This window comes from Herbaspirillum sp. C9C3 (assembly GCF_013359625.1).
Taxonomy (GTDB): Bacteria; Pseudomonadota; Gammaproteobacteria; order Burkholderiales; family Burkholderiaceae_D; genus Herbaspirillum.
On sequence record NZ_JABFMQ010000028.1, the window covers coordinates 1 to 53,613 of the forward strand.

Annotated in this window: 55 protein-coding genes, 1 tRNA gene and 1 pseudogene; 17 read left to right on the forward strand and 40 right to left on the reverse strand. The window is 60.9% G+C overall.

All coding sequences use genetic code 11. From position 1 onward, the window contains the following. Window positions 1-161 precede the first annotated feature (161 nt). The 3 genes from HNO82_RS19345 to HNO82_RS19355 all read left to right on the forward strand — a co-directional run bounded on the left by HNO82_RS19345 (window position 162) and on the right by HNO82_RS19355 (window position 3,895). Window positions 162-1,724 (forward strand): hypothetical protein, encoded by a 1,563-nt coding sequence (locus HNO82_RS19345; protein WP_175344799.1) that lies wholly within the window; start codon window positions 162-164, stop codon window positions 1,722-1,724. A 6-nt stretch (window positions 1,725-1,730) separates the two neighbouring features. Beyond that, complete coding sequence (locus HNO82_RS19350) at window positions 1,731-2,840, forward strand: hypothetical protein (protein ID WP_175344800.1); 1,110 nt, start codon at window positions 1,731-1,733, stop codon at window positions 2,838-2,840. Window positions 2,841-3,064: 224 nt separating this feature from the next. Further along, complete coding sequence (locus HNO82_RS19355; RefSeq protein WP_249777049.1) at window positions 3,065-3,895, forward strand: hypothetical protein; 831 nt, start codon at window positions 3,065-3,067, stop codon at window positions 3,893-3,895. A gap of 196 nt (window positions 3,896-4,091) precedes the next feature. Here the strand turns inward: HNO82_RS19355 and HNO82_RS19360 are convergent, their stop codons facing one another. The 7 genes from HNO82_RS19360 to petA form a co-directional block, all read right to left on the reverse strand. Then, complete coding sequence (locus HNO82_RS19360; RefSeq protein WP_008332306.1) at window positions 4,092-6,299, reverse strand: OsmC domain/YcaO domain-containing protein; 2,208 nt, start codon at window positions 6,297-6,299, stop codon at window positions 4,092-4,094. Between the two features lie 302 nt (window positions 6,300-6,601). After that, window positions 6,602-6,677 (reverse strand) — tRNA-Thr (locus tag HNO82_RS19365). Between the two features lie 24 nt (window positions 6,678-6,701). Then, entirely contained in the window at window positions 6,702-7,190 is a 489-nt protein-coding gene (locus HNO82_RS19370) for a ClpXP protease specificity-enhancing factor (RefSeq protein WP_008332418.1), read from the reverse strand. Window positions 7,191-7,310: 120 nt separating this feature from the next. After that, window positions 7,311-7,922, reverse strand: a complete 612-nt coding sequence (locus HNO82_RS19375) for a glutathione S-transferase N-terminal domain-containing protein (RefSeq protein ID WP_017453790.1) — start codon at window positions 7,920-7,922, stop codon at window positions 7,311-7,313. 97 nt (window positions 7,923-8,019) lie between these two features. After that, a complete protein-coding gene (locus tag HNO82_RS19380) occupies window positions 8,020-8,784 on the reverse strand; it encodes a cytochrome c1 (protein WP_008332420.1) in 765 nt (254 codons plus the stop codon). Window positions 8,785-8,807: 23 nt separating this feature from the next. Beyond that, on the reverse strand, window positions 8,808-10,214 hold the full coding sequence (locus tag HNO82_RS19385) for a cytochrome b (RefSeq protein WP_175344801.1): 1,407 nt from the start codon (window positions 10,212-10,214) through the stop codon (window positions 8,808-8,810). 2 nt (window positions 10,215-10,216) lie between these two features. Beyond that, window positions 10,217-10,825: a ubiquinol-cytochrome c reductase iron-sulfur subunit gene (gene petA, locus HNO82_RS19390; RefSeq protein WP_034351097.1), complete on the reverse strand. Its 609-nt coding sequence runs from the start codon at window positions 10,823-10,825 to the stop codon at window positions 10,217-10,219. 292 nt (window positions 10,826-11,117) lie between these two features. On the opposite strand from petA, the gene mscL reads away from it, so the two are divergent. Then, a complete protein-coding gene (mscL, locus tag HNO82_RS19395; protein WP_283810207.1) occupies window positions 11,118-11,555 on the forward strand; it encodes a large conductance mechanosensitive channel protein MscL in 438 nt (145 codons plus the stop codon). A gap of 77 nt (window positions 11,556-11,632) precedes the next feature. Here the strand turns inward: mscL and HNO82_RS19400 are convergent, their stop codons facing one another. Next, window positions 11,633-12,397 (reverse strand): Nif3-like dinuclear metal center hexameric protein, encoded by a 765-nt coding sequence (locus HNO82_RS19400; RefSeq protein WP_175344802.1) that lies wholly within the window; start codon window positions 12,395-12,397, stop codon window positions 11,633-11,635. Between the two features lie 44 nt (window positions 12,398-12,441). On the opposite strand from HNO82_RS19400, the gene HNO82_RS19405 reads away from it, so the two are divergent. Together HNO82_RS19405 and HNO82_RS19410 are read left to right on the forward strand one after the other, a co-directional pair. Further along, a complete protein-coding gene (locus tag HNO82_RS19405) occupies window positions 12,442-13,623 on the forward strand; it encodes a Do family serine endopeptidase (RefSeq protein ID WP_175344803.1) in 1,182 nt (393 codons plus the stop codon). An 18-nt stretch (window positions 13,624-13,641) separates the two neighbouring features. Next, window positions 13,642-14,331 (forward strand): DUF2461 domain-containing protein, encoded by a 690-nt coding sequence (locus tag HNO82_RS19410; protein ID WP_008332426.1) that lies wholly within the window; start codon window positions 13,642-13,644, stop codon window positions 14,329-14,331. Window positions 14,332-14,409: 78 nt separating this feature from the next. Here the strand turns inward: HNO82_RS19410 and tatC are convergent, their stop codons facing one another. From tatC to HNO82_RS19530, 24 genes and pseudogenes are all read right to left on the reverse strand, one after another. After that, a complete protein-coding gene (tatC, locus tag HNO82_RS19415; protein WP_008332428.1) occupies window positions 14,410-15,183 on the reverse strand; it encodes a twin-arginine translocase subunit TatC in 774 nt (257 codons plus the stop codon). Window positions 15,184-15,223: 40 nt separating this feature from the next. Continuing rightward, window positions 15,224-15,748, reverse strand: coding sequence for a Sec-independent protein translocase protein TatB (tatB, locus tag HNO82_RS19420; protein ID WP_008332430.1), 525 nt, complete (start codon window positions 15,746-15,748; stop codon window positions 15,224-15,226). Between the two features lie 121 nt (window positions 15,749-15,869). Beyond that, window positions 15,870-16,073 (reverse strand): Sec-independent protein translocase subunit TatA, encoded by a 204-nt coding sequence (tatA, locus tag HNO82_RS19425; protein WP_008332431.1) that lies wholly within the window; start codon window positions 16,071-16,073, stop codon window positions 15,870-15,872. A gap of 71 nt (window positions 16,074-16,144) precedes the next feature. Then, entirely contained in the window at window positions 16,145-16,525 is a 381-nt protein-coding gene (locus HNO82_RS19430) for a histidine triad nucleotide-binding protein (protein ID WP_175344804.1), read from the reverse strand. A 52-nt stretch (window positions 16,526-16,577) separates the two neighbouring features. After that, window positions 16,578-16,916 (reverse strand): phosphoribosyl-ATP diphosphatase, encoded by a 339-nt coding sequence (locus tag HNO82_RS19435; protein ID WP_039783857.1) that lies wholly within the window; start codon window positions 16,914-16,916, stop codon window positions 16,578-16,580. A 113-nt stretch (window positions 16,917-17,029) separates the two neighbouring features. Beyond that, a pseudogene (gene hisI / locus HNO82_RS19440) lies at window positions 17,030-17,413 on the reverse strand (phosphoribosyl-AMP cyclohydrolase); the annotation flags it as partial. Further along, window positions 17,410-18,174 (reverse strand): imidazole glycerol phosphate synthase subunit HisF, encoded by a 765-nt coding sequence (gene hisF / locus HNO82_RS19445; protein ID WP_175344806.1) that lies wholly within the window; start codon window positions 18,172-18,174, stop codon window positions 17,410-17,412. The pseudogene hisI and the gene hisF, both read right to left, overlap by 4 nt. Window position 18,175: 1 nt before the next feature. Next, window positions 18,176-18,973, reverse strand: a complete 798-nt coding sequence (hisA, locus tag HNO82_RS19450; RefSeq protein ID WP_008332447.1) for a 1-(5-phosphoribosyl)-5-[(5-phosphoribosylamino)methylideneamino]imidazole-4-carboxamide isomerase — start codon at window positions 18,971-18,973, stop codon at window positions 18,176-18,178. A gap of 78 nt (window positions 18,974-19,051) precedes the next feature. Continuing rightward, the gene (gene hisH / locus HNO82_RS19455) at window positions 19,052-19,690 is read right to left on the reverse strand and encodes an imidazole glycerol phosphate synthase subunit HisH (protein ID WP_175344807.1); all 639 of its coding nucleotides are present in this window, start codon (window positions 19,688-19,690) and stop codon (window positions 19,052-19,054) included. Window positions 19,691-19,753: 63 nt separating this feature from the next. Continuing rightward, window positions 19,754-20,350 carry an imidazoleglycerol-phosphate dehydratase HisB gene (hisB, locus tag HNO82_RS19460; protein ID WP_008332457.1) on the reverse strand — a complete coding sequence of 199 codons (597 nt, stop codon included), beginning with the start codon at window positions 20,348-20,350 and terminating at the stop codon, window positions 19,754-19,756. A gap of 73 nt (window positions 20,351-20,423) precedes the next feature. Then, on the reverse strand, window positions 20,424-21,530 hold the full coding sequence (gene hisC / locus HNO82_RS19465) for a histidinol-phosphate transaminase (RefSeq protein ID WP_175344825.1): 1,107 nt from the start codon (window positions 21,528-21,530) through the stop codon (window positions 20,424-20,426). After that, on the reverse strand, window positions 21,511-22,347 hold the full coding sequence (locus tag HNO82_RS19470; RefSeq protein WP_008332466.1) for a DNA-methyltransferase: 837 nt from the start codon (window positions 22,345-22,347) through the stop codon (window positions 21,511-21,513). The genes hisC and HNO82_RS19470 overlap by 20 nt, the downstream gene beginning before the upstream one ends. A 1-nt stretch (window position 22,348) precedes the next feature. Beyond that, complete coding sequence (gene hisD / locus HNO82_RS19475; protein WP_175344808.1) at window positions 22,349-23,665, reverse strand: histidinol dehydrogenase; 1,317 nt, start codon at window positions 23,663-23,665, stop codon at window positions 22,349-22,351. Window positions 23,666-23,705: 40 nt separating this feature from the next. Next, entirely contained in the window at window positions 23,706-24,356 is a 651-nt protein-coding gene (gene hisG, locus HNO82_RS19480; protein ID WP_134223469.1) for an ATP phosphoribosyltransferase, read from the reverse strand. Between the two features lie 25 nt (window positions 24,357-24,381). Then, window positions 24,382-25,638 carry a UDP-N-acetylglucosamine 1-carboxyvinyltransferase gene (murA, locus tag HNO82_RS19485; protein ID WP_175344809.1) on the reverse strand — a complete coding sequence of 419 codons (1,257 nt, stop codon included), beginning with the start codon at window positions 25,636-25,638 and terminating at the stop codon, window positions 24,382-24,384. 9 nt (window positions 25,639-25,647) lie between these two features. Then, window positions 25,648-25,884: a BolA family protein gene (locus HNO82_RS19490; protein WP_008332475.1), complete on the reverse strand. Its 237-nt coding sequence runs from the start codon at window positions 25,882-25,884 to the stop codon at window positions 25,648-25,650. Window positions 25,885-25,931: 47 nt separating this feature from the next. After that, window positions 25,932-26,696: an ABC transporter permease gene (locus HNO82_RS19495; RefSeq protein WP_175344810.1), complete on the reverse strand. Its 765-nt coding sequence runs from the start codon at window positions 26,694-26,696 to the stop codon at window positions 25,932-25,934. After that, complete coding sequence (locus tag HNO82_RS19500; RefSeq protein ID WP_008332478.1) at window positions 26,693-27,604, reverse strand: ABC transporter ATP-binding protein; 912 nt, start codon at window positions 27,602-27,604, stop codon at window positions 26,693-26,695. The genes HNO82_RS19495 and HNO82_RS19500 overlap by 4 nt, the downstream gene beginning before the upstream one ends. Before the next feature lie 341 nt (window positions 27,605-27,945). After that, complete coding sequence (locus HNO82_RS19505; RefSeq protein ID WP_008332479.1) at window positions 27,946-28,239, reverse strand: STAS domain-containing protein; 294 nt, start codon at window positions 28,237-28,239, stop codon at window positions 27,946-27,948. A 57-nt stretch (window positions 28,240-28,296) separates the two neighbouring features. Continuing rightward, window positions 28,297-28,932 (reverse strand): MlaC/ttg2D family ABC transporter substrate-binding protein, encoded by a 636-nt coding sequence (locus HNO82_RS19510; RefSeq protein ID WP_008332480.1) that lies wholly within the window; start codon window positions 28,930-28,932, stop codon window positions 28,297-28,299. Between the two features lie 267 nt (window positions 28,933-29,199). After that, a complete protein-coding gene (locus tag HNO82_RS19515; RefSeq protein WP_034351103.1) occupies window positions 29,200-29,937 on the reverse strand; it encodes an MlaA family lipoprotein in 738 nt (245 codons plus the stop codon). Between the two features lie 5 nt (window positions 29,938-29,942). After that, window positions 29,943-30,419, reverse strand: a complete 477-nt coding sequence (mlaD, locus tag HNO82_RS19520) for an outer membrane lipid asymmetry maintenance protein MlaD (protein ID WP_034351105.1) — start codon at window positions 30,417-30,419, stop codon at window positions 29,943-29,945. A gap of 74 nt (window positions 30,420-30,493) precedes the next feature. Further along, window positions 30,494-31,273 (reverse strand): lipid asymmetry maintenance ABC transporter permease subunit MlaE, encoded by a 780-nt coding sequence (mlaE, locus tag HNO82_RS19525; protein WP_008332483.1) that lies wholly within the window; start codon window positions 31,271-31,273, stop codon window positions 30,494-30,496. Beyond that, on the reverse strand, window positions 31,270-32,073 hold the full coding sequence (locus HNO82_RS19530) for an ABC transporter ATP-binding protein (RefSeq protein WP_008332484.1): 804 nt from the start codon (window positions 32,071-32,073) through the stop codon (window positions 31,270-31,272). Before HNO82_RS19530 ends, mlaE begins: the two co-directional genes overlap by 4 nt. Window positions 32,074-32,482: 409 nt before the next feature. Here HNO82_RS19530 and ychF point away from each other — a divergent pair, with 409 nt between their 5' ends. Continuing rightward, window positions 32,483-33,574, forward strand: a complete 1,092-nt coding sequence (gene ychF, locus HNO82_RS19535) for a redox-regulated ATPase YchF (RefSeq protein WP_008332485.1) — start codon at window positions 32,483-32,485, stop codon at window positions 33,572-33,574. Window positions 33,575-33,763: 189 nt separating this feature from the next. On the opposite strand, the gene HNO82_RS19540 is transcribed toward ychF, so the two are convergent. Both HNO82_RS19540 and HNO82_RS19545 read right to left on the reverse strand, forming a co-directional pair. Continuing rightward, window positions 33,764-34,321 carry a hypothetical protein gene (locus HNO82_RS19540; protein ID WP_175344811.1) on the reverse strand — a complete coding sequence of 186 codons (558 nt, stop codon included), beginning with the start codon at window positions 34,319-34,321 and terminating at the stop codon, window positions 33,764-33,766. Window positions 34,322-34,854: 533 nt separating this feature from the next. Further along, window positions 34,855-35,772 carry a LysR family transcriptional regulator gene (locus HNO82_RS19545; protein WP_008332496.1) on the reverse strand — a complete coding sequence of 306 codons (918 nt, stop codon included), beginning with the start codon at window positions 35,770-35,772 and terminating at the stop codon, window positions 34,855-34,857. Between the two features lie 129 nt (window positions 35,773-35,901). On the opposite strand from HNO82_RS19545, the gene HNO82_RS19550 reads away from it, so the two are divergent. The 9 genes from HNO82_RS19550 (at window position 35,902) to HNO82_RS19590 (ending at window position 44,661) form a co-directional block, all read left to right on the forward strand. After that, window positions 35,902-36,660 carry a 5-oxoprolinase subunit PxpA gene (locus HNO82_RS19550; protein ID WP_175344812.1) on the forward strand — a complete coding sequence of 253 codons (759 nt, stop codon included), beginning with the start codon at window positions 35,902-35,904 and terminating at the stop codon, window positions 36,658-36,660. A 33-nt stretch (window positions 36,661-36,693) separates the two neighbouring features. Then, window positions 36,694-36,942, forward strand: a complete 249-nt coding sequence (locus tag HNO82_RS19555) for an acetyl-CoA carboxylase (protein ID WP_175344813.1) — start codon at window positions 36,694-36,696, stop codon at window positions 36,940-36,942. A 9-nt stretch (window positions 36,943-36,951) separates the two neighbouring features. Continuing rightward, entirely contained in the window at window positions 36,952-38,340 is a 1,389-nt protein-coding gene (locus tag HNO82_RS19560) for an acetyl-CoA carboxylase biotin carboxylase subunit (protein WP_175344814.1), read from the forward strand. A 1-nt stretch (window position 38,341) separates the two neighbouring features. Continuing rightward, entirely contained in the window at window positions 38,342-39,241 is a 900-nt protein-coding gene (locus HNO82_RS19565; RefSeq protein ID WP_175344815.1) for a 5-oxoprolinase subunit B family protein, read from the forward strand. Then, entirely contained in the window at window positions 39,231-40,208 is a 978-nt protein-coding gene (locus HNO82_RS19570) for a 5-oxoprolinase subunit C family protein (protein ID WP_175344816.1), read from the forward strand. The genes HNO82_RS19565 and HNO82_RS19570 overlap by 11 nt, the downstream gene beginning before the upstream one ends. A gap of 205 nt (window positions 40,209-40,413) precedes the next feature. Then, entirely contained in the window at window positions 40,414-41,745 is a 1,332-nt protein-coding gene (locus HNO82_RS19575) for a purine-cytosine permease family protein (RefSeq protein WP_175344817.1), read from the forward strand. A 284-nt stretch (window positions 41,746-42,029) separates the two neighbouring features. Continuing rightward, the gene (locus HNO82_RS19580) at window positions 42,030-42,479 is read left to right on the forward strand and encodes a hypothetical protein (protein WP_175344818.1); all 450 of its coding nucleotides are present in this window, start codon (window positions 42,030-42,032) and stop codon (window positions 42,477-42,479) included. 71 nt (window positions 42,480-42,550) lie between these two features. Continuing rightward, the gene (locus HNO82_RS19585; protein ID WP_175344819.1) at window positions 42,551-43,468 is read left to right on the forward strand and encodes a VRR-NUC domain-containing protein; all 918 of its coding nucleotides are present in this window, start codon (window positions 42,551-42,553) and stop codon (window positions 43,466-43,468) included. Beyond that, complete coding sequence (locus HNO82_RS19590; RefSeq protein WP_175344820.1) at window positions 43,468-44,661, forward strand: type VI immunity family protein; 1,194 nt, start codon at window positions 43,468-43,470, stop codon at window positions 44,659-44,661. Before HNO82_RS19585 ends, HNO82_RS19590 begins: the two co-directional genes overlap by 1 nt. A 129-nt stretch (window positions 44,662-44,790) precedes the next feature. Here the strand turns inward: HNO82_RS19590 and HNO82_RS19595 are convergent, their stop codons facing one another. The 6 genes from HNO82_RS19595 to HNO82_RS19620 form a co-directional block, all read right to left on the reverse strand. Continuing rightward, a complete protein-coding gene (locus HNO82_RS19595) occupies window positions 44,791-45,588 on the reverse strand; it encodes an ABC transporter ATP-binding protein (protein ID WP_502709281.1) in 798 nt (265 codons plus the stop codon). Then, a complete protein-coding gene (locus HNO82_RS19600) occupies window positions 45,588-47,378 on the reverse strand; it encodes a branched-chain amino acid ABC transporter ATP-binding protein/permease (protein WP_008332561.1) in 1,791 nt (596 codons plus the stop codon). Before HNO82_RS19600 ends, HNO82_RS19595 begins: the two co-directional genes overlap by 1 nt. Before the next feature lie 10 nt (window positions 47,379-47,388). Then, window positions 47,389-48,441, reverse strand: coding sequence for a branched-chain amino acid ABC transporter permease (locus HNO82_RS19605; protein ID WP_175344821.1), 1,053 nt, complete (start codon window positions 48,439-48,441; stop codon window positions 47,389-47,391). A 155-nt stretch (window positions 48,442-48,596) separates the two neighbouring features. Further along, window positions 48,597-50,657, reverse strand: a complete 2,061-nt coding sequence (gene paaZ, locus HNO82_RS19610) for a phenylacetic acid degradation bifunctional protein PaaZ (RefSeq protein WP_175344822.1) — start codon at window positions 50,655-50,657, stop codon at window positions 48,597-48,599. 93 nt (window positions 50,658-50,750) lie between these two features. Further along, window positions 50,751-51,896 carry an ABC transporter substrate-binding protein gene (locus HNO82_RS19615; RefSeq protein ID WP_008332568.1) on the reverse strand — a complete coding sequence of 382 codons (1,146 nt, stop codon included), beginning with the start codon at window positions 51,894-51,896 and terminating at the stop codon, window positions 50,751-50,753. Between the two features lie 72 nt (window positions 51,897-51,968). Beyond that, on the reverse strand, window positions 51,969-52,589 hold the full coding sequence (locus tag HNO82_RS19620; RefSeq protein WP_008332569.1) for a TetR/AcrR family transcriptional regulator: 621 nt from the start codon (window positions 52,587-52,589) through the stop codon (window positions 51,969-51,971). 316 nt (window positions 52,590-52,905) lie between these two features. On the opposite strand from HNO82_RS19620, the gene HNO82_RS19625 reads away from it, so the two are divergent. Further along, complete coding sequence (locus tag HNO82_RS19625) at window positions 52,906-53,508, forward strand: phenylacetic acid degradation protein PaaY (RefSeq protein WP_175344823.1); 603 nt, start codon at window positions 52,906-52,908, stop codon at window positions 53,506-53,508. Window positions 53,509-53,613 lie beyond the last annotated feature (105 nt).

Sequence of the window (53,613 nt, forward strand, 5' to 3'; positions counted from 1 at the left end):
GTTTGGGCGAATTGCTGCGTTACGAATTTGGGTCAAGACGCCCAGTCTTGACCCAAATTCGCGCCTTGCACTTCATCCCAAACGGGACTCGCTCGCACTCACGCCTATTTATGAAATGGGTTCTACATAAAGCTCCAAGGAGTCAATATGAAGGAAAACGCATGGCTGATGTGAATTCGACCCAGCTGCGCGATGCACTTGCGTGGGTAACCGACGATCAGAAAAAGGCGCAAGAACCCAGCACCAATCCTTTCGTCTGGTTCTGGGAAGCCATGCAAGGGGACTTCAATGAAGAGCGCTCCACTGGCCAGTTGATGACCGATGCAGCCATCTCGATGATTCCCCTGGTCGATCAGGTGTGTGATGTCCGCGACCTGATCGCCAACTGCAACAAGCTCCGCAAGGACACGTCGGACACCTGGGCCTGGGTCGCCTTGGCCCTGACATTGATCGGGCTGTTCCCGACACTGGGTTCGCTGGTCAAAGGCGTACTGAAGATCTTCTTCCACTTTATCCGGCGCATGGGTGGCGACGCTACCATCAAGGCGATCGATGCGGCCATGACGTTGGTCGTCGGCTTTCTGCGCAGGCGTGATGTGCAAAAATACCTGCGCCAGCTCAAAGTGGACGAAGTCTTCAAGTGGTTGGCAAATGAAATCAAGATTGTTCGTGGCAAGGTCAATGTCAGCTCACTGCTCAGAGCCTTTGATCGTGGCATCGGCGCCCTAGAACAGTTGGCCGCCAAGGTCGCCTGGGTGCCCAATATAGGCGCCAAAGCAAAACATTATCTTGAAGAGGTGCACAATATCCGCCGGCTAGCGGACAAGCATCTCGGAGAAGCATTGCGCCCGGTCCAGAATGCCATGGATAGCATCATCATGCGGCTGGAGCGTGAGTCGCTGGAGCGGCAGCGCGGGATCATCAACCTCAATAACATACACTATCGCGGCGCGCTTCCGGAGGCGGAGGCGGTCAAGCTGATGCGGGAGACTGAGCCTCCGCCGTCGTGGCTCAGCAAGGGGAAAGATCAAGAATATCCGGGACTGGTCCCTTCGGAAAGTAAATTATATGTTGATGAGAAAGTTGCCGAAGGATGGCCGGCGCTTCTCCCACACAACGTAAAATCTTTCAACACGTTGATAGCAGATGAAATAAGAGGTCCGGCTCGGCTCTACAGAATCCTATCTCCAAATAGCCGAGCCATGAGTGATTGCTGGGTTACAGAAGATGTTTTCAAACAATTGCAGGCGGCAGCCGATCCACGTGCGGCATGGCGCAAGCACCTGGCGGTATGGCCGGACTGGAACGTGAATGGTCAGTTTGTGATCTATGACATCAAGCCTGGTGAGAGCCTGAAAGTTTGGCGAGGGAAGGCATCCACTCAATTCAAGGATAGTCTTACAGATCGACACCTTGAGGGCGGTTGGGAGCAAATCGTATTTAACGTACCCCGTAATGATGCCCGCAACGACACGATGCTTTACTACCCTCGCCATGGTGATGCGTCCCAAAAATTGCAGAATGCTCTGAGCACAGCAGAATATGGCAAGCTGGATGCTGCGCAAAGAGAAAACTACGTCGGCCTGCGAGAATCAATCAATCACCCCAACATCAGCGGCCCCTTTGATACCGGATGGGGCTATTCGGATTTCGGAGGTGCAGGATTGGGAGAAAAAATAGGACTGCCAAGCCTTCCGGGTCAAACCACAAAACTGAATCACTGAGCAAAAATGTCTGACATTCCATTCCAACTTAGTTTGACGCAAAAGAAACACGTCTCTTTGCTGTATCACTTTGCGTCGCTGTCTTACTTGCAAGGATTGCAGGATCGCCTTCGATCACTAATGCAATTCATCGACCCTACGCTGGACAAAGCCAAGCTTCAAGGCCGCGACGCACTGCTGACCAATAGCCGCTGGGGAACACGTGACACATCGGAGAACTGGGCCAATAATGGTTGGTCATTTCTTGCCGACTTCGAACTCTCTGTCGCCAAGCAAATCGCACAGCGTGCATTCGAAGTCTATTCATTTACCGATGCTGATAATTGTGCTCGGGCCTTGGCAGAGTTCTCCCTGGCATGGATGACACCTGAAGAGGAAGATGACTTCCAATCCCGCTTCAATAACATCTATCTCTACGCGGACAATATCGACAGAACATTAACAAAATTCAACGTAGCTGGAGGGTGGAATGATTTTGGTTTGACGCTTTGCCTGGCCGAACACCCCGAGGCACTTAGAGACGCCACCGCATTAAGACTTCGCAGCGATATCATCGCCCGTAGCGGCGCAACGCCGCCGCGTACCGGCGTTTATTTGCCGCTCGACGACCCTCATGGCACTCCCCAGTTTTGCTGGACCGGAAATCCTTCTGGAGAACTCAAAAAGTGCAGTACGTTTAACGATCTTGGACTGGATGCGCTAGCAGGCGTCGGTCGTCAAGCTCTGTGGCTAGATGATCACCGCATGAATCAATTCGTGCAAAGCCACATTCAAGATCCTCGCCTGATGGTAGATCCATACTTCAAGGAAAGTGTAAGTAAACCCAAGCTGGCTCCAAGTTTGGTAGCTCGACAAGCTTTCACGTCACGTCCCTGCGATTGGATTTACGTAGAACAACTTCACGGACAGCCTATCGATTTGTCTGAAGATGTGCCCCTTGATCAGGCAGGAACGGCAGCTCGACTGGAAAGCGGTGCCATCTGTAGCCGTTCAGGATATTACTTCACGCCGTCCAAGATCAATTCCCGCAGATATTTCAACAAAGGAGAAACCATGCCTGATCTCAATAGCGAATATGGCGCGACCATCTGGCAATGGGATGCAGATCAGGATTGAACGCAAGATGCAAAGAAAAGCAGCTTGACCAGGATAAAGACCGAATTCTCTGGCATATCAGCTCATCTTGCTTGCCTCAAGAAGCGAAAAATCCAGGACAAATAGAATGAGCAAGTACCCCATTGAACTCAGACTGCCCCAGAAAAAACACGTCTGTCTGCCTGCTTTACCATTTCGCCTCCCTCGAATATCTGAAAGGCCTTCAAGTACGCCTGCACGAGCTGATGCGATTCGTCGACCCGACGTTGGCCAAGGCCAAGCTTCAAGGCCGCGACGCACTGCTGACCAATAGCCGCTGGGGAACACGTGACACCTCGGAGAACTGGGCCAATAATGGCTGGCCATTTCTTGCCGACTTCGAACTATCTGTCGCCACGCAGATTGCAGAGCGTGCATTCGAAGTCTATTCATTTACCGATGCGTACAATTGTGGGCGCGGCCTGTCGGAGTACTCTCTGAACTGGATGACACCGGAGGAGGAAGATGAATTCCAATCCCGCTTCGATGATCTATACCTGTACGCGCACAATATCGACAGAAAATTAAAGAAATCCGGTATCTCTGGAGGATGGGATGATTTTGATTTGACAGTATGCCTCGCGAAACATCCCGAAGCACTTGGAGACGCGACGGCATTGAGACTTCGAAGCGACATCAACGCCCACAGCGGCACAACACCGCCGCGTACCGGCATCTATTTGCCTCTCGACGACCCTCATGGCACTCCTCAATTTTGCTGGACCGGAAAGCCTTCAGGAACACTCAAGGAGTGCGCCACATTTAACGATCTTGGACTGGAGGTGCTGGCAAGTGTCGGCCGTCAAGCTCTGTGGCTGGACGATTACAACAGGTATCAATTCGTGCAACGTCACCCTCAAGATCCTCGTTTGACGGCAGATCCAGACTTCAAGGACTGTGCAAATAAGCCCAAGCTGGCTGCAAGTCTAATCGCCGAACACGCTTTCACATCACGTCCCTGCGATTGGATTTATGTAGAACAACTTCACGGACAGCCTATCGACTTGTTCGAACATCCGTCCAATGCAGGAGCTTAAACGCTCCCCAGTCCGCAACGTAACGTCGCCACGAGAACGAATACCGATCAGGACTGAATGCGGCAGGACAGGCCCGGTCCCCGTTTGGCCCTGCCTCAACCCGCCGATATGAACATCAAAGACCTGATGGTCAATCTCAACGCGGATGCTGGGCTCAGCTATTGCGACTGCCCCCTCATAAAGCGAATAAACTTCCTCAAGCGGCATCCGCCTGCGCAAACCTCGCCCGCGCCTTGTGCAACTTGCGATAGCTATCAAGCAGGCGCTGATGACGCTCCAGTCCTTCGAGCTTCATGCTGGTCGGCGTCAAGCCAAAGAAGCGCACGCTTCCCGTCACCGATCCGATGGCCGCGTCCATGCGCGCGTTGCCGAACATGCGGCGGAAATTGGTCTCGTAGTCAGCCAGTTCCAACTCATCATCCAGTTTCACTTCCAGCACGACATTCAAGGCCTGGTAGAACAGACCGCGTTCGACCGAATTGTCGTTGTACTGCAAGAAGGCGCCGACCAGGTCATGTGCCTCTTCGAATTGCTGCAAGGCCAGATTGATCAGCAACTTTAGTTCGAGCACCGTCAACTGGCCCCATTCGGTGTTTTCGTCGAAGTCGATACCGATCAGGGTCGCGATATCCGAGTAATCATCCAGCTCGTTGTTCTCCAGGCGATCAAGCAAGGCAGCCAGCGCCTTGTCGTCCAGGCGATGCAGATTCAGGATGTCCTCGCGGAACAGCAGCGCCTTGTTGGTGTTGTCCCAGATCAGGTCCTCCACCGGATAGACCTCGGAATAGCCCGGCACCAGAATGCGGCAAGACGTAGCGCCCAGCTGGTCATACACCGCAACGTAGGCCTCCTTGCCCATCTGCTCCAGAATGCCGAACAAGGTAGCCGCCTCGTCGGCATTGGAATCTTCCCCCTGACTGGAGAAATCCCATTCCACGAATTCATAATCCGACCTGGCACTGAAGAAGCGCCACGACACGATGCCGGAGGAATCGATGAAATGCTCGACGAAATTGTTGGGCTCGGTCACGGCATTGCTCTCGAAGGTCGGCTGCGGCAAATCGTTGAGGCCCTCGAAGCTGCGGCCTTGCAGCAGCTCCGTCAGGCTGCGCTCAAGCGCCACCTCGAAGCTCGGATGTGCGCCGAAGGAAGCAAACACGCCGCCGGTGCGCGGGTTCATCAAGGTCACGCACATCACCGGATAGACTCCGCCCAGCGAAGCATCCTTGACCAGCACCGGGAAGCCCTGCTCTTCCAGCCCCTGGATACCAGCCACGATGCCAGGGTATCTGGCCAGGACTTCTTGCGGCACGTCGGGCAGGCAGATCTCGCCTTCCAGGATTTCGCGCTTGACCGCGCGCTCGAAGATCTCCGAAAGGCATTGCACCTGAGCTTCAGGCAAGGTATTGCCGGCACTCATGCCGTTGCTCACGAAGAGGTTCTCGACCAGATTGGAAGGGAAATACACGACCTCGCCATCCGACTGTCTTACGTAAGGCAGCGAACAGATACCGCGCTGGGCGTTGCCCGAATTGGTGTCGATCAGATGCGACGCGCGCAGCTCGCCGTCCGGGTTGTATATTTCCAGGCAATACGCGTCCAGGATTTCCTTGGGCAGCTTGTCTGCGCGAGCGGGCTTGAACCAGCGCTCGTTGGGGTAATGCACGAAGTCGGCATTGGCAATCTCCTCACCCCAGTAGGAACCGGCGTAGAAATGGTTGTTGCTGATGCGTTCGATGTACTCACCCAGCGCCGAGGCCAGCGCGCTTTCCTTGGTGGCGCCCTTGCCGTTGGTGAAGCACATCGGCGAATGCGCATCGCGGATATGCAGCGACCACACATTGGGAATGATATTGCGCCAGGAAGCGATCTCGATCTTGATGCCCAGTTCGGCCAGCAAGCCCGACATGTTGGCGATGGTCTGCTCCAGAGGCAAATCCTTGCCAAGGATATGCGTGCTCACGCCGGCTTCGGGCTTGAGTGTGAGCAAGGATTGCGCATCGGCGTCCAGGCTTTCCACTTCCTCGATGACGAATTCCGGCCCCTGCTGCACCACCTTCTTGACCGTACAGCGCTCGATCGAACGCAGGATGCCGCGGCGATCTGCCTCCTCGATGTCGGCCGGCAGTTCGACCTGGATCTTGAAGGTCTGCTGGTAGCGGTTTTCCGGATCGACGATGTTGTTCTGGGATAGCCGGATGTTCTCGGTCGAGATATTGCGCGTATTGCAGTACAGCTTCACGAAGTACGCCGCGCACAGGGCCGATGACGCCAGGAAGTAATCAAAGGGGCCAGGTGCCGAGCCGTCTCCTTTGTAGCGGATGGGCTGATCTGCGATGACGGTAAAGTCGTCGAACTTGGCTTCAAGACGCAGCTTGTCGAGGAAGTTGACTTTGATTTCCATGGCGAAATTCCGAGAATGAACCGAAGAGGTGGCTGAAACTGACGTGTTCAGGAGTCCGGCCGCTACAGCGGCCCGGAGAATTGTCGTGACGAGCGCGATATCATTGGCGATGCCGTTGATCGGCGCTATCGGTCGTCCGGCAAAGAGCCTTGATGATAGCTCAGGTGACCTTGCGCCGGCAGCGTGACCGTGTTGAGTGCTTCACAAAGGCCGCAGCTCAGGCTGGGGGAGACGACGTCTCAATGGGCAAAAATGCGGAGCAAAAGAAAAACGGCTCACATCGCTGTGAGCCGCTTCGGTATTGGTGCTGGCTGCAGGACTTGAACCCGCCACCCCCTGATTACAAGTCAGGTGCTCTACCAGATGAGCTAAGCCAGCAAAACTTCAGCCGGCGATTATAGCTTACTTGATGCGGGTCAGTACAGGGCGACCACCCTTTTTCGGCGGTTCCGGATCATCATCGCCTTTATCGCCGCCTTCGGCGGGTTTCTTTTCTGGCTCGGATACTGGCACCGACGACAAGACCGGTGTGACGCTTTCCTGTTCAGCTGCCTGCTGCGCCTCCTCTGCCTTGGCCGGCGCCGGGGCTTCGAACGCCATGCCCTGGCCATTCTCTCGGGCATAGATGGCGATCACGTTTTCGACGGGAACCAGAATATCGCGTGAAACGCCACCAAAACGGGCGCTGAAGTGAATGTTGTCGTTCTCCATCTTCAGACCGCTGGTGGCCTCGAAGCTGATGTTGAGGACGATTTCGCCATTCTTGACGAACTGCATCGGCACGCGCGTGCGGCCGTCGACGACCACGGCGATGTGCGGCGTGTAGCCATTGTCGGTGCACCACTCGTAGATGGCGCGCAGCAGATAAGGCTTGGTGGAGACTTCTGGCATGACTGGTGTGGTGTGCGATGCGCCTGTAAAAACCGCATCTGCCGGCTAGGCCGGGGTGGAAAGCAATCTGAACAACTGGCAGCTGCACCACCGCTCAGGCGGTAGTGCAGCCGGTACGGCTTAACGGCGCATGACCTTTTCGGACGGGGTCAGGGCTTCAATGTAAGCAGGACGCGAGAAAATGCGCTCGGCATACTTCATCAGCGGGGCTGCCGTCTTCGACAGCTCGATGCCATAGTGATCCAGGCGCCACAGCAACGGGGCCAGGGCCACGTCCAGCATGGAGAACTCGTCACCGAGCATGTACTTGTTCTTCAGGAACAACGGTGCCAGCTGGGTCAGGCGGTCACGAATCTCGTGACGGGCCTTTTCCTGATTCTTCTCGGCAGCCTTGGACTTTTCATTTTCCAGGGTGTGCACGTGAACGAACAGTTCCTTCTCGAAGTTGAACAGCATCAGCCGCGCGCGGGCACGCATGAGCGGATCAGCCGGCATCAGCTGCGGATGCGGGAAGCGCTCATCGATGTACTCGTTGATGATGTTCGATTCGTACAGCACCAGATCACGCTCGACCAGGATAGGCACCTGGCCATAGGGATTCATGACCGAAATGTCTTCCGGCTTGTTGAACAGGTCGACGTCGCGGATCTCGAAATCCATGCCCTTTTCGAACAAGACGAGGCGGCAACGTTGCGAAAATGGGCAGGTCGTGCCCGAGTAGAGAACCATCATTTTTTCAGAGCCCTAAAACAAAAGGGGGGCGAGACGCATAACGCTCACCCCGATACGCAATTCCGCAAAAACTGCGCGGATACGTGATTGTACGTTTTTACTTGATGTTCTTCCAATAGGACGCGTTCAAACGCCACGCCAATACCGAGAAGATTCCCAGGAACAACAGCACCCAGACACCCAGACGCTTGCGCGTATTCTGCGCCGGCTCACCCATCCATTGCAAATAGGCAACGAGATCGGCGACATTGTTGTCATACTCCGCCGCGCTCATCTTGCCAGGCTTGACTTGTTCGAAGCCGGCAAACTTGTGGATGGTCTTGTTCGCGTCGTGAGGATCCTTCTCTTCCACGAACTTGGCCTTGCGGATACCTTGCAATTCCCACAACACATGCGGCATGCCAACGTTGGGGAAGAGCATGTTGTTCCAGCCGGTGGGGCGGCTGTCGTCCGTATAATAACTGCGCAGGTAGGTATAAATCCAGTCCGGACCGCTACCGGCCTCCGATGCCTTGGCCCGGGCGATCACCGACAGGTCCGGCGGCGCCGCGCCAAACCAGGCCTTGGCATCCTGCGGCGTCATCGCGATCTTCATCAGGTCGCCGACCTTTTCCCCACTGAACATGAGGTTGTTCTTGATCTGGTCTTCGGTCAGGCCGATGTCGCGCAGACGGTTGTAGCGCATGGCCGAGGCCGAATGACAGTTCAGGCAATAGTTGACGAACAGCTTGGCACCGTTTTGCAGCGAAGAAACATCCTTGGTACGGTCCGGGGCGTGATCCAGCGGGAAGCCCCCTTCGTTGGCGCAGGCCAGCGCCGGCAGCAAGGCCAGCGCGGCAATCACTTTCTTGAGCAATGTCATGTTCTTGTCCTTTGGCAGCTGGCTTAGTGCGGATGGTAGACGACGCGCTCGGGCACCGGCTTGAAGGTACCGGCAGCACTCCACCAGGGCATCAGCAGGAAGAAGCCAAGGTAGATGAAGCTGCACACCTGAGAGACGGTGGTGCCGATGGCCGTCGGCGGTTGCACGCCGAGGTAGCCAAGGATGACAAAGGCGATGCCAAAGACCAGATACACGTACTTGTGCCAGGTCGGGCGATAGCGGATGGACTTGACCTGCGAATGATCCAGCCACGGCAGTCCGCCCAGAATCACCACCGACAGGCCCATCAGGACCACGCCCCAGAACTTGGCATCAAAAATCAGCATGCCGGCGATGATGGCCAGACCGACGACGATGGCAACGATCTTCAGCTTGGCTGTCAGCCGCGACTTGAACACCAGCAGCGCAACGTAGCCGGCCACGCCGGCAATGAGCCAGCCCATGAAATCGGCCGTCGTGGCACGCAGGATCGAGTAGAACGGCGTGAAGTACCAGACCGGAGCGATGTGTGGCGGCGTCTTCAGGGAATCGGCCGGAATGAAGTTGTTGTACTCCAGGAAGTAGCCGCCCATCTCCGGCGCGAAGAATACCACCGCCGAGAACACCAGCAGGAAGATCGAGACCCCAAAGATGTCATGCACCGTGTAGTACGGGTGGAAGGGCACTCCATCCAATGGCACACCGTTCTCATCGGTCTTTTCCTTGATTTCCACGCCGTCCGGGTTGTTGGATCCGACTTCGTGCAAGGCGATGATGTGCGCTGCCACCAGACCGATCAACACCAGCGGAATGGCGATCACGTGGAAGGAGAAGAAGCGGTTCAGCGTGGCGTCCGAAACGACATAGTCGCCGCGAATGAGCAGCGACAGATCCGGACCGATGAAGGGAATGGCGCCAAAAAGGTTCACGATCACCTGTGCGCCCCAGTAGGACATCTGCCCCCAGGGCAACAGGTAACCGAAGAAGGCTTCACCCATCAGGCACAGGAAGATCCCCACGCCGAACAGCCACACCAGTTCGCGCGGCTTGCGGTAGGAGCCATAAAGCAGGCCCCGCACCATGTGAAGATAAACGACGATGAAGAAGGCCGAGGCGCCAGTGGAGTGCATATAGCGCACCAGCCAACCCCAGGGCACATCACGCATGATGTATTCGACCGAGGCGAAGGCCAGGTTGGCGTCCGGCTTGTAGTGCATCACCAGGAAGATGCCGGTGACGATCTGGATCACCAGCACCAGCAGTGCCAGGGAGCCGAAGATGTACCAGAAGTTGAAGTTCTTCGGGGCGTAGTATTCGGAGAGGTGGGCTTTCCAGGTGGCCGTCAGCGGAAAGCGCGAATCGACCCAGTTCAGGGCCTTGGCAGCCACCGGTGCATCATCCGGCAGCTTCTTTTCGTGAAATGCTCCCATGATCAGGCCTCCCCTTTCTCGTCCTTGCCGATGACGAGCTTGTTATCGCCTTCAAACATGTAGCGCGGGACTTGCAGGTTGTCCGGCGCCGGCTTGTTCTTGTACACGCGACCGGCCAGGTCGAAGGTCGAGCCGTGGCAGGGGCACAGGAAACCGCCGTGCCAGTCGTCGGGCAGCGAAGGTTGCGGGCCGGTGTCAAAGCGGGAACTGGGGGAGCAGCCGAGGTGCGGACAGATGCCGACCACGACCAGGATGTCCTTGCGCAGCGAGCGCCACTCATTGAGGGCGTAATCGGGTGTCTCGGAGAAATCGGTACGCTTGGAGTTCGGGTCGGCCACCTCGCTATCGGTCTTCTTGAGGGACTCGATCATTTCGGGGGTGCGCTTGAGAATCCAGACCGGCTTGCCGCGCCATTCAACCGTGCGCATTTCACCGGGAACCAGTGAAGAAATATCCACTTCCACCGGTGCGCCCGCTGCCTTGGCGCGTTCGGAAGGTTGCAGGGTGGAGACGAATGCTCCAGCGGTGGCCAAACCCGCTACACCTCCGGCCGCACAAGTCGCAACAAGCAAACCTCGTCGACTCGCGTCGACCTGATTCTCGTCAGTCATAAAGACCCCAATCTCCAAATGTAAGTTAGCGTGGACCTTCTAAGTGACCCTCATGCAACTTTTTGATTATATATAAGCTGAATAGGGTTTTGTAGCTAACGGCGGGTATCGTACAGGCTTGTGAAAATGAACATTTGACGCAGCGCAACCCCTTGTCAATCTGCTCTCGTTCTCGGTTTTTTTGCAGTGCGGCGTCAGCGCTTGTCCGATTTACTTTTCCTGGCGGGCAGGATATAACCCGTTGTAAGCCCGCCTCATGTTTAAACAGCAACTTTCAAAGGAGAAACCAGGGATGAGCATGCTCAAGGATTTTCGCGCCTTCGCGATCAAGGGAAACGTGGTCGACCTGGCCGTCGGTGTCATCATCGGCGGGGCCTTCGGCAAGATCGTCGGCTCGCTGGTCGAGGATATCATCATGCCCATCGTCGGCAAGATTTTCGGCGGTCTGGATTTCGCCAACTACTACCTGCCGCTCAACGGTCAAGCCTACGGGCTACCGCTGGCCGAAGCCAAGAAGGCCGGCGCGGTCTTCGCCTACGGCAACTTCCTGACCATCTTCATCAACTTCCTGATCCTGGCCTTCATCATCTTCCAGATGGTGCGCGCCATCAACAAGGCGCGTGACCTGGCCTCCAAGCCAGAGGAAGCCGCCCCCGTCGCACCGGCCCCCACTCCGGAAGACGTGCTTCTGCTGCGTGAAATCCGCGATGCGCTCAAAAAGCAGGGCTGACGCGCTTCCTCACTTTTTATGCTTCATCTTTTTGGTTTTTAAACTGAAGCTTGCAGTCAAAACATCGCCATCCGGTCTCAGACCGGATTGTCGATGTCGATGAAGCGATGCTCGATGCTGAAGTGCTTGGCCACATGTTGGCCGAGCGCCTCAATGCCGTAGCGCTCGGTGGCGTGATGGCCGGCGGCGAGATAGACGGTGCCGCTCTCGCGCGCCAGGTGCACGGTCGGTTCCGAAATCTCGCCGCTGATGTAGGCCGTGGCGCCGGCGTCGATGGCCTCGCCCAGCATGCCTTGTGCAGCGCCCGTGCACCAGGCGACCTGAGCGATGGACTGATGCGGGTCACCGATGAGCAGCGGCGTGCGTCCTAGGCGTTTCTCGATGAGCTGCGCCAGGTCGGCGGCAGTCTTGACCGAAGGGGCAAGGCAGCGCCCGATCCAGCCGATGTCGTTTTCACCGAAGCGACCGGTGGCGTCAAAGTCGAGTCGCTTGGCCAGTTGGGCATTGTTGCCCAGCTCGGGATGGCAATCCAGCGGCAGGTGATAGCCGAACAGATTGATGTCATGCGCCAGCAGCAGCTTCAGGCGCCGCTGCTTCTGGCCGATCACGCGCATGTCTTCGCCGCGCCAGAAGTAGCCATGATGGACCAGGATGGCATCGGCCTGCCATTGTACGGCCGCCTCGATCAGGGCCAGGCTGGCCGTCACGCCGCTGACCACGCGGCCGATGGTGGCGCGCCCTTCCACCTGCAAGCCGTTTGGGCAATAATCGCGATATTGCGCCGCGTTGAGCGTCTGCCCCAGATAGACTGCGAATTCATTTCGACTAATGTGGCGGGTCATCTCTTCCTCATCCGATTTCAAATCCAAAACCAAAAATTCTTTTTATGCGACGTTTATGGCTGTTGTTTGCCCAGACCGTGACAGTGGGTCTGGCGCTGTGGTTCATTGTAGCGACCCTGAAGCCGGACTGGCTGTCCGGATCCTTCACTTCGCGTGCGCGCCCTGCCCAGTCCACGATCCAGATGCAGGAAGCCACGCCCGCCGCGCCCGCCCTGGACTCCTATCGTCATGCCGCGCGCCAGGCCATGCCCTCGGTGGTCAATATCTTCACAACGACCGAGGCCCGCCCGCAGAAGAGCCCCTTCCAGAACGACCCGTTCTTCCGCAAGTTCTTCGGCGACCAGTTCGACGAGCAGCAGCAGGATGACAAGCAATCCAGTCTGGGCTCGGGCGTCATCGTCAGCCCGCAAGGCTACATCCTGACCAACAACCACGTGGTGGAAGCGGCCGACAAGATCGAAGTGGCCCTGGCCGATGGCCGCAAGGCCAGTGCCAAAGTGGTCGGCATCGATCCCGAGACCGATCTGGCCGTCATCAAGATTGACCTGCCCAACCTGCCCGCCATCACTCTGGGTCATCCGGAAAACAGTTCGGTGGGCGATGTCGTGCTGGCCATCGGCAATCCGTTTGGCGTGGGCCAGACCGTCACCATGGGCATCATCTCGGCGCTGGGCCGCAATCACCTGGGCATCAACACCTTCGAAAACTTCATCCAGACCGATGCCGCCATCAACCCCGGCAATTCGGGCGGCGCACTGGTCGATACCAACGGCAACCTGCTGGGGATCAACACGGCCATCTATTCTCGTACCGGCGGCAACCTGGGCATCGGCTTTGCGATTCCGATGTCGACGGCCAAGACGGTGATGGAAGCCATCATCAGCCACGGCCAGGTGGTGCGCGGCTGGATCGGTGTCGAGCCGCAGGACATCACCCCTGAACTGGCCGAGAGCTTTGGCCTGGGCAAGAAGACCGGTGCCATCATCGCCGGCGTGCTCAAGGGTGGTCCGGCCGATCGTGCAGGCATGCGTCCGGGTGACATCCTGGTGAGCATCGCCGACAAGCCGGTGGCCGATACGACCGAGATGCTCAACGTCATCGCGCAACTCACGCCCGGCCAGCAGATCACCATGACGGTGCTGCGCAAGTCGCAGGAGACCAAGCTGAACATCACCGTGGGCAAGCGTCCGCCGCCGCCCAAGAACGATGATGCCGACGAAGAATAATCCAGGAGCAAGCCATCCATGCACGTGCGAGACCTGATCCAGTTCCTCGGGGAGCTCTCCGAGAACAACAACCGCGCCTGGTTCGTCATGAACAAGCCGCGCTACGACATCCTGCGCGAGGAATTCCTGGCGCTGACCATCAAGCTCATCGCCGAGATCAGCAAGTTCGATCCGGCCATCGCGGGCTGCAATCCGAAGAAGGCGCTGTTTCGCATCAACCGCGACATGCGCTTCTCACATGACAAGCGGCCCTACAAAACGCACTTCTCCGCCGCCATCACCGCCAGTGGGCTGAAGAAGCCCAGCCAGGGCGGCGGTCCGGCCTACTACTTCCACATCAACGAAGCCGGGCAGCTGCTCATCGCCGGAGGTGAATACCTGCCACCGACGCCGCGCCTGCGCGCCATCCGCAACCGGGTGGTGGAAGATGCAGCAGGCTTCACCAAGATGCGCAAGAACAAGAAGCTTGTGGCGACTTATGGGGATCTGCAGGAGGAAGGCAAGCTGCAACGTCCGCCCAAGGGCTTCGATCCGGACACGCCCAATATCGAATACGTGAAGCTCAAGAGTTTCATCGTCTGGACCGAAGAAGATATCCGCAAGAAGATTCCTGCTGACCTCGGCAAGCAAGTACTGGAAGGATTCAAGGATGCCTATCCTCTGGTGCAATGGCTGCGCGAGATCCCTCTGGTGAGCCTCGAGGAGTGAGGACTCATCCAAGCTGCTTCCACAACGACAAAGCCCGCTCATCATCGAGCGGGCTTTGTTTTACGGGGACAGCCGGGCTTATTCCGAGGATACCGAACTGCTGGGCTCGGCATCCGGCGCGCGTGTGGCGCGCTCGAAGATCGGCGCCACCAACAGGCCCACTTCGTAGAGCAGGATCAGCGGCACGGCCAGCATCAGCTGGCTCATCACGTCCGGCGGGGTGACCACGGCGGCGACGATGAAGGCGGCAACGATCACGTAGGGACGGATCTGCTTGAGCTTGGACAATTGAACCAAGCCCATGCGCACCAGCACGATCACGATCACCGGTACCTCGAAGGTCACGCCGAAGGCGACGAACATGGTCAGGACGAAGTCGACGTAGCTGTCGATATCCGGTGCCACCGAGACCGACTTGGGGGCGAAGTTGTTGATGAACGGGAAGACCACGCCAAAGACGAAGAAGTAGCAGAACGCCACCCCCATGACGAACAGCAGCGAAGACGAGATCACCAGCGGCGCGATTAGACGCTTCTCGTGCGCGTACAGGCCCGGTGCGACGAAGGCCCACAGCTGGTACAGCACCCAGGGGAGCGAGATCAGCACCGCCACCAGCATGGTGACCTTGATGGGAATCAGGAAAGGCGTGATCACGCCGGTGGCGATCATGCGGCTGCCGGCGGGCAGCGCATGGATCATCGGCGCGGCAAGCACGTCAAAGATGTGGGCCGCGAAGGGCATCAGGCACAGGAACACCACCAGCACCACGGCAGCCGCCTTGACGATACGGCTGCGCAATTCGATCAGGTGCGAGATGAAGGTATCTTCGGCCTGGGTGTTTTCTTCAGCCATGGGGTCGGAATTCCGATGAGGTGAGACGCGCTGCGCCAAATTAGAAGAAACCTGCCGACTTGCCCACCCCGACCGGACGGCGATACTTGGCCACCCGGGCCGAGGCCGAGATCACGCGGGTCTTGTGACCGCTCTGGTGCTTGTACCAGGCCGGCACGCCGGTAGTGCGCGAGAGCTTCTTGCGGCGGAAGGCCTTGGCCTTGATCGCATGCAGGGAGGGATCGGGCGTACGGGTCCAGCTATTGCCCGCACTGGCGCTGTCGGAACTGGAAGAATCGTCACCGCCGTTCCAGGCGTCATTGATCGATGCTTCCGTCTCCGACATGCTCTTGTGGATGCTGTTGCTGACATCGCTGGCGGCGTCCTGCACATCCTTCTGCATCTTGCGCAGCTCGTCGAGTTCCATCTCGCGGCTGACCTCCGACTTGACGTCGTTGATGTAGCGCTGGGCGCGACCGAACAGGGTGCCGGCCATGCGCGCTACCTTGGGCAGGCGCTCGGGACCGATCACGACCAGCGCGACCACGCCGATCAAGGCCAGCTTGGTAAGGCCGATATCAATCATGAGTCTGTGTGGGCATTAAGAGGACAACGAGGGCGCGCATGCGCCGGAAGACGGGATACCCGCTTCGAACCGCGACGCGGGCCCATGCGAGCCCGCCAGACAGGGCTGGCGGGCGGCCTGTTCAGCTGCCGGACTTGTCCTTTTCCTTGGCCTGCACGTCGATGGCCGCGTCCTTCTTCTCTTCCTCGGCGCCCTTGACGCCATCCTTGAAGCCCTTGACTGCCTTGCCCAGGTCGGAACCCATGTTGCCGAGCTTCTTGGTGCCGAAGACCAGCATCACGATCACCAGAACAATCAGCCAATGCCAAATACTGAACGAACCCATTCTCTTCTCCTAAGCGGACATCCCTGCCCTGTGTACAAGTGAAACCTGCCAGCCCCCGGGCCGGCGAATCCTTATTGTTGCACGAACCGTACCCGCCAGGGATGCGGACCGCCGATCACGTGCATGTGCAGATGGTACACCTCCTGGCCGCCATCCGGTCCGGTGTTGATGATGGTCTTGAAACCGCCGCTGGGCTTGCCTTCGGCGTCCAGACCATAAGCACAGCCCTGCTCGGCCGCCAGGCGCGGTGCCAGCGCCAGCATCTTGCCCAGCAGGGCGGCATGCTGTTCACCGCAATCGGCCAGGGTCGCCACATGCTGGCGCGGCACGATCAGGAAATGCACCGGTGCAGCCGGATTGATATCGTGGAAGGCGATCAGGTCCTCGTCCTCGTAGATCTTCTTCGAGGGGATCTGGCCCGCCGCAATCTTGCAGAAAATACAATTATCCAACGCCGTACTCCTGGGAAACAAGGGGAATGGAAAAGAACGCCAACCGGTCAGGTCAGTCCTTGCGGGCCGCCTTTTCTTCCAGGCCGGAGAGGCCTTCGCGCCGCGCCAGTTCGTTGAGCACATCCTGCGGGCTCAGCTCGAACTGCGCCAGCAGGACCATGGAATGGAACCACAGGTCGGCGCACTCGTAGAGCACCTTGGACTTGTCGCCCGAGACGCGGGCATCCTTGGCGGCCATCACGGTTTCGGTGGCTTCCTCGCCGATCTTCTTGAGGATGGCGTCATCCCCCTTGGAGAACAGCTTGGCGACGTAGGATTTCTCGGGATTGCCGCCGTTGGCCAGCTTGCGCGACTCGATGACTTCGGCCAGTCGCTTCAGGGTTTCACTCATGATGGGGTCTTGTCACTATCCACGGGCTTGGGGATGGTCTTGCGCACGCGCTTGGGCTTGGCGACCGGTGCGGCCGCTGCGGCGACCGGAGCACCGCCGGCACCCGGCTGCAGATCCTTCAGGACCGGCTCGACCGTGACCCATTCGCCGCTGTCGGCGCTACCCTCGAACTTCTGGAAGAAGCAGGAATGGCGGCCGGTATGGCAGGCAATGCCGGCCACCTGCTCGACCTTGAGCAGCACCACGTCTTCATCGCAGTCCAGGCGGATTTCGTGCACTTTCTGGAAATGACCCGATTCTTCACCTTTGTGCCACAGCTTCTTGCGCGAGCGGCTCCAGTAGACCGCCTGGCCGATCTCCACGGTGCGCGCCAGCGCCTCGCGGTTCATCCAGGCGAACATCAGCACGTCATTGGAGCCGACTTCCTGGGCGATCACCGGCACCAGGCCGACTTCGTCCCATTTGACCTTGTTGAGCCATTTGGCGCTGATGCTCATGCCAGCCTCATGGAAATGTTCTGATCGGCCATGAAGCGCTTGGCTTCCTGCACGGTGTGCTGGCCATAGTGGAAGATGCTGGCGGCCAGCACCGCATCGGCCTTGCCCTTGGTGATGCCGTCGGCCAGGTCCTGCAGGCCACCCACGCCACCCGAAGCAATCACGGGAATGCTGACCGCTTCCGAGACCGCGCGGGTCAGATCGAGATCGAAACCGCTCTTGGTACCGTCACGATCCATGCTGGTCAGCAGGATCTCGCCCGCACCCAGTTGCGCCATCTTGCGTGCCCAGTCGACGGCATCCAGGCCGGTGGCCTTGCGCCCGCCGTGGGTGTAGACCTCCCACCTGCCGTCACCGGCGCGCTTGGCATCGATGGCCACCACGATACATTGCGAGCCGTACTTGTTGGCCGCATCGGCCACCAGTTGCGGATTGGTCACGGCCGAGGTGTTGATGCCCACCTTGTCGGCACCGGCATTGAGCAGGCGGCGCACATCTTCCACCGCGCGCACGCCACCGCCCACCGTCAGGGGGATGAAGACCTGCGAGGCCACGGCTTCGATGATGTCCAGGATCAGGTCGCGGCCATCGGAGGAGGCGGTGATGTCGAGGAAGGTCAGCTCATCGGCGCCCTGCTCGTCATAACGACGGGCGATCTCGACCGGATCGCCGGCATCGCGCAGCTCCAGGAAGTTGACGCCCTTGACCACGCGACCTGCGGTCACGTCCAGGCAAGGGATGATGCGTTTAGCAAGGGCCATGTTATTTGCTGCCGGACAGGCGGTTGGCTTCCAGTTCGCGCGTCAGCTCATCCGCACGATCCTGGCCGCTGCGCAGGTCCAGCGTCCCTTCATAGATGGAACGGCCGCAGATGACGGCTTCGATGCCTTCATCCTCGACCCGGCACAGCGCCTCGACGTCGCCCACGTTGTGGACGCCGCCCGAAGCGATGATGGGAATGGTCACGGCCTGCGCCAGGCGCACCGTAGCCTCGATGTTGACGCCGCCCATCATGCCGTCGCGGCCGATGTCGGTGTAGACGATGGCTTCGCAGCCATAGCCTTCGAACTTCTGCGCCAGGTCCACCACTTCGTGGCCGGACAGCTTGCTCCAGCCATCGGTGGCAACCTTGCCGTCCTTGGCATCCAGACCCACGATGATCTGGCCGGGGAAGGCGCTGCAGGCGTCATGCAGGAAACCGGGATTCTTCACCGCGGCGGTGCCGATGATGATGTAGGAGAGGCCATCGTCCAGATAGCGCTCGATGGTGTCCAGGTCGCGGATGCCGCCACCCAGTTGCACCGGGATTTCCTCGACCTCGTTTTCCTCGGCGAAGCGGGCGACCACCTGCAGAATGGACTTCACGGCCGCCTCGTTCTTGGGCTTGCCGGCGAAGGCGCCGTTCAGGTCCACCAGGTGCAGGCGGCGCGCGCCCTGCTTGAGCCAGTGCAGGGCCATTTCCGCCGGATCTTCGGAGAAAACGGTGGCTTGTTCCATATCACCTTGTTTGAGGCGTACGCAATGACCGTCTTTCAGGTCGATGGCGGGTATGAGCAGCATGGCTAGGGGATGACTAGTCAGTAAAAAAGAAGGGTTGGCGACGCTCTGCGGCGAAGTTCTTGCCGGAAAGGCAAAAAATCAAGGTTTCCAGTGTACGAAATTCCGATACAGCTGCAAACCCGCCGAAGCACTTTTTTCCGGATGGAACTGGGTTGCAAAGATATTATCGCGGGCCACGGCACAGGCGAAGTCACGGCCATAGGGAGTTTGGCCAACGATCTGCGACGTTTCGGCCGGGACGGCGTAATAGCTGTGGACAAAATAGAAGAAGGCATTATCTGCGATCCCTTCCCACAAGGGGTGGGCGCCGGTCTGGTGCACATGGTTCCAGCCCATCTGCGGCACCTTGAACAGCGATCCATCGTCCTGGCGCACGCCTTCGAGCTCGAAGCGCACCACCTTGCCGGGCAGCAGGCCCAGGCCGGGGGTGTCGCCTTCTTCACTCCAGTCGAACAGCATCTGCTCGCCCACGCACACGCCGAACAGCGGCTTGGTGCGGGAGGCTTCGAGCACGGCATCCTGCACGCCGGATTCGCGCAGGCTGCGCATGCAATCGGGCATGGCGCCCTGGCCGGGCAGGACCACGCGGTCGGCGGCGCGGATATCGGCGACCTCGCCGGAGATGCGCACGTCGGCTTCAGGCGCGACATGGCGCAGCGCCTGCGCCACCGAGCGCAGGTTGCCCATGCCGTAATCGACTACAACAATTTTATTCATGGCGACATTGAACGGTGCTCACGCACCGGGAAACCCAGATGATGTTTAGCGATACCCTGCGATTTACAGGCTGCCCTTGGTGGACGGAATCGTACCAGCAGCGCGCGCATCGAGTTCGACGGCCATGCGCAGCGCGCGGCCGAAGGCCTTGAACACGGTCTCGGCCTGGTGGTGGGCATTCACGCCACGCAGGTTGTCCACGTGCAGGGTCACCTGCGCATGGTTGACGAAACCATGGAAGAACTCGCTGGTCAGGTCCACATCGAAGGAACCGATCATCGAGCGGGTAAAGGGAATGTGGTATTCCAGGCCGGGACGGCCGGAGAAGTCGATCACCACGCGCGAGAGGGCTTCATCCAGCGGCACGTAGGCATGGCCGTAGCGGCGGATGCCCTTCTTGTCGCCGATGGCCTTGGCAAACGCCATGCCCAGGGTGATGCCCACGTCTTCCACCGTATGGTGCGCGTCGATATGCAGGTCGCCCTTGGCGTGGATGTCCAGGTCGATCAGGCCGTGGCGGGCGATCTGGTCCAGCATGTGATCCAGGAAGGGGACGCCGGTATCCAGCTTCTGCTGGCCGGTGCCATCCAGGTTGATCGCAACGCGGATCTGCGTCTCGTTGGTGTTGCGGACGACTTCCGCGGTTCTCGGTGTAGACATGGTTGGGGTCAGACGGTGTTCTATCGTTGGGTAATGCTTGATGCCGGCTTGCCTGTGCGGGAGCCTGAATCCTTCAGTGCTCTCGCAGTGCTTCTTTCAGGGCCGTCAGAAAAATGCGGTTTTCTTCATCTGAACTGACGGTAATACGCAAACAGTTTCGCAGCAATACGTGCATTCTACCGGCATTTTTGACAAGTACCCTGCGCGCCAGCAATGCAGCGCTGACTTTATCGGCATCCGGGACGCGGATCAGGATGAAATTGGCCGCCGAGGCAAACACCTCCACCCCTTCCAGCGCCGCCAGCCGCGCTGCCAGTGCGCCGCGCGCCTCACGCAGTTGTGCCGCCTGCGCCTCCAGCACCGGCAGGTGCTCCAGCACCAACAGCGCCGCCGCCTCGGTCAGCACGTTGACGTTGTAGGGCGGGCGCACCTTGTCCAATTCACGCAACAGGGCCGGGGCCGCCGACAGGTAGCCCAGGCGGATGCCTGCCAGGCCCAGCTTGGAGACGGTGCGCATGACGATCAGGTTGTTGTGCTGCGGCAATGCGGGCATCAGCGTCGAGGCGGCAAAGGGTTGATAGGCTTCGTCCACCACCACCAGGCCGTAGGGCGCGGCGGCTTCGATGATGCGCAACACCTCGGCCATCGGATAGAGCGTGCCGGTCGGATTGTTGGGATAGCCCAGCCAGGTGATGACGGGCTTGTGTTGCTCGATGGCGGCCAGCATGGCCGGCAAGTCCAGTGTCAGGTCCGCGCGTAGCGGCACGCCTACGTAGTCCAGGCCAGCCATCTTGGCCGAGATGCCGTACATGACGAAACCCGGCTCCGGCGCAAGGACGGTACGCCCCGGCATGGCACAGGCCACGCAGAGCATGGTGATGAGCTCATCCGAGCCATTGCCCAGCAGGACGTCATATCCCTCCGGCACACCCAGCTGTGCGCAGATCGCCGCCTTCAGGCGCGTATAGGACGGCACCGGATAACGGTTCAACGCCAGTGCCGCCAGTCGCTGCGCCAGTTCGTCACGCAAGGCCGGCGGCAGCAGGTAGGGATTTTCCATGGCATCGAGCTTGACCATCCCTTCGGCCGAGGGCACGTGATAGGACTGCCAACCGCGCACCAGCGGGCGGATCACGTTGGCCACCAGGTCGTCCACGGTCTCAGGCTTGGAGGGATTCATCATCTAGGCTCGCAGGCGCCGGCGCATCGAGAGCGTCGAGACGCTGGCGGATCAGTTCGCAATAATCGGGATTGAGTTCAAAGCCGGTGAAGTGGCGCCCGCAACGGCGTGCTGCCACGGCCGTGGTGCCGCTGCCCATGAAGGGATCGAGCACCACGCCGCCGGGCGGGCATGATGCCTTGACCATGCGTTCCACCACTTCCAGCGGCTTTTGGGTGGGATGGTCAGCGCGCTCCTTGTGCTCGCGGTGCAATCGCGAGACGCTCCACACATCCTTGGGGTTGTAGCCCATTTCCAGCCACTTGGCCCCGACGAAGATGGAGCGTGAACGCGCCTTCTTGGTCTGGGCATCGTAGGGAATGCGGATGGCATCGAGATCAAAGAAATAATCCTTGGCCCGCGCGAAGAAACCGATGGTGTCATGCACCGACGAATAACGCCGGGTGCTGCCGCCCATGGAGGGCACGCGACGATCCCAGATGATCTCGTTGATCATGGTCATGCGCTGCTTCAACATCACGAAGATCTCCGGCGAATTGCGCCAGGTCAGGAAGATGTAGAGGCTGCCATTGGGCTTCAGCTTGGGCAGCGCGGCATCGACCCACTGCTCGGTCCAGGCCAGGTAAGCGGCGGTATCGAGCTTGTCGGAATCATTGCCGTAATCCTTGCCCAGTCCGTAGGGAGGATCGGCGATCATCAGATCGACGCTGCCATCGGGAACCCGCGCCAGGCCGGCAGCGACCGAGAGCGCATCCTCGCAAAATACGCGGTCCAGCCAGCCGGCGCCTGCAAGGGAGTCGGTGGCGGAGGTCATCATCTCACTTCTTGAGCCGCAATTCGGCCGAGCGGGCGTGGGCCTGCAGACCCTCGCCATAAGCCAGTTCAGCGGCAATCCTGCCCAGCGTCTGCGCGCCCTCTTCCGACACGCGGATGATGCTGGAACGCTTCTGGAAGTCATACACGCCCAGCGGCGAGGAGAAACGCGCCGTGCGCGAAGTCGGCAGCACGTGATTGGGACCGGCGCAATAATCACCCAGCGATTCGGACGAGAAACGGCCCAGGAACATGGCCCCGGCGTGACGGATCTGGTCGGCCCACTGCTGCGGTTCCTGCGCGGAAATCTCCAGGTGCTCGGCGGCGATCATGTTGGCGATCTCGCAGGCTTCCTCCATGTCGCGCACCTTGACCAGGGCGCCACGGTCGGTCAGGGAAGTACGGATCACGTCCTTGCGCGGCATATCTTCCAGCAGGCGATTGATCGAGGCTTCGACTTTGGCGATGTAGTCCGCATCCGGGCACAGCAGGATGGATTGCGCCAGTTCATCGTGCTCGGCTTGCGAGAACAGGTCCATGGCGATCCAGTCCGGATCGGTGGCACCGTCACAGATGACCAGAATCTCGGAGGGACCGGCGATCATGTCGATGCCCACCACGCCGAACACGCGGCGCTTGGCAGCAGCGACGTAGGCATTGCCCGGACCGACGATCTTGTCCACCTGCGGGATGGTGGCGGTGCCATAGGCCAGCGCGCCCACGGCTTGCGCACCACCGATGGTGAAGACGCGATCCACGCCGGCAATGGCGGCGGCGGCCAGCACCAGTTCATTCTTTACGCCATCCGGAGTCGGCACCACCATGATGACTTCCTGCACACCGGCCACCTTGGCCGGAATCGCATTCATCAGCACCGATGACGGATAAGCTGCCTTGCCGCCCGGCACGTAGATACCCACGCGATCCAGCGGCGTGACCTTCTGGCCCAGTTCGGTACCATCGGCTTCGCGATAGAGGAAACCATCGGAGCCGCATTCCTTCTTCTGGCGCTCATGATAGGCGCGCACGCGGTCGGCGGCGGTCTGCAGCGCATGGCGGCGTGCCTCGGGCAACCCGGCCAGTGCAGCTTGCAGCGCATCCTTGCCGATCTCCAGAGCGGCCACGGAAATGGCCTGCAGGCGGTCGAAACGCTGGGTATATTCCAGCACGGCGGCGTCACCGCGCGCCTTCACGTCGGCCAGGATGGTGGCCGCAGCGCGGTCGATGGCTTCGTCCTCGCTGGCTTCGAAGGCCAGCACGGCCGACAGCTTGTCACGGAAGCCGGCATCGGCGGAATCGAGTTTTCGGATGGCAATGCTCATGGTCTCACCTGCTCTGCGAGGATGTCTGGGGTCGTGGGAATTACTTGGCCTTGGAAGCCTTCTCGAAGGCATCGAGAATCGGCTGCAGGCGCTCGCGCTTCAACTTCAGCGCGGCCTGGTTCACCACCAGGCGCGAGGAGATGTCGATGATGTGCTCGACTTCCACCAGCTTGTTGGCGCGCAGCGTACCGCCAGTGCTGACCAGATCGACGATGGCATCCGACAGGCCCACCAGCGGGCCCAGTTCCATCGAGCCATACAGCTTGATCAGGTCGACGTGCACACCCTTGGCAGCGAAGTGCTCGCGCGCGGTATTGACGTACTTGGTGACCACGCGCAGACGCGCACCCTGGCGCACCGCGCTGGCGTAATCGAACCCTTCCTGCACCGCCACGGACAGGCGGCACTTGGCGATGTTCAGGTCGATGGGCTGGTACAGGCCTTCGCCACCATGTTCCATCAGCACGTCCTTGCCGGCCACGCCGAAATCGGCCGCGCCGTATTGCACGTAGGTCGGCACGTCCGAAGCGCGCACGATGATCACGCGCACGTCGGGGTCATTGGTCGGCAGGATCAGCTTGCGCGAGGATTCCGGATCCTCGGCCACGGTGATGCCGGCGGCTTTGAGCAGCGGCAGGGTCTCTTCGAAAATACGGCCCTTGGAGAGCGCCAGCGTCAGTTGTTGGGTCATGATGGTGTACTTTTTGTGGAATCCGTCAAACTTGCTTGATGCGCTCGATATCGGCGCCGATGGCCGACAGCTTGGCTTCCATGCGGTCATAGCCGCGGTCGAGGTGATAAATGCGCTCCACCACCGTCTCGCCCTGCGCCGCCAGGCCGGCGATGACCAGCGAGGCCGAGGCGCGCAGGTCGGTCGCCATCACGGGGGCCCCGAGGAATTTCTCGACCCCGGTGACGATGGCGGTATTGCCTTCCACATCGATGGCCGCGCCCAGGCGATTCAATTCCTGCACGTGCATGAAACGGTTCTCGAAGATGGTCTCGGTAACGTGGCTGGTGCCTTCGGCCAGGCAGTTCAAGGCCATGAACTGCGCCTGCATGTCGGTCGGGAAGCCCGGATATTCAGTCGTACGGAAGCTCACCGCCTTGGGACGGCGCGCCATCTGGATACGGATCCAGTCCTCGCCCGAAGTGAGGATGGCACCGGCTTCGCGCAGCTTGTCCAGCGCAGCATCGAGCAGGCCGGCACGGGTACGGTGCAGGGTAACGTCGCCACCGGTGGCCGCAACGGCGCACAGGAAGGTGCCGGTCTCGATGCGGTCGGCGATGACCTCATGCTCGGCACCGTGCAGCTTATCCACACCCTGGATCACCAGGCGATCCGTGCCGATGCCCTCGATCTTCGCGCCCATCTTCACCAACAGATTGGCCAGGTCACCCACTTCAGGTTCGCGCGCAGCGTTTTCCAGCACGGTCTCGCCATCGGCCAGGGCGGCAGCCATCAAGAGGTTCTCGGTGCCGGTCACGGTGATCATGTCGGTGACGATGCGCGCCCCTTTCAGGCGCTTGGCCTTGGCATGGATGTATCCGGCCTCGATATGAATTTCCGCGCCCATCGCCTGCAGTCCCTTGATGTGCTGGTCGACCGGACGTGAACCAATGGCACAACCGCCGGGCAGCGACACCTTGGCCTGGCCAAAGCGCGCCAGCAAGGGGCCCAGCACCAGGATCGAGGCACGCATGGTCTTGACCAGCTCATAGGGCGCTTCGGGGCGGGTGATGTCATTGCCGTTCAAGACCAGCCGCTCGCCGTTCTCGCGTACGCGCAAGCCCATCTGCGTCATCAGCCTGGTGATGGTGGAGACATCCTGCAGGTGGGGCACATTGGAAAGCACCAGGTCGCCATCGGTCAGCAGGCCCGCGCACAAGATAGGCAGCGCGGCATTCTTGGCACCGGAAATGGTGAGGTCACCGGAGAGGCGCTTGCCGCCACGGATCAAAAGCTTGTCCATCGTGTTGCCTTATTTCTGGAATTCTTCGGGAGTCAGGGTCTTCATCGACAGCGCGTGAATTTCTTCGCGCATGCGGTCACCCAGCGCGGCATAGACCAGCTGGTGACGCTGGATCAGGCGCTTGCCGGCAAACGCCTCGGCGACGATAACGGCGGTGAAGTGCTGGCCATCGCCCTCCACTTCGAGGTGCTGGCACTCCAGGCCGGCGGCGATGTAGCTTTTGACGAGTTCAGGTGTGGGTAGCATGTTGAGGCTCTTCACGGGAATGAGGGAGATGGCGGGGCGCAGGGTGTTCAATGCGAACCTGCCCGCAGCTTGTAGCCGCTCTTGAGCATGCGCACGGCCAGGGTAGACAGCGCCACGAAGAACACGGCGACGATACCGAGGCTGGTCATGGGGGGAATGTCGGACTGGCCGAAGAAGCCATAACGAAAGCCGTCGATCATATAAAAAAACGGGTTGAAATGCGATACCGCCTGCCAGAACGGAGGCAGCGAGTGTATCGAATAGAACACGCCGGCCAGGAAGGTCAGCGGCACGATCAGGAAATTCTGGAACGCCGCCAGCTGGTCGAACTTCTCGGCCCAGATGCCCGCGATCAGCCCCATGGTGCCCAGGATGCCCGCTCCCAGCAGGGCGAACATCAGGATCCACAGCGGCGCCACGAAGTCCAGGTGGCCGAACCAGACGGTGACCACGAACACGCCCGCGCCCACCATCAGACCGCGCACCACGGCCGCCAGTACGTAGCCGCCAAACAGTTCCCAGTGCGACAGCGGCGTCAGCAATACGAACACCAGGTTGCCGGTGATCTTGGACTGGATCAGCGAAGAAGAGCTATTGGCAAAGGCATTCTGCAACACGCTCATCATCACCAGGCCCGGTACCAGGAAACCGGTGTAGTTCACGCCCGGATAAACCTGTACGCGATCCTGCAGTACGTGGCCGAAGATCAGCAGGTACAGCAGGGCCGTGACGATGGGCGCGGTGATGGTCTGGGTGGCCACCTTCCAGAAACGCAGGATTTCCTTGTAGAACAGGGTACGGAAACCAATCATTTTTCATCTCCCATGATCTGGATGAAGACGTCTTCCAGGTCGGCCTGCTGCAACTGCAGATCGTCGATCTCCGCGCCCGAGGCGCGCAGCGTGGCCAGGATGGGTTCGACTTCCTTGTAGTCCGTCACGCGCAGCGTGAATTTATTGCCCGACAACAGCTCTTCCGGATGGGTGACCAATGCCTTCAAGCCATCGGGCAGGCTGCCGCGCTTCAAGCGCAACAGCATCTGCGAACCGGAGATGCGGCGAATCAGGGCCTCGGTCGAATCCAGCGCCACCACACGGCCGAACTTCAACATGGCGATGCGATTGCACAAGGCCTGGGCTTCTTCCAGATAGTGCGTGGTCAGCACGATGGTATGCCCTTCGCGGTTCAGGCGTCCGATGAACTGCCACAGGGTCTGGCGCAATTCCACATCCACCCCGGCGGTCGGTTCGTCCAGCACGATCACGGGTGGCTTGTGCACCAGCGCCTGGGCCACCAGCACGCGCCGCTTCATGCCGCCGGACAGCGCGCGCATGTTGGTATCGGCCTTGTTGGTGAGGTCGAGGTTTTCCATGACCTCGTCGATCCACTTGTCGTTGTTGGTCAGGCCGAAATAGCCGGACTGCATGCGCAAGGTCTCGCGCACGGTGAAGAAGGGATCGAAGACCAGCTCCTGCGGCACCACGCCCAGGTTCATGCGGGCGCCGCGATAGTCGCTCACCACGTCATGCCCGTGAATGGTGACCGAGCCCGAATCGGCCCGGTTCAAGCCGGCAATGATGGAAATGAGCGTGGTCTTGCCGGCCCCGTTGGGACCGAGCAGACCGAAGAATTCACCTTCTTCGATCGCCAGGGATACGCCACCCAGCGCCTGCAGGGACTGGTAGCGCTTCTTGATGTCTGTGATTTGGAGAGCGGCCATTGCCTCGCCCGTTCAATACGTTACTTGCCAGAAAGAAATAAGGAGCCAGGAGTTCCACCGGGGAATCCGCTGTCCACCTCGCCCTGGCTGCGCCATGCTCTCCGCTGGGGAGGCAGGCTGTCGCAGCCATCTTGTCGTTGTGCCATGAAAAATAGCGCAGTGTTTCGGTGTTGCCGTCGGCATTGCCGACAGGCAGGAGATTGCCTGGGCGGAAAGCTTATCCGCGGCCAAGGCTGCCGACGCGCCTGCAAAACCTTCGATTATAGGGGAATTCGATATTCGGGGCCGCCCCGGACGGGCTTCCCGGCGTCCGGGAGCCCGGACGACTGGGGAGAGCGCGATCAGTGATGTCGATCAGTCGCGGAAGTCGGCGCGCTGGCGCCTTGCAGCAAGGCGGTCACACCGTAGAGGTCGGCCAGGCTTTGCAAATTGGCGGGCAAGACCCCGAACTCCAGTGCCGCACCACGACCGGCTGCAGCGCGCCGCCAGGCCAGCAGGGTCGCTACCGCCGAGGAATCGACCACGACCACCTCGCTGACGTCGATGCTGGCCTGGCCGGCGGCGATGGCCGACAGGCCCTGGCGCAACACCGAGCTGGCATTGGTGAAGGTCAACGAGGCGCCGGGCTTGAACATGATGCGCTCTTTCGGATCAGGGGTCAGTGGTCGAGGGTCGGTCAGCAGTGACGGAGATTACTTCTTGCCGCGCGCGGCCAGTTGCTGGTTCTTGTCCGTCAGGGCCTTGATCAGCCCGTCGATGCCGCCCTTGTTGATCTCGCTGGAGAAGGTACCGCGATAGGCTTCCACCAGCCAGGCGCCCAGCACGTTGACGTCATACAGCTTCCAGCCGTCGGCCTTCTTTTCCAGGCGATAGCTCAGCTGGATCGGCTCGCCACCGCGCGAGGAGATGACCTGCGAGTTCACTTCCACTTCGGTATCGGTCGGCGCAGCGCGCAGCGGCTTGAATTCGATCTTCTGGTCGCGCACCTGCGACAGCGCGCCGGCATAGGTGAACACCAGCAGGCTACGGAACTGGGTGATCAGCTGCTTTTGCTGCTCAGGCGTCGCCTGGCGCCAGTAGCGGCCGGCGGCCAGTTGGGTCATGCGCTCGAAATCCACGTAGGGCAGGATCTTCTGCTCCACCAGCTGCATGATGCGGGCGTTGTTGCCGGCCTGGATGTCCTTGTCGTTCCTGGCAGTATCCAGAACTTCGGAACTGATGCGCTTGACCAGCGCATCCGGGGCCTCCTGGGCCGATGCGGCGCCGGAGAAGGACAGCGCCGGAACGGCAAAGGCGGCGATGGCGAAAAGTTTGGTAAGCATCTTCATAAGTCGGTTTTCCATTCGAGTCGGCAGAAGGCGCCGGGGCTGCCCGGTGGCGTCGCGCTGTACGGCGCGCCGACGGCAGCTGGCGTTGTCCTTCGAAACCCGCCCGGGAGCGGGGTTCCCGCGCCGTCACAGTTCGGCACGGATGTTACAGATTGCCCTGAGGGGAGATCGCACGGAAAGCGCAGATTGGGCAGTTCGGCCACATTTCAAGACCAAAGCGCCCCTGCAGGCGCCCCGGAGGTTACACCCGCGAGGCGATCCGGGCCATCAGGGCTTGATGGTTTCTTCCTTCTGCTCACTGCCACCGGAGGCACCGTTGATCTGGCTCTGGCGGCGTTGCAGGTAGGCATCGCGCACGAAGTCATACTTGTCCAGTGCGGCATCTTCCAGCAGGGTCGAGGCATCCAGCAGTTGGGCGCGACGGTCGACGATGCGGACCACCGCACCGACATTGCGCCAGCGGGTCGGACGCTTGTAGGTCCACAGGTCGCCGTACAGGTCCACCGGCATGCCGGCGGTGTCGCGCAGCGTGGACGGGCCGAAGAACGGCAGCACCACGTAGGGACCGGAGCCGACGCCCCATTTGCCCAGGGTCTGGCCGAAATCGGACTTCTCACGCGGCAGACGCGCTTCGGTCGCCACGTCCAGCACGCCACCCAGACCAAAGGTCGTGTTGATGGCCACACGCATGAAGGTCGAGACCCCCTGCTCGATGCGGCCCTGCAGCAGCTGGTTGATGGACGACCAAACATCGCCGATGTTGCCGAAGAAGTTGCCCACGCCGCGCTGGACCGGCGTCGGCACCACGGTGTCGTAGGCTTGCGCAGCCGGCTTCAGGGCCACCTTATCGACCGTGTCGTTGAAGCTGAACATGGTGCGGTTGAAGCCTTCCAGCGGGTCCTTGGGATTGTTGCTGGTGCTGGCACAGCCGGTCAGGGCGGCGGCAGCAAGGGCGAAGGCGCCGAGGCGGCCTGCATAAGCGGTGCTGATGGTTTTTTTATTCATTTGATTCATTTGGAATCATCCTTTCCCTCTGCCGCCTTGCTGTACAGGAACTGACCGATCAGGTTTTCCAGCACGATCGCGGATTGTGTCATCTTAATCGTATCGCCCGCAGCCAGGTTAGCAGTATCGCCGCCCGGCTCGATGCCGATGTATTGTTCACCCAACAGGCCAGAGGTCAGGATCTTGGCCGAGCTGTCCTTGGGGAATTTGTAGCCCTCGTCCATGTTCAGCGTGACCACGGCACGGAAGGTCTGGTCATCGAAACGGATCGAGTCCACCCGGCCCACCACCACGCCGGCACTCTTGACGGCCGCACGCGACTTGAGGCCGCCGATGTTGTCAAAATTGGCCTTGAGGGCATAGGTCTTCTGGCCAAAGGACATCGAGCTCATGTTGCCCACCTTGAGCGCCAGGAACGCCAGTGCCGCCACACCGGCCAGCACGAAGATTCCCACCCAGGCATCCAGAGATTTACGTTGCATATTCAACCCTTTTTCTACCCTTTTATTCACATCATTGCGCCCTCACCGGGCGCCAGTCCAAGTACTGTGGCCGCTCAGCTGAACATCAGTGCAGTCAGCAGGAAATCCAGGCCCAGTACGGTGAGCGAGGCGATCACCACGGTCCGGGTGGTGGCGCGGGCCACGCCTTCGGGCGTAGGCTGGGCTTCATATCCCTGGAACAATGCCACGAAGGTCACGGCCACGCCGAAGACGATGCTCTTCAACACGCCATTGGCGATATCGTTCCACACATCCACCCCGCCCTGCATCTGCGACCAGAACGCGCCCTCATCCACACCGATGAGCAGCACGCCGACCACATAGCCCCCCAGCACACCGACGGCGCTGAAGATGGCCGCCAGCACCGGCATGGCGATCACGCCGGCCCAGAAACGGGGCGCCACCACGCGTTGCAGCGGGTTCACGGCCATCATTTCCATGGCCGACAACTGTTCACCGGCCTTCATCAGACCGATTTCGGCGGTCAGCGAGGTCCCGGCGCGCCCGGCGAAGAGCAGGGCCGTGACCACCGGGCCCAGCTCACGGGTCAGCGACAAGGCCACCAGCAGACCCAAGGCCTGCTCCGAGCCATATTTATTGAGCGTGTAATACCCCTGCAGACCCAGCACGAACCCCACGAACAGGCCCGACACCGTAATGATCACCAGCGAATAGTTGCCGATGAAGTGGATCTGGTCGGTAATCAAGCGCGGACGGCGCAGCAGGCCCAGCGAGGCCCCCAGCATGTTGATGAACATGCGCGCGGCAAAACCCACACCGACTGCGAACTCGCGCACGCTGCGGCCCAGACCGCCGAGCAGACGGACGATCATGCGCCACCTCCCAGGCCCAGGTCCTCGGCCAGCGAACGGCCCGGATAATGGAAGGGCACCGGACCATCGGCCTCGGCGTGGACAAATTGCTTCACATAGGGATCGGTGGATTCACGCATCTGTTGCGGCGTTCCCTGGGCCACGATCTTGCCGGCCGACAGGAAATACACATAGTCGGCAATGGCAAAGGATTCATTGACATCGTGCGACACCAGGATCGAGGTCGACCCCAGGGCATCGTTGAGGCGGCGAATCAGGTTGGCCGTCACGCCCATGGAAATCGGATCGAGCCCGGCGAAGGGTTCGTCGTACATGATCAGCGCCGGGTCCAGAGCGATGGCCCGTGCCAGCGCCACACGGCGCGCCATGCCGCCGGAGATCTCGGCCGGCTTGAGGGCGGCGGCATTGCGCAGGCCCACGGCATTCAACTTCATGAGAACCAGGTCGCGGATGAGCGTTTCATCCAGGTCGGTATGCTCGCGCAACGGGAAGGCCACGTTGTCGAACACCGTCATGTCGGTAAAGAGCGCGCCGTTCTGGAACAGCATGCCCATCTTGCGGCGCAGCACATACAACTGCCGGGTCGCCAGCGAGGGCACGTTCTCGCCATCCACTTCCACCCTGCCCTGCTGAGGCTGCAACTGCCCGCCGATCAGGCGCAGGATGGTGGTCTTGCCGGATCCGGAACCGCCCATCACCGCCACCACCTTGCCGCGCGGGAAGTCCATCTGCAAACCGGTCAGGATGGGCCGGTCGCCATAACGGAAATGCAGATCGCGGATTTCGACGATGTTGGGCACGGGAGGCAAGGGGATTCTTTGAGGATTTGGGAAAACCGACATTGTAGAGCAAATTTTACAAATCGCTTTCAAGAAGGCAATACAGCCTGTAAATCACGGGCGCTGAAAACGCCTGTTCTTTACAAGTTACTGGCATGTTCACTACAAATAGGTACACTTTCCGACAACCAACTAGATGACGGATGAGTCATTTAAATATTGCACCGGCAAAAAAATTCTTATTGCGTGGTACATCTGCAACGGAATGGTGCATTGCTGACAATTTCCGAGATGCGAATCAAGACTCGCATGTTACCAGTGATGGCCGGATACCACAGCGCGTACGTGCGCTTCGATGCTGCGTTGCAAAGCTGGGGCTTGGGGCGTGGGGCTTGCTACAATGTCGGTTTTGCTTTCGGAAGAATCTGTCATGAGCCTCAAATGCGGCATCGTGGGTCTGCCCAACGTCGGTAAATCCACTCTTTTCAATGCGCTGACCAAGGCGGGCATCGCCGCCGAGAACTATCCGTTCTGCACCATCGAGCCCAACGTCGGCATCGTGGAAGTGCCTGATCCGCGCCTGAAGGCGCTGGCGGAGATCGTCAAGCCCGAGCGCATCCTGCCGGCCACGGTGGAATTCGTGGACATTGCGGGCCTGGTGGCGGGTGCCTCCAAGGGTGAAGGTTTGGGCAACCAGTTCCTGTCGCACATTCGCGAGACCGATGCCATTGTCAACGTGGTGCGTTGCTTTGAAGACCCGAACGTGATCCACGTAGCCGGTCGCGTGAGCCCGCTGGACGATATCGCCGTGATCCAGACCGAACTGGCGCTGGCCGACATGGGCACGGTCGAGAAGGCCATCCACCGCGAACAGAAGAAGGCCCGTTCCGGCGACAAGGATGCGGCCAAGCTGGTGGCGCTGCTGGAGCGCATCATGCCGGCGCTGGACGAAGCCAAGCCGGTGCGCGCGCTGGGTCTGGATGCCGAAGAGATGCTGCTGATCAAGCCCTTGTGCCTGATCACGGCCAAGCCGGCGATGTATGTGGCCAACGTGTCCGACAGCGGTTTCACCGACAACCCGCTGCTGGACCAGCTGACCGCCTACGCCCAGGAACAGAACGCCCCCATCGTGGCCATCTGCGCGGCCATCGAAGCCGAGATCGCCGATCTCGACGACGCCGACAAGGCCGACTTCCTGGCCGACATGGGCATGGAAGAGCCGGGCCTGGACCGTCTGATCCGTGCGGCCTTCAAGCTGCTGGGCCTGCAGACCTACTTCACGGCGGGCGTCAAGGAAGTACGCGCCTGGACGGTGCCGGTGGGTGCTACCGGTCCGCAGGCGGCGGGCGTGATCCACACCGACTTCGAGCGCGGCTTCATCCGTGCGCAGACGATTGCCTTTGAGGACTTCATTGCCTTCAAGGGGGAGACCGGTGCCAAGGAAGCGGGCAAGATGCGCGCGGAAGGCAAGGAGTATGTGGTCAAGGATGGGGATGTGATGAATTTCTTGTTCAATGTCTGATTCAACTTGGCTGTTTCAAGCAATTTCATCACGTTGCAGAAATCGCCAAGAACTTAAATCCTCGTGAATACGGGGATTTTTTTTGCTGCCTTGGGTCAGGGAGCGTCCGCATTGGCGGCACGGGTGAAGCTCGCCAACAACACTTACAGGCGCCGGAGAATGACTCGCATACGGCGCCTTCCGTAAGGCTCAGTCGGGGTTTGCGCGGATGCAGAGGTCATACTGCTTGGACAGATGGGCATTGGCTTCGGCAACGAATGCCTCGGGCACGCTTTCTACAATGGACGATCGCCCCTGCTCCAGGGTAAATATGCCGAAATGGTCTGTTGAATCATTCATGAAATCGTAGATCAATAGATAATCCGTGTCCGCCGTATCCTTGTAGCGGCAAACGTTTCTCAAAAACGGAAGACTCACCAAGAGGGTATAGACGCTGTAGGAGAAATCAAGGCTGCTGAATTGCCAGATGCCGGTTGCGGAATCGTAGTTCGACATGGTCAGGCCATAGCACTGCGATGATGCGCACCAGCCTTCAAGCGATTCCTTGACCGTTCGATCTCCGCGCTCAACTTCGCTGTATTCATTGACAAGGGCCTGCGTGATCTGCGGGTCGTAGTTGCCCTTGGTGTTCAGCCATTCGACCCAATCGTCGAAATCCGACGGTCGGCCGCCGTCGCTTTCCAGGTAATCGGCATACGCCTGCGGGCTCAACTTGACACGCATATAAAATGAAGGTGTATCGGACATGGTCTTCCTTTAGAAAATGAGTGGACTACTTCATGGCTGATGCCGACACGCACAGGCATCTCAGTTGCAAGAGTGTTGATTTGCCCACAGCGTTAACCCTCTGCATTGAGGGGTCGCTGGCCTCGGCACGGATGTAACGGCAAACCGTGTTGCGGGAAATATCGGACCTGCCGGCGATTTCTCGAACGGAAATGCAGTCTCTGAAGTACCAACATCGAATAATTCCAGGTAGGGCCACGTCTATCACTCCGCTCTCCAGCGCGCCGTCATGAGCAGGATTGTGGTCTGAACATGGGGCAACTTGGAATGCAAATTTTCGGAGAAAGTGGGTCTGTTTTAAAACAAATAAACAGAGCCTTGTATAGCGCCCCCAAGATGCCGGCGGTCAATGAATGCCGAGTCTGGGCTGCGATCAAGCGCATGTGGATGATGGCTTCCCAGGAAGAAATTCTCTAAATTATTTCTGCCTCTCGCAGGCAAGCGCGGTAGACAATTCAACCAAAAGTGGTTCTCCGAACAGAAGAATCACTTTCTCACCTCCTCCCACTACTCAACTGCGGCGTCAAAAACGACTGCCTGAAATACTCCCGCACCGCCTCCATCGCCGGCGTAAATTTCACCCCCTTGCGCCAGGCCAGCCCCACATTCATGGCCGGCACGTGATCCATCAACAACACGGTCTCGATACGCAACCCCTCCAGCGACCACGGCCGATACACCAGGTCCGACAAAATCGCCACCCCCGACCCATTGGCCACCATGCTGCGCACCGCCTCGATGGAACTGGTGCGCATGATGATGTTGGGCTTGCGTCCGCTCTGGTTCCAGTAGCGCAGCGCGGTCTTGTCGGCCTCGTCCACCGTCAGCAGGATGAAGGGCTCATGGACCACCTCGGAGAGATTTACCACCGAGCGCTCCCCCAGCGGATGGCGCGCCGGTAGCCACAGCCGGCGCACCGAACCAAACAGCGTCTCGTAAGCGATCTCGCGATGGCGCAGGTTGGAAGTCAGCACCACCGCCATGTCGATGTCGCCCTCCACCAGACTCTGCTCGATCTCGGCACGCTCCTTCTCATGCACATGCAGCTTGATCCCCGGATAGGACTGCGACAACCGCTGCAAATGGTGCGGCAAGAAATATCCCAGCACCGTATAACTGGCCGCCACCCGCAAGCTGCCACTGGCGGTGTTGTCCGGTAAGGGGCTCTTCATCGCATCGTCCACGCTGCGCAGAATCGAATACGCATGATTCAAAAAATGCCGCCCGCTGTCGGTGAGGATCATCCCCTGCGGTGAGCGAATGAACAGCGGGGCGCCCAGCATGGCCTCCAGTTCCTGGATGGCGCTGGTGACCGAGGATTGCGAAATGTGCAGATGAATTGCCGCCTGCGAAATCTGTCCCACTTCCGCAGTAGCAACGAAATAACGAATCTGCCGGAGGGTGATGGCCATGTTTGATGCCCTTCATAAGCTATCGGATTTTTCGATATCAAGCCCTCTGATAATACATCTGTCCAATACCGTGGCCGATTTCTATACTCATTTTCACGCGCTGATTCCGGCAGCGCAGGAGACCACGAGATGAGAACAATCGATCTGAATTCGGACATGGGCGAAGGCTTCGGCCCCTGGACCATCGGCGATGGCGTCGATGCGGCCATCATGCCCCTGATCAGTTCAGCCAACATCGCCACAGGCTTCCATGCGGGCGATCCCAATACCATGCGGCGCACGGTGGAACAGGCGCGGCAAAACGGCGTGGCCATCGGTGCGCATCCGGGCTTCCGTGATCTGGTCGGCTTCGGCCGCCGTCACCTCAACGCCCCGGCCACCGAGCTGGTCAACGACATGCTCTACCAGCTCGGCGCCCTGCGCGAATTCGCCCGCCTCAACGGCATGACCTTGCAACACATCAAACCGCACGGCGCGCTCTACATGCACCTGGCCCGGGATGAAGAGGCCGCACGCGTCTTCGTGCAGACCCTGCGCCAGTTGGACCCGAACTTGCTTCTGTTCTGCATGCACGGCTCGGCCGTCTGGCGCGTGGCCCGGGAACTAGGACAATCCGTGGTCTGCGAGTTCTACGCCGACCGCGATTACGACAACAGCGGCTCCATCGTCTTCACCCGCCGGGTCGGTGCGCTCGATCCTGCGCAGGTGGCGGCCAAGGTGCTGCGGGCCTGCCGCGAAGGCGTGGTGCGCACGGTCGAAGGGCGCGATATTCCCATCGCCTTCGAATCCGTCTGTATCCACAGCGATACACCCGGTGCCCTCGCACTGGTGCAGGCCACGCGCAGGAGCCTCGAAGTCGCCGAAATAGCCATCGCCGCACCGCGCTGATCCATACCATTCATCACACGAAGGAGAAAAGTCATGGCAGTCCAAGAAGTGCACTCCCCTTTGCCCGGCACCTTCTATCGCCGGTCCAGCCCTGAGGCCCCACCCTATGCACAGGAAGGCGACCTCATCGAGGCCGGTGCCGTGATCGGCCTGATCGAAGTGATGAAACAATTTACGGAATTGCAGGCCGAGCACGGTGGCACGCTGCTGGCCTTCCACGTCGAGAACGGCGATCCGGTCGAACCCGGCCAGCTGGTCGCCGTGATCGAGACGGCAGGCTGAGGCGGCACCATGAGCACGTCCATCACCAAACTCCTGATCGCCAATCGCGGCGAGATCGCCGTGCGCATCCTGCGGGCCGCGCGAGCGCTGGGTATCCCGACCGTGGCCGCCTGCAGCGACGCCGATACCGATTCGATGGCCGCGCGCATGGCCGATGAAGTCCAGATCATCGGACCAGCCCGCGCCGACCGCAGTTATCTCAACGCAGATGCACTGCTGCAGGCCGCTCGCGCGACCGGTGCCAATGCCATCCATCCCGGCTATGGCTTTCTCTCCGAGAACGCCGCCTTCGCGCAAGCGGTCAGCGAGGCCGGGTTGATCTTCGTGGGACCGGATGCCGATACCATCCGCCGCATGGGCGACAAGGCCGAAGCGCGGCGTACTGCGGCCTCTGCCGGCGTGCCGGTGGTGCCGGGATCGCCGGGTGAACTCGATGATCTCCCCGCCGCCCTGGCCTGTGCAGAACAGGTCGGCTATCCCCTGCTGATCAAGGCCTCGGCTGGCGGCGGTGGTCGCGGCATCCGCATGGCGCGCGATGCTGCCGAACTGACGCGGGAATTCCCCATCGCACAAAGCGAAGCGCAGGCCGCGTTTGGATCAGGCGCGGTGTACCTGGAACGCTTCATCCGCAGCGCGCGCCACATCGAAGTGCAGATCCTGGGCGATGGCCAGCGCGCCGTACACCTGTTCGAACGCGAATGCTCGCTGCAACGGCGCCGCCAGAAGGTCTTCGAAGAAGCGCCCTCGCCCGCGCTCACGTCCGCACAGCGCCAAGCCCTCTGCGAGAGCGCGGTACGGCTGGCCGAACAGTTGCACTATCGCGGCGCCGGCACGCTGGAATATCTCTTCGATGACGAGAGCGGCGAGTTCTTCTTCATCGAGATGAATACGCGCATCCAGGTCGAGCATCCCGTCACCGAAATGATCACCGGCATCGATCTGGTGCAGGCCATGCTGCGCATCGCGGGCGGCGAGCCGCTCGGCTTGCGGCAATCCGACATCCGCATGCTGGGCGCAGCAGTGGAAATGCGCATCAACGCCGAAGACCCGGAACGCAATTTCTTCCCCTGCCCAGGCACCGTGACGGACCTGCACTGGCCGCAAGGCGAAGGCATCCGCGTGGAGAGCCATCTCTACGACGGCTATCGCATCCCGCCGTATTACGATTCGCTGCTGGCCAAACTGGTGGTGCATGGCAAGGACAGGGCGCAGGCCATCGAACGCGCCCAGGCGGCAGTCGCCGCCACGCGGATCAGCGGGATGGCCACCACCTTGCCACTGCATCAGTGGCTGCTGGCCGATGCGCGCGTGCAGGCGGCGCGCTTCAATACCGGCGCGCTGGAAACCTGGCTGGCCGAACGCGCAGCCGAGCGCACCGCGCAACTTCTGGAGGCCTGAGATGAACAGCCCACAATCCCAGCGCTGCGCGCCCATCCGCTACAGTATCGCCGGTGACGAACACCTCTTTGCGGAAGTGTCGGAATCGATGTCGCTGGAAGCCTTCTTCCGCGCCATGGCCATCACCCGCGCCGTGGAGCGGCTGGCGCTGCCCGGCGTACTGGATGTCTGCCTGGCCAATGCCTCCTTCCAGATCCGCTTCAATCCTGACCTGATCCATCCGCTGACCCTGCTGGAACAGGTCAAGGCGCTGGAAGCCAGCACTACCGCCGAGCGCCGCATCCAGACCCGCATCATCGAGGTGCCGGTGCTGTATGACGATCCCTGGACCAATGAAACCCAGGCGCGCTTCCGTGACCGCCACCAGGACCCGTCCTCCACCGACCTGCAATACGCGGCGCGCATCAATGGCTATGACGAGGTACAAGCCTTCATCGCGGCCCACAGCGGCACGCCCTGGTTCGTCTCCATGGTGGGTTTCGTGGCGGGGCTGCCCTTCATGTACCAGATGGTCGGGCAGGACAAGCAGTTGCAGGTGCCCAAGTACCTGCGTCCCCGTACCGACACGCCCAGGCTGACCCTCGGCCACGGCGGCTGCTTCGGCTGCATCTACTCGGTGCGCGGCGCTGGCGGTTACCAGATGTTCGGCGTCACGCCCGCGCCCATCTACGATCCGGCGCAGGGCCTGCCCTATCTGCAGGACTCGATGGTGTTCTTCCGTGCCGGTGACATCGTGCAGTTCAAGCCCATCGACCGTGCCGGGTATGACGCCGCCGTCGCGGCGGTCGAGGCCGGCCGCTTCGACCTGCGCATCCGCCCGGCCAGTTTCGATCTCGATGCCTTCCAGGCCGATCCGGCGGTCTGCATCCACGCTCTCAAGGAGGCTCTCCATGACGATTAAGGTGAAACAGCCCGGCCTGGCCACCACGGTGCAGGATGGCGGCCGCGAAGGTTACTACCACCTGGGCATCCCGCCCTCCGGTGCACTGGACCAGTACGCCCTGCGCAGCGCCAACCTGCTGGTGGGTAACCCCGCCACCAGCTCGGCCCTGGAATGCAGCCTCTTGGGGCCGCAACTGGAGTTCCAGTGCGATGCGCTGGTCGCCGTCACCGGCGCGCGCATGCAGCCGCGCCTCGATGGCAGCGACCGGCCACTCGATACCGCCTTCAAGGTGCGCAGCGGCCAGGTGCTCAGCTTCGACTACCCCAAGGCCGGCGCGCGCAGCTATCTCGCCATCGCCGGTGGCATCGACGTGCCGCTGGTACTGGAAAGCCGCGCCACCTATGCCCTGGGCGCACTCGGTGGATGGCATGGCCGCAAGCTGGCCAGGGACGACGAACTGCCGCTGGGGCGCGCGTCCGCACAGGCCGTCGAAGGGCGTGCCCTGCCGCTGTCGCTGGTGCCGGTGTTCGACCGCGAAGCCACGCTGCGCGTGGTGCCGGGGCTGTATATACATCGCCTCACCGATGACGCCGTGGAGCGTTTCTTTGCCGATACCTGGACCGTGGCCTCGGAAGCGGACCGCATCGGCTACCGCTTCAAGGGCGGCCAGCCCATGCAGTTCCGGCCGCGTGAACAGCCCTTCGGCGCCGGCTCGGATCCGTCCAACATCGTCGATGCCTGCTATCCCATCGGTTCGATCCAGATCCCTGGTGGCGTGGAGCCCATCGTGCTGTTGCGCGATGCCGTTTCCGGCGGCGGTTACGCCACCATCGGCACCGTCATCAGCGCCGACCTCGACCTGATCGGACAACTGCAACCCAACCACAAGGCGCAGTTCGTGCGCGTGACACTGGAGCAGGCGCTGGAGGCCCGGCGCCAGTACCAGCAGCGCTTCCAGCGCCTGGGCAGTCTCCTGACCGACTGAGACCGGCACAGCCGCGCATCCCTCCGTTTGATTCCCGCCCCGGGCCGACGTGCAGTCGCCGCCCCGGGATGGGAGCGACTTTGCCAGCGAGTTTTGCATACGCAATTCCGTTGGTATTTCGCTTCGGTTTTTTCGCTTTCGTTTTTCGCTCTCGCCTCTCATCCGCCTCATTGAATATCGCTTCAACGTCTCAGGAGAAACTGACATGGCCGGCTTATCACAAACGCAGAACAAGGAAATCGACCTCTCCACCTACAGTGTTCCCGCCACTGCGCGCATGGGCAAACTCTCGCTGACGATGGCCTGGTGGGCCGTCTGTAGCGCCATCTTCTACATCGTCGTGGGAGCTTCGCTGGCGCTGACCTATGGCGCCCGCAACGCTCTGATCGGCATGGTGCTCTCGGTCATCAGCTACGGGCTCATCAATGCCTGCATCAGCCGCTATGCCATGCGCACCGGCCTGTCGGTGGCCTTGTTTTCGCGCATCCTGTTCGGACGGCTGGGCGCCTCGCTGGCCACGCTGATCTTCTTTTCCACCGCGATCTATTACGCCGTCTTCGAGGGCTCGGTGATCGCGGTGGCCCTGCATCATCTCTATCCGTCGCTGCTCTATCCGGTGGCCGCGCTCATCGTGGTGCTCTACAGCGTGCCGCTGGTCTTCGGCAGCGTGCAGCACTGGCTGGACAAGTTCAACGGCGTGCTGCTGCCGTTCTACCTGCTGGGCCTGCTGATGGCGCTGGTGCTGGCGGTGAGCCAGTACGGCTACCAGCCGCAGTGGCTGGACTTCGGCCCGGCCGCACCGCCGGCCGATGGCTGGTGGAGCTGCTTCACGTACTACATGGGCGTGTGGGTACTGATGATGTTCACCTTCGACTATGCCCGCTTCGGCAAGCCGGGAGATGCGACGTATCACGGCCGCTTCAATTTCGGCATGCCCTTCTACCTGGTCACCATCCTGCTCAATGGCGCAGCCGGCATCTACCTGGCCAGCAGCATTCCGCAAGATGGTCCGCTGTCTGAAGTGTCGGTGGTGATGGCCATTCTCAAGCTCATGGGATTCTGGGGATTGCTCTTCGTCTGGGTCACGCAGACGCGCATCAACACCGCCAACTACTATCTCGCCACGGTCAACATGCAGGCCTTCTTCGGCAACCTGCTGGGCCTGCACGCGTCGCGCCTGGTATGGGCGGTGGTGGTGGGTATCGTGGTGTATGCGCTGATGCTGGCCGACGTGTTTTCCTATCTGCTCAAGGCGCTGGCCTATCAGGGTGTGTTCGTGGTGGCATGGGTCGGGGTGGCACTGGCGCACATTCTCACCGCGGGCGACCATGGCACCGCTACCGATGGCGCAGCGGGTATCAACCGAGTCGGGCTGGGTGCCTGGTTCTGCGGTGTCGTGCTGGGTTTCGTGCTGATGGAGATGGCGGGCTTCTGGCTGTCACTGTCGGCGCCGCTGACCTTCGTGGCGTCGATGGGAGTGTATGCCTTGTTGCAACAGCGGGGCAGAGCAGACAAGACCTTGCAGACTGCCGACTGATCTGATGCAACCGACTTGCCAGGGCGCCATGGGGCGCCCGTTTTTCATGTGCGGTCTCGCATGACTGCGGCCTACCGGAAAGCAAAAACTTTCGAGATCCGCAACGCATTATCGCCAACTTTCCCGAATTGCCCCATGGTCCGTCTTATCTCGCCAAAGCGATCTTGCTAGCCTCGGTCGCTTTGACAAGGATCAGGAGTTCGGCATGGCAATCATCGGTTTCATCGTCATGGGCGACCGCACCTCGCACGGCGGGCTAGGGCCTGTTCACATTCAATCTGTGAGTGCGAGAGGTCGCCAAGCGCGTGGCGACCATCATCAGCAGTCGCTTCCCGACGATCATGGATAACGGCCAGCCGGTAGTCTATGACCAGGACGTCACCGACTGCGGCGCAATCCTCTACTCGCGGCACAACAATCACGCTGGCTGGGGCTCGCCAGACGACGACAGAAGCACCAACGCGCCACCGGAACAACACGTTCCCCGCCAGGCACCGCGCTTCCAGGAGCACTTCGTCCTGCGCAGCAACACCACTGGAGAATTGCTGGCAGGCGTTCCCTATCTGATCAAAACAGGTGATGGCCGGATAGTGGAAGGCGAGACCGATGCCGAAGGCCGCACCGATGTGGTCTGGACTGATTCGCCCCTGCCGCTGCAAGTGATTGCGCGTCCCAAACCGATGGGCGGCGCTGATCCCTACCATGTGCAGGATCAGCGTTGCGAGGATCTCTGATGGGAGAAGGTATCTCGCCATCCTCGCGCCCGGTGGGGCGATCAGGAACACACGAGGGGCCGAGAGGCCGCGTGCTGACGCTCGACAATCCCATGGATCGTAGCTATCTGTGTGCGGTGATGTGCATGTGCAATCAGGGGACCAAGCTCAGGGATAGCCTCGGGCGCGATCTGAAGCAGCGCTGCACCACCGCCAGCATCTGGAATGACGAAGAGCGCAACCAGCTGGTCTGGCGCTACAAGGCCGAAGTCGGCTACAGCATGGCCAGCAATCCTCCCGCTCCACTCATGAGCCGGGATCAGCCAAACCGTCCCAGCCGGTTTCCGCTTGGACGGGCCATGGCCGATGGGCTGCTCAAATGGCAGTTGGATGGCAAGCCGCAGAAGGGGCTGTTGAGGATTCCGGACTGCATCATTCTTGCGACTACAGGCGAAGAGTTGGCCGCCATGCAGGCCTCGGGGAAGATTGATTGGAAGCGGTTGATGCCGGTGCAGGCGAATATTGAAGCGGTGGTAGAGATCAAGTTTGAAGGCGATACACTGGGCAGAGAACAAATGAACGACTATCAAAGGATCGCAGGGGACCCGGATAGGTTTCGCTTGCTCACGATCACAGAGTGCGATTGCCAACGAGATACATCTGCGCCTGTCCAAGATCCCGTTCGCGCGCCGGTCACCACACCAATGGAACAGGAACGCAAGGCAAAAGATCACTGGTATAGCCGGACACCACCTCTCCCCGCTCCCATACCACCCCCACAACCGGTCAAGCCGCGCTACGGCCCCGTCGCATCGCAAGACGAAGGTATGCCGCTTGCCGACTATCTCAAAGGTGCCGCAGTGGTCGGCGGCACGATTCTGGTGGGTGCCATTGCCATTGCTGCCCTTCCTCTTGAAGCCGCCGGCGCTGCCGCTGCGGCGTTGGTCGTACTGGTAGCCGGTACAAGAACGGCCAATGCGAATCAAAAAGACGAAAAGGAGAAACACTGATGAAACATGCGTTGGAGAAAATTGAAGCCCTGCTTCCGGATTTTCAATATGTGGATGATGACCGGATCATCACAAGCGTCGGCCTGACCGCCTCTCTTTATTTCTGGGGCGGCCATACACCGGAGAAACGCCAAGCAATCATTGAATTGTTCGAGGCGTACGAAGAAGCCTACGGGAGCGAATTGAAGTGGAGTTGCGATCCCGAGAGCTGGCAGACCAGAAAACTTGCCGACAAAAAGTTTCCCAAGCTACGTGACTATGCCGCCAAACTCGATGAAGATGACTGCATCGAGTGGTACCTTTCTTCCGGGGAGCATCGCGAGCAAGCCACGGAATATGCGATCTTCTGCCTGACCGAACGAGGCTGGCACAAGGGCCGCATATCAGAACTTTACTTCCAGCTGCCACGCAGTCATGCTTTCGATCTCCATCATCGAAAGACACTTGACAGCTTGCTCTTGCGCGGGATCGAAACGCTCAATCCCTTCCATGGCCGAGTGGGACTGGCCGCCGTCCTGCCCGAGCAAACTATTCCCTACGAGCCGGAAGCTTTTGATCTGGCGACACGCTACCGCACGCTCTACATTCCCGGTGCCGGTGACTTCATGCGTGCGCCCTTTGGCCCGAAGAGCGTCGACTGGATCACGATCGTAGGTGATGTCCTGGCCGAGCGTTGCGGTGGGATCAACGCCTATGCGGATCATTGTCGCCAGCTTGGCATCACCTCCATTCGTCACGGAAATTCACTGGTACTGCGCGCAGGAGAGACGCCGGAAATCGGACCAGTCGACGATGCAATATCGGAGGCCTATGCCAGAGTCAATGCAGCACTGCGCCCCTTGCGTGACGGAGCCTACAATTCCATGGGCAGCGCATCCAATTGGGGCGAGCTACGCTTCAATCGTTTCACCTCTGATCTTTGGATTCGCCGCTTTGATCAAAGCGATGCGTGGCCGCCTGTCTTCCCCCTTGATCCAGCGTCCCTGCTTGCAGGGAGCACTCCAAAAAAGAAAATCAGATTGAAAACAGGCCAGCCCAGCCCCTGCCATGGCCGCTTCTACCGCCCCGGCACAGAAAAATTCGGCGTGATCCTGATGCCCGGCGACATCGCCCCCTACTGGCTGAACCTGGGACCGCATGGCGAATTCCTCGAACGCGAGGCCATCACCTGGGAACTGCTCGCTGAACTCTGACTATCAATGAGGGAACCCCTTGTTGCTGCGAAACGCGAAGTGGCAACATCACCAGCGCGCCATCACGCTGGAAAGAAAACATGAAATGAGATCGCTCATGAACGTACCGGTTGCCTGATTGACCCGCGCTCAATGCCGCGCCACCCCCAAATAACTCTCAACAATCTTCCTGTCCGCCGCCAACACCCCCGCCGGTCCCTCGCAGACCATCTCCCCCATCTCCAGCACATACCCGTAATCGGCCACCTGCAAGGCCGCCCGCGCATTCTGCTCGACCAACAAGGTGGCCACGCCGGTGCTGCGCAACTGGCTGATGATGGACAGGATTTCCTTGGTGATCAATGGTGCCAGCCCCAGGCTGGGTTCATCCAGCATCAGCACCTGCGGCTTGGCCATCAAGGCGCGCCCCACCGCCAGCATCTGGCGCTCGCCACCGGAGAGCGTGCCGGCCGCCTGCTTGCGCCGCTCCTTCAAGCGCGGAAACAAGGCATAGACAAATTCCTGCTGATCCAGATATCCCGACTCCCCATTGCGCCGCCGCTTGTACGCCCCCAGCAGCAGATTGTCTTCCACGGTCATGGACGTAAACAATTCACGCTTTTCCGGCACCAGCGACAGGCCACGTGCGACGCGCTCTTCCACTTCCATCTGGCTTACGTCCTCGCCCTGGAAGGCAATCCGCCCACTGGCAGCGGCCCCGCCGGGCAAGGCGCCCATCATGGCATTGAGCAGGGTCGACTTGCCCGCGCCATTGGGGCCGATGACGGTGACGATCTGTCCGGCCCGCAGCGTCAGCGCCGCCCCGGTCAGCGCCGGCACCTTGCCATAACGCGCCGAGAGTGCACTGACTTCCAGCAACACCGGCGCGGTCGTAGCGCGCACCTCCGGTGCCACGCTGGCGGGGTTCATCATGGTCGCTGCAGTCATCATTGGGCTCCTCCGAGATAAGCTTCCAGCACCGCCGGGTGCACCTGGATCTGCGCCGGCGTGCCCTCGGCAATCTTGGTGCCGAATTCCATGACCACGATGTGGTCGGTCAACTGCATCACGAAGTCCATGTCGTGCTCCACCAGCAGCACCGCCATGCCCTCGCCACGCAGCTTGTCCAGCAAGGCGGCCAGCGCTTGCTTCTCCTTGAGCCGCAAACCGGCCGCTGGTTCATCGAGCAACAGCAACGCCGGATCACAGCACAGCGCACGGGCAATCTCCAGGATGCGCTGCTGGCCCAGCGCCAGGCTGCCCGCAGGCCGGTCGATCAGTTCACCCAGACCCACGCGTTCCAGCTGACGTCGCGCCTCGCTCAGAATGCGCGCCTCCTCCTTGCGATTGGCCCGCGCCAGACTGGCCAGGATGCCGCGCTGGGGTGCGAACTGGCCACGGCGAAAGGCTCCCATGGCAGCGTTCTCGAGCACGCTCATGCCCGGCACCAGCCGCACATGCTGGAAGGTGCGCGCAATGCCTCGGCTGGAAATCTCGCGCGAGGACAATCCCGCCAGCGACTGTCCGCGATAATTGAGTTTGCCACTGGTGATCGAGAGCACACCGGTGACCAGATTGAAGGTGGTCGACTTGCCCGCACCGTTCGGTCCGATCAGGCCAACGATTTCTCCGGCCTTCACCGAGAAGCTCACATCATTGACCGCCACCAGTCCACCGAACTGCTTGCGCGCGGCCTCCACCTCCAGGATCACGTCACCCCGCCCCGGCTTGGGAATCTGCGCCAGCGGCGCGGCGTCGGCCGGCAACCGGTGCGGCAGGCGACGCCCGAAGCGCGCCTGCAGACGCGGCCACAAGCCCTCATTGGCGAACTGCAGGAAGATCACCAGTGCGATGCCGAAGACGATGGCTTCGAAATTTCCGCCTGTGCCCAACACACCCGGCAACCACTCCTGCAGGAAGTTGCTCAACACTGCCAGCAGCCCCGCACCAAGAATGGCCCCCCACACATGGCCGGCCCCGCCGACCACGACCATGAGCAGATAGTCGATGCCGTATTTCAAGCCAAAGGGCGTGGGATTGACCGCCTGTTGCAGATGCGCGTAGAGCCATCCGGAAATGCCTGCCAGCACCGCCGCATAGACGAAGATGACAATCTTCAGCCGCGCCGTATCCACCCCCATTGCTTCCGGCATCACGGTACCGAACTTGAGCGCCCGCACCGCCCGGCCCGCGCGTGAATCGAGAAAGTTGACCACCGACACCAGCGCCAGGATCAGCACCACCCAGATCAGCAGATACATCGATGCGCCGTTGCCGAAGGTGAACTGGCCCACGGCAATGGGCGGGATGCCGTTGATGCCGTCATGCTTGCCCAGCATCTCCAGGTTGCCGAACAGGTAGTACAGCGACAGGCCCCAGGCAATCGTCGACAGAGGCAGGTAATGCCCTGAGATGCGCATGGTGAGCATGCCGATCAGGAAGGCCGACAGCGCGGTCAGGCCGATGCCGGCCAGCAGCCCGATCCAGGGCGAGAGTCCGAACTGTGTGGTGAGATAGGCCGTGGTGTAGGCACCGATGCCGACGAAGGCCGCCTGTCCGAACGAGATCAGCCCGGCCACGCCAGTGAGCAAGACCAGTCCCAGTGCAACGATGGCATACAGGCCGACGTAGGACATCAGCGTCACCCAGAAGGGTGGCAGGCCCAGTAGCGGCAACACCAGCACGATGGCGAAGAACAGCGCCGGCCACGCGGCGCGATGCGATGTGAATGCGGTCATGACGGGGTCCTCAGGCTTCTTCGTCGATGTGGTGGCTGGTCAGCGAACGCCACAGCAGGATGGGGATGATGACCGTGAAGACGATCAGCTCCTTGAAGGCACTGGCCCAGAAGGACGAAAAACTCTCGATCAGTCCGACCGATACCGAGCCCAGCGCCGCAATCGGATAACTCGCCAGCCCGCCGAAGATGGCGCCGACAAAGCCCTTGAGCGCGATGATGAAACCGGACTCGTAGTTGACGATGGTAAAGGGCGCAATCAGGATGCCACACAGCGCCCCGATGCCCGCCGACATCGCAAAGGACAAGCGGCCCGCCTGGTTGATGCCCACCCCCACCAGTCGCGCACCGAGACGATTGACGGCGGTGGCGCGCAGGGCCTTGCCGGTCAAGGTGCGTTCGAAGAAGACGTAGATCACGGCGATCAGCGCGGCCACCGTCACCAGCACGATCACGCTCTGGCCGGAGACCGGGCTGTCCCCCAGACTGAACTGCATCTCGGTGAAGGGTCGGGTGTTGGTCCCCTCGGGACCGAACATCAGCAAGCCCAGACCGACCATGGCCAGGTGCACGCCCAGCGAGACGATCAGCAAGACCAGCACGCTGGAATGCGCCAGCGGCTGGTAGGCCACGCGATAGATCATCGGTCCCATCGGCACCACGATCAGGAGCGTGAGCAGGATCTGCCAAGGCATGGCCAGCGCCTGCATATCCAGGTAATGCGTGATGCCGCAGAGCACCAGCGGCAGTCCGATCTGGGTGGCCAGCAGCAGTGGCAGGCGGCGCAGCAAGCGACTACGCGTGGCCGCCAGGCGCAACGCGGTGCCAGCCTCGACCGCCAGCGTCACCGTCCCCAGCGCCAGCAGCAGCAATGCGGTACCGGGGGCCTGGCCGTTCTGGATGGCGGCCAGCGTCAAGGCGCCGAAGGCGACGAACTCGCCCTGCGGCAGGAAAATTACCCGTGTCACTGAAAACACCAGCACCAGCGCCAGCGACAGCAGCGCATAGATGGCGCCGGTCGTGATGCCGTCCTGGATCAGCACGGTCAGAATGCTCGAATCCACTTGTCTCCTCCTGTTGTGGCCGGCCGCCGCAGATCGGGCTGCGACTGGCCGGAGTGGCCCGGTTCTTGTCAGAGATGAACCTTTGGGGCTGCTATCTTGTGTGTGGCGCGGATTACCGGACAGGACATGAAGCTTTTTGCAAAAAACCGGGAGGCTCAGGCCGCCGGTCTCTTGGCTACCAGGGTCAGAATGTCGTAGGACGCCACCAGTTCACCTTCCTGGTTGCTCACCTCCACATCCCAGGCCACCACGCCCTGGCCCTGACCATTGGCGTCCTTCTTGTTGCGGTCGATCTTGCGCTTGCAGGTCAGGCGCGCCGAGAGGGTGTCGCCGATGCCCACCGGTTTGACGAAGCGCAGCGTGTCCAGCCCGTAGTTGGCCAGCACCGGACCGGGTGCCGGCGAGACAAACAGCCCGGCCGCCGCCGACAGCACGAAGTAACCATGCGCAATGCGTTTGCCGAAGGGCGACTGGCGTGCCGCGACGTCGTCAAAGTGCATGTAGAAATGGTCGCCCGAAAGGCAGCCGAAATTGACGATGTCGGCTTCGGTGACGGTGCGGCGATGGGTGGTGAGCGAATCGCCGATCTGCAGATCTTCGAAGTAGTGGCGGAAGGGGTGAATGCCCGACTCGCGCACCTGCGCACCACGCACGTGTTCGCCGGCGACGGCCGCCAGCATGGTGGGCGAACCCTGTACGGCACTGCGTTGCAGGTAGTGCTTCACGGCGCGCGAACCACCCAGTTCCTCGCCGCCTCCGGCGCGTCCGGGACCGCCATGCTTGAGCTGCGGCAAGGGCGAACCGTGGCCGGTGGATTCCGGTGCAGCTTCGCGATCGAGGATCAGCAGGCGACCGTGCCACGCTGCCGCCACCGGGATGGCCCGTGCCGCCACGGCAGGACTGCGCGTGACCAGGCTGGCCACCAGACTGCCGCGTCCGCGTGCGGCCAGCGCCAGGGCTTCGTCCAGATCGTCATAGGACATGAGCGTACTGACCGGACCGAAGGCTTCCACTTCATGCACCGGGCTGCCTGCGGAGGTATCGCGCGCCAGCAGCAGGGTCGGGGCGAAGAACGCACCCTCGCGCACGCCCTCGCCTTGCGGCTGGAAGTGGCTGCCGGCGCCCAGGATCACTTCTGCACTTTGTTTGAGCAAGGCCACGCGCTCTTCCACATCGCGCTGTTGCGCATGCGAAGCGAGCGGCCCCATGCGCACCGACTCCAGCGCGGGGTCACCGATCACGGTTTTCGACAGGCGCGCGGCGAGTTTTTCCGAAATTGCACCCAAGTGCTGGCGCGGCACGATGGCACGGCGGATCGCGGTGCATTTCTGGCCGGCCTTGGTGGTCATCTCGCGCGCCACTTCCTTGACGAAGAGATCGAATTCTTCATCGTCGACGTTGACGTCGGGACCGAGGATGGCGCAGTTCAGCGAATCGGCTTCGGCATTGAAGGGGATGGAGTTGGCAATCAGATTGGGATGGGCGCGCAGCCGGGCCGCCGTGTCGGCCGAGCCGGTGAAGGTCACCACATCCTGCGCCTGCAGGCGATCGAGCAGATCACCGGTGCTGCCGATGACCAGTTGCAGGCTGCCTTCGGGCAGCAGGCCCGACTGCTGGATCAGGCGCACGGCTGCTTCGGCCAGATAGCTGGTGGCGGTGGCCGGCTTGACGATGCAGGGCATGCCGGCCAGGAAGGTCGGGGCGAATTTTTCCAGCATGCCCCAGACCGGGAAGTTGAAGGCATTGATGTGTACCGCCACGCCGCCGCGCGGCACCAGGATGTGGGTACCGGCAAAGCGTCCCTGCTTGCCCAGCGACATGGCCGGGCCTTCATGGACCAGGTTGGAGGACGGGAATTCATTGGTGCCGATGCTGGCATAGGTAAACAGCGTGCCGCTGCCGCCTTCGATGTCGATCCAGCTGTCGGTGCGGGTGGCGCCGGTGTGGGCCGAGATGGCGTACAGGGTTTCCTTGTGCTCGACCAGATACTTGGCCAGCGCCTTGAGGATCGCCGCACGTTGCTGGAAGTCCAGGCGCATCAGCGCAGGCAGGCCCTGACGGCGGGCATGGTCCAGCGCTTCGCCGAAATCGATGGATTCCTGATGGGTACTGGCCACGGGCTGGCCATTGACCGCGCTGTGCAGCGCCTGGGACGGGCTTTGGCCGAACCAGCGACCGGCGATGAAACTCTGTAGCAAAGGGGGACGGGTGGTCATCGAAGACTCCTGTGAGCGGGTAGGACGACACGCTGCGGACGAGGACGCACCCGCAGCGTGTTGGAAAATGGGATCAGGCCGGGGCCACGCCGATCAGGGCTGATACTGCCAGGCGCCATCCACGATCTTGACCATCACCGAAGCACGCTGGTCCAGCCCCAGATGATCGGTGGCGGTCATGTTGTAGACGCCATGCACGCCGGTGACTTCCTTGGTGGCTTCCAGTGCATCACGCAGGGCCGCTCGGAATTCCGGCGTGCCCGGCTTGGCGCGCTTCAGGGCCACCGGAATGGCCGACTGCAGCAGCACGCCGGCATCCCAGGCATAGCCGCCGAAGAGCGAGACACTGTGCTTGCCGTGTTCCGCTTCGTATTTCGCGGTGTAGTCCAGGGCCACCTTGCGGATGGGGTTGGAGGCCGGCAGTTGCGCCGCCACCAGCACCGGGCCGGCCGGCAGCAGAGTGCCGTCGAGCATCTTGCCGCCCACGCGCAGGAAGTCGGCATTGGCCACGCCGTGCGTCTGGTAGATCTGGCCCTTGAAGCCACGCTCCTTCAACGCACGTTGCGGCACCACCGCCGGTGTGCCCGAAGCGGCGATGAGGATGGCATCCGGCTTGGCCGCCACCAGCTTCAGGGCTTGCGCGGTGGCCGAGGTATCGTTGGGCGCGAAGCGCTCATTGGCCACCAGCTCGAGCTTCTTGAGACCGGCCGCTTTCTTGAATTCCTCGTACCAGCCTTCGCCATAGGCGTTGGAATAACCGATGAAGGCGATGCGCTGATAGCCGCGCGCCACCATGTCACGGGCAATCGCCAGCGACATCATGATGTCGTTCTGCGGGGTCTTGAAGACCCACTTCTTCTTGGCATCCATGGGCTCGACGATGCGCGCGGCGGCAGCCAGGGAGATCATCGGGGTCTGCGCTTCGGCGGCGACTTCGATCATCGAGATCGAGTTCGGGCTCACCGATGAACCGATGATCACGTCCACATTGTTTTCGGAGACGAAGCGGCGCGCGTTCTTGACCGCCTGCGTGGTATCGGAGGCATCGTCGAGGACGATGTAGTTGATCTTCTGCCCGCCCATCGTGGTGGGCAGCAGTGCGATGGTGTTCTTTTCGGGAATGCCCAGCGAGGCAGCCGGGCCGGTGGTCGATACGGTGACGCCGACGTTGATGTCAGCATGTGCGGCGAGGGCGCAGCCGGCCAGGGCCAGCGCCAGCAAAGGGCGAGCAAACTGCATGGAGGTCTCCTTGATGATTTTGTCATTGTGGTGCTGCGTGCCTGCAATGACGCTACCGATCAAGGGCTCACGTCATCGTTTCTTCTTTCCGGCGCCGTCCAGGCTCACGGCGCCGATTCCGCCAAACAACAGATCCGACACGACCACGGCCATGCGCTCATGGGTCAGTTCACCATCCGGTTTCAACCACATGAACATCCAGTTGATCATGCCGAACAACAGCATGGCCAGCGGCTTGGCCATGCGGCTACGGTCCAGTTCCGGGCGCACCGCGCACATGGCGTCGGCCACCGCCTTGACCACCTTGCGCTCGCCGTTGAGGATGCGCTTCTGGTCACCCGGCTCCAGGAAACGCACGTCCTCGGTCAGCACCCGATGCTCGTTCTGCGCATCGCGGTATTCCTCCACGAAGCGCTGGATCAGCAGGCGCAGTCGTGGTTCCGGCAACAGATCCTGCTGCGCGACTTCCTCCACCAGCGCACACAGGCGATCGATGTGGTCCTCGCAGATGTGCATGAGCAACTGGTGCTTGTCGGCAAAGTAGTGATACAGCGATGCCTTGGACAGCCCGCACGCCAGCGCCACCTCATTCATCGATGTGCCCACGAAACCATTGCGCGCGAACAAGGCAGCCGCCTGTTCGATGATGGTCTCGCGCTGGTTGTCGTATCCCGCTGCTCGCTTGCGTGCCATAAATGCGTCCTCGTCGATATTTCCGCAAAGTCATGATTGTGCCGTAAATCAAAACTCTTACGAAACATCTATCGGAGACATCCCGCTCTGCAAGCCTCCCTGCCCTGTCCGAAACCCGATACCTCCCGAAGCGGTCAGAAAAAATCTTTAAAACATTATTGACCAACCGGTCGGTCGAAATTATTATTCCTCAAAAAACAGCGCCAGGCAAATGGTTTTTTCCAGCGTTTCAACAAGGAAAGCCAGGCAATCGCCACAGCGCTGCCACCACAAGGAGCCGCTGCGCCCGAGGCGACACGCTGGCAAAGGAGACGCTGTGCCCTGTTACTCGATCGAAGGCGTGATCCCGGTGGTCGATCCGACCGCCTATGTGCATCCGACGGCGGTGCTGATCGGCGACGTCATCGTCGGCCCGGACTGCTATGTCGGTCCGGCCGCCTGTCTGCGCGGCGACTTCGGCCGCATCGTGCTCAAGCGTGGGGCCAACGTGCAGGACACCTGCGTGGTCCACGGCTTCCCCGGGCATGACACGGTAGTGGGCGAGAACGGCCACATCGGTCACGGCGCGGTGCTGCACAGCTGCACCGTCGAGCGCGACGCGCTGGTCGGCATGAATGCCGTGGTGATGGATGACGCGGTGGTGGGAGAACAGGCCATCGTGGCGGCCAGCGCCTTCGTACGCGCCGGCATGCAGATTGCCCGGCGTACGCTGGTGGCCGGCCTGCCGGCCAAGGTGGTACGCGCATTGACGGATGAAGAGATGGCCTGGAAACAGGCCGGTACCGAGACCTATCACGACCTCACCAGGCGCAGTCTGAAGAGCCTGCGGGAGGTCAGCCCCTTGCAGCACATCGAAGAGAACCGGCCGAGCCTGGCCGCCCCCTTCGTCGAGCCGCTGATCGCGACCAGGCGGGCCTAGGGCCTGTTCACATTCAATCTGTGAGATGCGTTGCCCCCAGAAGGCGTGGTGGCAACCCTCCGGGAGAGGCCGCCAAGCGTCGCCTGCCGTTGTTGCAGCTCCTTG

Coding starts and splice junctions, on each gene's coding strand:
- HNO82_RS19345 (WP_175344799.1), top strand. CDS start 162: ATGGCTGATGTGAATTCGACCCAGCTGCGCGATGCACTTGCGTGGGTA.
- HNO82_RS19350 (WP_175344800.1), top strand. CDS start 1,731: ATGTCTGACATTCCATTCCAACTTAGTTTGACGCAAAAGAAACACGTC.
- HNO82_RS19355 (WP_249777049.1), top strand. CDS start 3,065: ATGCGATTCGTCGACCCGACGTTGGCCAAGGCCAAGCTTCAAGGCCGC.
- HNO82_RS19360 (WP_008332306.1), bottom strand. CDS start 6,299: ATGGAAATCAAAGTCAACTTCCTCGACAAGCTGCGTCTTGAAGCCAAG.
- HNO82_RS19370 (WP_008332418.1), bottom strand. CDS start 7,190: ATGCCAGAAGTCTCCACCAAGCCTTATCTGCTGCGCGCCATCTACGAG.
- HNO82_RS19375 (WP_017453790.1), bottom strand. CDS start 7,922: ATGATGGTTCTCTACTCGGGCACGACCTGCCCATTTTCGCAACGTTGC.
- HNO82_RS19380 (WP_008332420.1), bottom strand. CDS start 8,784: ATGACATTGCTCAAGAAAGTGATTGCCGCGCTGGCCTTGCTGCCGGCG.
- HNO82_RS19385 (WP_175344801.1), bottom strand. CDS start 10,214: ATGGGAGCATTTCACGAAAAGAAGCTGCCGGATGATGCACCGGTGGCT.
- petA (WP_034351097.1), bottom strand. CDS start 10,825: ATGACTGACGAGAATCAGGTCGACGCGAGTCGACGAGGTTTGCTTGTT.
- mscL (WP_283810207.1), top strand. CDS start 11,118: ATGAGCATGCTCAAGGATTTTCGCGCCTTCGCGATCAAGGGAAACGTG.
- HNO82_RS19400 (WP_175344802.1), bottom strand. CDS start 12,397: ATGACCCGCCACATTAGTCGAAATGAATTCGCAGTCTATCTGGGGCAG.
- HNO82_RS19405 (WP_175344803.1), top strand. CDS start 12,442: ATGCGACGTTTATGGCTGTTGTTTGCCCAGACCGTGACAGTGGGTCTG.
- HNO82_RS19410 (WP_008332426.1), top strand. CDS start 13,642: ATGCACGTGCGAGACCTGATCCAGTTCCTCGGGGAGCTCTCCGAGAAC.
- tatC (WP_008332428.1), bottom strand. CDS start 15,183: ATGGCTGAAGAAAACACCCAGGCCGAAGATACCTTCATCTCGCACCTG.
- tatB (WP_008332430.1), bottom strand. CDS start 15,748: ATGATTGATATCGGCCTTACCAAGCTGGCCTTGATCGGCGTGGTCGCG.
- tatA (WP_008332431.1), bottom strand. CDS start 16,073: ATGGGTTCGTTCAGTATTTGGCATTGGCTGATTGTTCTGGTGATCGTG.
- HNO82_RS19435 (WP_039783857.1), bottom strand. CDS start 16,916: ATGAGTGAAACCCTGAAGCGACTGGCCGAAGTCATCGAGTCGCGCAAG.
- hisF (WP_175344806.1), bottom strand. CDS start 18,174: ATGGCCCTTGCTAAACGCATCATCCCTTGCCTGGACGTGACCGCAGGT.
- hisA (WP_008332447.1), bottom strand. CDS start 18,973: ATGCTGCTCATACCCGCCATCGACCTGAAAGACGGTCATTGCGTACGC.
- hisH (WP_175344807.1), bottom strand. CDS start 19,690: ATGAATAAAATTGTTGTAGTCGATTACGGCATGGGCAACCTGCGCTCG.
- hisB (WP_008332457.1), bottom strand. CDS start 20,350: ATGTCTACACCGAGAACCGCGGAAGTCGTCCGCAACACCAACGAGACG.
- hisC (WP_175344825.1), bottom strand. CDS start 21,530: ATGAATCCCTCCAAGCCTGAGACCGTGGACGACCTGGTGGCCAACGTG.
- HNO82_RS19470 (WP_008332466.1), bottom strand. CDS start 22,347: ATGATGACCTCCGCCACCGACTCCCTTGCAGGCGCCGGCTGGCTGGAC.
- hisD (WP_175344808.1), bottom strand. CDS start 23,665: ATGAGCATTGCCATCCGAAAACTCGATTCCGCCGATGCCGGCTTCCGT.
- hisG (WP_134223469.1), bottom strand. CDS start 24,356: ATGACCCAACAACTGACGCTGGCGCTCTCCAAGGGCCGTATTTTCGAA.
- murA (WP_175344809.1), bottom strand. CDS start 25,638: ATGGACAAGCTTTTGATCCGTGGCGGCAAGCGCCTCTCCGGTGACCTC.
- HNO82_RS19490 (WP_008332475.1), bottom strand. CDS start 25,884: ATGCTACCCACACCTGAACTCGTCAAAAGCTACATCGCCGCCGGCCTG.
- HNO82_RS19495 (WP_175344810.1), bottom strand. CDS start 26,696: ATGATTGGTTTCCGTACCCTGTTCTACAAGGAAATCCTGCGTTTCTGG.
- HNO82_RS19500 (WP_008332478.1), bottom strand. CDS start 27,604: ATGGCCGCTCTCCAAATCACAGACATCAAGAAGCGCTACCAGTCCCTG.
- HNO82_RS19505 (WP_008332479.1), bottom strand. CDS start 28,239: ATGTTCAAGCCCGGCGCCTCGTTGACCTTCACCAATGCCAGCTCGGTG.
- HNO82_RS19510 (WP_008332480.1), bottom strand. CDS start 28,932: ATGAAGATGCTTACCAAACTTTTCGCCATCGCCGCCTTTGCCGTTCCG.
- HNO82_RS19515 (WP_034351103.1), bottom strand. CDS start 29,937: ATGAATAAAAAAACCATCAGCACCGCTTATGCAGGCCGCCTCGGCGCC.
- mlaD (WP_034351105.1), bottom strand. CDS start 30,419: ATGCAACGTAAATCTCTGGATGCCTGGGTGGGAATCTTCGTGCTGGCC.
- mlaE (WP_008332483.1), bottom strand. CDS start 31,273: ATGATCGTCCGTCTGCTCGGCGGTCTGGGCCGCAGCGTGCGCGAGTTC.
- ychF (WP_008332485.1), top strand. CDS start 32,483: ATGAGCCTCAAATGCGGCATCGTGGGTCTGCCCAACGTCGGTAAATCC.
- HNO82_RS19540 (WP_175344811.1), bottom strand. CDS start 34,321: ATGTCCGATACACCTTCATTTTATATGCGTGTCAAGTTGAGCCCGCAG.
- HNO82_RS19545 (WP_008332496.1), bottom strand. CDS start 35,772: ATGGCCATCACCCTCCGGCAGATTCGTTATTTCGTTGCTACTGCGGAA.
- HNO82_RS19550 (WP_175344812.1), top strand. CDS start 35,902: ATGAGAACAATCGATCTGAATTCGGACATGGGCGAAGGCTTCGGCCCC.
- HNO82_RS19555 (WP_175344813.1), top strand. CDS start 36,694: ATGGCAGTCCAAGAAGTGCACTCCCCTTTGCCCGGCACCTTCTATCGC.
- HNO82_RS19560 (WP_175344814.1), top strand. CDS start 36,952: ATGAGCACGTCCATCACCAAACTCCTGATCGCCAATCGCGGCGAGATC.
- HNO82_RS19565 (WP_175344815.1), top strand. CDS start 38,342: ATGAACAGCCCACAATCCCAGCGCTGCGCGCCCATCCGCTACAGTATC.
- HNO82_RS19570 (WP_175344816.1), top strand. CDS start 39,231: ATGACGATTAAGGTGAAACAGCCCGGCCTGGCCACCACGGTGCAGGAT.
- HNO82_RS19575 (WP_175344817.1), top strand. CDS start 40,414: ATGGCCGGCTTATCACAAACGCAGAACAAGGAAATCGACCTCTCCACC.
- HNO82_RS19590 (WP_175344820.1), top strand. CDS start 43,468: ATGAAACATGCGTTGGAGAAAATTGAAGCCCTGCTTCCGGATTTTCAA.
- HNO82_RS19595 (WP_502709281.1), bottom strand. CDS start 45,588: ATGACTGCAGCGACCATGATGAACCCCGCCAGCGTGGCACCGGAGGTG.
- HNO82_RS19600 (WP_008332561.1), bottom strand. CDS start 47,378: ATGACCGCATTCACATCGCATCGCGCCGCGTGGCCGGCGCTGTTCTTC.
- paaZ (WP_175344822.1), bottom strand. CDS start 50,657: ATGACCACCCGTCCCCCTTTGCTACAGAGTTTCATCGCCGGTCGCTGG.
- HNO82_RS19615 (WP_008332568.1), bottom strand. CDS start 51,896: ATGCAGTTTGCTCGCCCTTTGCTGGCGCTGGCCCTGGCCGGCTGCGCC.
- HNO82_RS19620 (WP_008332569.1), bottom strand. CDS start 52,589: ATGGCACGCAAGCGAGCAGCGGGATACGACAACCAGCGCGAGACCATC.